Origin of the sequence: Flammeovirga sp. EKP202 (assembly GCF_014534745.1) — a bacterium.
GTDB lineage: Bacteria > Bacteroidota > Bacteroidia > Cytophagales > Flammeovirgaceae > Flammeovirga.
The window spans coordinates 115,343-173,013 of sequence record NZ_JACVVP010000002.1; the positions used below are offsets into that span (position 1 = coordinate 115,343).

The 57,671-nt window shown below is 35.5% G+C and carries 43 protein-coding genes and 2 tRNA genes (2 of these 45 running past the window's edge); 30 read left to right on the top strand and 15 right to left on the bottom strand.

What is annotated here, in order from left to right; all coding sequences use genetic code 11:
- Both IC221_RS01575 and IC221_RS01580 read right to left on the bottom strand, forming a co-directional pair.
- A protein-coding gene (locus IC221_RS01575; RefSeq protein ID WP_188167297.1) for a PAS domain-containing protein crosses the window boundary here: on the bottom strand, positions 1-1,113 show its beginning. The gene continues 2,142 nt to the left of window position 1, outside the view; the window shows 1,113 of its 3,255 coding nt (coding positions 1-1,113); the start codon lies at positions 1,111-1,113; its stop codon lies beyond the left edge, outside the window.
- A gap of 71 nt (positions 1,114-1,184) precedes the next feature.
- A complete protein-coding gene (locus IC221_RS01580) occupies positions 1,185-1,790 on the bottom strand; it encodes a thymidine kinase (RefSeq protein ID WP_188167403.1) in 606 nt (201 codons plus the stop codon).
- 151 nt (positions 1,791-1,941) lie between these two features.
- Between IC221_RS01580 and miaA the strand changes: the two genes are divergently transcribed.
- The 6 genes from miaA (at position 1,942) to recQ (ending at position 10,127) form a co-directional block, all read left to right on the top strand.
- Positions 1,942-2,850: a tRNA (adenosine(37)-N6)-dimethylallyltransferase MiaA gene (gene miaA / locus IC221_RS01585; protein ID WP_367397745.1), complete on the top strand. Its 909-nt coding sequence runs from the start codon at positions 1,942-1,944 to the stop codon at positions 2,848-2,850.
- Between the two features lie 3 nt (positions 2,851-2,853).
- Positions 2,854-4,344: a PAS domain S-box protein gene (locus IC221_RS01590; protein ID WP_188167299.1), complete on the top strand. Its 1,491-nt coding sequence runs from the start codon at positions 2,854-2,856 to the stop codon at positions 4,342-4,344.
- A 51-nt stretch (positions 4,345-4,395) separates the two neighbouring features.
- Complete coding sequence (locus tag IC221_RS01595) at positions 4,396-4,839, top strand: response regulator (protein ID WP_188167300.1); 444 nt, start codon at positions 4,396-4,398, stop codon at positions 4,837-4,839.
- Between the two features lie 15 nt (positions 4,840-4,854).
- On the top strand, positions 4,855-6,543 hold the full coding sequence (locus IC221_RS01600) for an ATP-binding protein (protein WP_188167301.1): 1,689 nt from the start codon (positions 4,855-4,857) through the stop codon (positions 6,541-6,543).
- Positions 6,515-7,567, top strand: a complete 1,053-nt coding sequence (locus IC221_RS01605) for a response regulator (RefSeq protein ID WP_062615765.1) — start codon at positions 6,515-6,517, stop codon at positions 7,565-7,567. The genes IC221_RS01600 and IC221_RS01605 overlap by 29 nt, the downstream gene beginning before the upstream one ends.
- A gap of 385 nt (positions 7,568-7,952) precedes the next feature.
- Entirely contained in the window at positions 7,953-10,127 is a 2,175-nt protein-coding gene (gene recQ, locus IC221_RS01610) for a DNA helicase RecQ (RefSeq protein WP_188167302.1), read from the top strand.
- Between the two features lie 365 nt (positions 10,128-10,492).
- On the opposite strand, the gene IC221_RS01615 is transcribed toward recQ, so the two are convergent.
- The 5 genes from IC221_RS01615 to IC221_RS01635 form a co-directional block, all read right to left on the bottom strand.
- Positions 10,493-12,634, bottom strand: coding sequence for a M3 family metallopeptidase (locus IC221_RS01615; RefSeq protein WP_188167303.1), 2,142 nt, complete (start codon positions 12,632-12,634; stop codon positions 10,493-10,495).
- A gap of 119 nt (positions 12,635-12,753) precedes the next feature.
- Complete coding sequence (locus tag IC221_RS01620) at positions 12,754-13,641, bottom strand: NAD kinase (protein ID WP_044207725.1); 888 nt, start codon at positions 13,639-13,641, stop codon at positions 12,754-12,756.
- A 2-nt stretch (positions 13,642-13,643) separates the two neighbouring features.
- Positions 13,644-14,315 carry a CBS domain-containing protein gene (locus IC221_RS01625; protein ID WP_188167304.1) on the bottom strand — a complete coding sequence of 224 codons (672 nt, stop codon included), beginning with the start codon at positions 14,313-14,315 and terminating at the stop codon, positions 13,644-13,646.
- A 167-nt stretch (positions 14,316-14,482) separates the two neighbouring features.
- Positions 14,483-15,238, bottom strand: coding sequence for an alpha/beta fold hydrolase (locus IC221_RS01630; protein ID WP_044207720.1), 756 nt, complete (start codon positions 15,236-15,238; stop codon positions 14,483-14,485).
- 91 nt (positions 15,239-15,329) lie between these two features.
- Positions 15,330-17,279, bottom strand: a complete 1,950-nt coding sequence (locus tag IC221_RS01635) for a DUF885 family protein (RefSeq protein ID WP_188167305.1) — start codon at positions 17,277-17,279, stop codon at positions 15,330-15,332.
- Positions 17,280-17,573: 294 nt separating this feature from the next.
- Between IC221_RS01635 and IC221_RS01640 the strand changes: the two genes are divergently transcribed.
- From IC221_RS01640 to glgX, 4 genes are all read left to right on the top strand, one after another.
- Complete coding sequence (locus tag IC221_RS01640; protein ID WP_223241262.1) at positions 17,574-18,782, top strand: isochorismate synthase; 1,209 nt, start codon at positions 17,574-17,576, stop codon at positions 18,780-18,782.
- A 224-nt stretch (positions 18,783-19,006) separates the two neighbouring features.
- Positions 19,007-19,639, top strand: coding sequence for a peroxiredoxin family protein (locus IC221_RS01645; protein WP_188167306.1), 633 nt, complete (start codon positions 19,007-19,009; stop codon positions 19,637-19,639).
- A gap of 151 nt (positions 19,640-19,790) precedes the next feature.
- Complete coding sequence (murA, locus tag IC221_RS01650; RefSeq protein WP_188167307.1) at positions 19,791-21,110, top strand: UDP-N-acetylglucosamine 1-carboxyvinyltransferase; 1,320 nt, start codon at positions 19,791-19,793, stop codon at positions 21,108-21,110.
- Between the two features lie 251 nt (positions 21,111-21,361).
- Entirely contained in the window at positions 21,362-23,440 is a 2,079-nt protein-coding gene (gene glgX / locus IC221_RS01655; protein ID WP_188167308.1) for a glycogen debranching protein GlgX, read from the top strand.
- 106 nt (positions 23,441-23,546) lie between these two features.
- Here glgX and IC221_RS01660 read toward each other — a convergent pair whose 3' ends face one another.
- A complete protein-coding gene (locus tag IC221_RS01660; RefSeq protein ID WP_188167309.1) occupies positions 23,547-24,263 on the bottom strand; it encodes an OmpA family protein in 717 nt (238 codons plus the stop codon).
- 197 nt (positions 24,264-24,460) lie between these two features.
- Between IC221_RS01660 and IC221_RS01665 the strand changes: the two genes are divergently transcribed.
- The 4 genes from IC221_RS01665 (at position 24,461) to IC221_RS01680 (ending at position 30,130) form a co-directional block, all read left to right on the top strand.
- Positions 24,461-25,438 (top strand): OmpA family protein, encoded by a 978-nt coding sequence (locus tag IC221_RS01665; RefSeq protein ID WP_188167310.1) that lies wholly within the window; start codon positions 24,461-24,463, stop codon positions 25,436-25,438.
- Positions 25,439-25,460: 22 nt separating this feature from the next.
- Positions 25,461-26,645: a hypothetical protein gene (locus IC221_RS01670; protein ID WP_188167311.1), complete on the top strand. Its 1,185-nt coding sequence runs from the start codon at positions 25,461-25,463 to the stop codon at positions 26,643-26,645.
- A gap of 202 nt (positions 26,646-26,847) precedes the next feature.
- On the top strand, positions 26,848-29,436 hold the full coding sequence (gene ccsA / locus IC221_RS01675; RefSeq protein WP_188167312.1) for a cytochrome c biogenesis protein CcsA: 2,589 nt from the start codon (positions 26,848-26,850) through the stop codon (positions 29,434-29,436).
- A gap of 214 nt (positions 29,437-29,650) precedes the next feature.
- On the top strand, positions 29,651-30,130 hold the full coding sequence (locus IC221_RS01680) for a hypothetical protein (RefSeq protein ID WP_188167313.1): 480 nt from the start codon (positions 29,651-29,653) through the stop codon (positions 30,128-30,130).
- 64 nt (positions 30,131-30,194) lie between these two features.
- Here IC221_RS01680 and IC221_RS01685 read toward each other — a convergent pair whose 3' ends face one another.
- The gene (locus tag IC221_RS01685; protein ID WP_188167314.1) at positions 30,195-31,169 is read right to left on the bottom strand and encodes a VWA domain-containing protein; all 975 of its coding nucleotides are present in this window, start codon (positions 31,167-31,169) and stop codon (positions 30,195-30,197) included.
- Positions 31,170-31,415: 246 nt separating this feature from the next.
- On the opposite strand from IC221_RS01685, the gene IC221_RS01690 reads away from it, so the two are divergent.
- From IC221_RS01690 to IC221_RS01715, 6 genes are all read left to right on the top strand, one after another.
- Positions 31,416-31,500 (top strand) — tRNA-Ser (locus tag IC221_RS01690).
- A 7-nt stretch (positions 31,501-31,507) separates the two neighbouring features.
- Positions 31,508-31,582, top strand: a tRNA-Pro gene (locus IC221_RS01695).
- A gap of 169 nt (positions 31,583-31,751) precedes the next feature.
- Positions 31,752-33,440, top strand: a complete 1,689-nt coding sequence (locus tag IC221_RS01700) for a glycosyltransferase family 39 protein (RefSeq protein ID WP_188167315.1) — start codon at positions 31,752-31,754, stop codon at positions 33,438-33,440.
- Positions 33,415-34,101, top strand: coding sequence for a phosphatase PAP2 family protein (locus tag IC221_RS01705; RefSeq protein ID WP_188167316.1), 687 nt, complete (start codon positions 33,415-33,417; stop codon positions 34,099-34,101). Before IC221_RS01700 ends, IC221_RS01705 begins: the two co-directional genes overlap by 26 nt.
- A gap of 113 nt (positions 34,102-34,214) precedes the next feature.
- Positions 34,215-35,096 carry a diacylglycerol kinase family protein gene (locus IC221_RS01710; protein WP_188167317.1) on the top strand — a complete coding sequence of 294 codons (882 nt, stop codon included), beginning with the start codon at positions 34,215-34,217 and terminating at the stop codon, positions 35,094-35,096.
- Positions 35,097-35,154: 58 nt separating this feature from the next.
- Complete coding sequence (locus IC221_RS01715) at positions 35,155-35,820, top strand: phosphatase PAP2 family protein (protein WP_188167318.1); 666 nt, start codon at positions 35,155-35,157, stop codon at positions 35,818-35,820.
- Positions 35,821-36,409: 589 nt separating this feature from the next.
- Here the strand turns inward: IC221_RS01715 and IC221_RS01720 are convergent.
- Entirely contained in the window at positions 36,410-38,344 is a 1,935-nt protein-coding gene (locus IC221_RS01720) for an LTA synthase family protein (protein WP_188167319.1), read from the bottom strand.
- A 201-nt stretch (positions 38,345-38,545) separates the two neighbouring features.
- On the opposite strand from IC221_RS01720, the gene mfd reads away from it, so the two are divergent.
- From mfd to IC221_RS01750, 6 genes are all read left to right on the top strand, one after another.
- A complete protein-coding gene (mfd, locus tag IC221_RS01725) occupies positions 38,546-41,911 on the top strand; it encodes a transcription-repair coupling factor (RefSeq protein ID WP_188167320.1) in 3,366 nt (1,121 codons plus the stop codon).
- A 156-nt stretch (positions 41,912-42,067) separates the two neighbouring features.
- Complete coding sequence (gene gldJ, locus IC221_RS01730; protein ID WP_188167321.1) at positions 42,068-43,297, top strand: gliding motility lipoprotein GldJ; 1,230 nt, start codon at positions 42,068-42,070, stop codon at positions 43,295-43,297.
- A 316-nt stretch (positions 43,298-43,613) separates the two neighbouring features.
- Positions 43,614-45,908, top strand: a complete 2,295-nt coding sequence (locus IC221_RS01735; protein ID WP_188167322.1) for a Tex family protein — start codon at positions 43,614-43,616, stop codon at positions 45,906-45,908.
- 166 nt (positions 45,909-46,074) lie between these two features.
- Positions 46,075-46,902 (top strand): purine-nucleoside phosphorylase, encoded by an 828-nt coding sequence (locus IC221_RS01740; protein ID WP_044207678.1) that lies wholly within the window; start codon positions 46,075-46,077, stop codon positions 46,900-46,902.
- 95 nt (positions 46,903-46,997) lie between these two features.
- The gene (locus tag IC221_RS01745) at positions 46,998-47,918 is read left to right on the top strand and encodes a universal stress protein (protein WP_188167323.1); all 921 of its coding nucleotides are present in this window, start codon (positions 46,998-47,000) and stop codon (positions 47,916-47,918) included.
- A gap of 93 nt (positions 47,919-48,011) precedes the next feature.
- On the top strand, positions 48,012-48,779 hold the full coding sequence (locus tag IC221_RS01750; RefSeq protein WP_188167324.1) for a TerC family protein: 768 nt from the start codon (positions 48,012-48,014) through the stop codon (positions 48,777-48,779).
- Positions 48,780-48,843: 64 nt separating this feature from the next.
- Here the strand turns inward: IC221_RS01750 and IC221_RS01755 are convergent, their stop codons facing one another.
- Together IC221_RS01755 and IC221_RS01760 are read right to left on the bottom strand one after the other, a co-directional pair.
- The gene (locus IC221_RS01755; RefSeq protein ID WP_188167325.1) at positions 48,844-49,704 is read right to left on the bottom strand and encodes a hypothetical protein; all 861 of its coding nucleotides are present in this window, start codon (positions 49,702-49,704) and stop codon (positions 48,844-48,846) included.
- A gap of 3 nt (positions 49,705-49,707) precedes the next feature.
- Positions 49,708-50,496 carry a polysaccharide deacetylase family protein gene (locus IC221_RS01760; RefSeq protein WP_188167326.1) on the bottom strand — a complete coding sequence of 263 codons (789 nt, stop codon included), beginning with the start codon at positions 50,494-50,496 and terminating at the stop codon, positions 49,708-49,710.
- Between the two features lie 187 nt (positions 50,497-50,683).
- On the opposite strand from IC221_RS01760, the gene IC221_RS01765 reads away from it, so the two are divergent.
- The 4 genes from IC221_RS01765 to IC221_RS01780 all read left to right on the top strand — a co-directional run bounded on the left by IC221_RS01765 (position 50,684) and on the right by IC221_RS01780 (position 55,336).
- Entirely contained in the window at positions 50,684-52,270 is a 1,587-nt protein-coding gene (locus IC221_RS01765) for an arylsulfatase (RefSeq protein WP_223241263.1), read from the top strand.
- A 139-nt stretch (positions 52,271-52,409) separates the two neighbouring features.
- Positions 52,410-53,363 carry a TRM11 family methyltransferase gene (locus tag IC221_RS01770; RefSeq protein ID WP_188167327.1) on the top strand — a complete coding sequence of 318 codons (954 nt, stop codon included), beginning with the start codon at positions 52,410-52,412 and terminating at the stop codon, positions 53,361-53,363.
- Between the two features lie 111 nt (positions 53,364-53,474).
- Positions 53,475-53,909, top strand: coding sequence for a cupin domain-containing protein (locus IC221_RS01775; RefSeq protein ID WP_044207664.1), 435 nt, complete (start codon positions 53,475-53,477; stop codon positions 53,907-53,909).
- 209 nt (positions 53,910-54,118) lie between these two features.
- Positions 54,119-55,336, top strand: coding sequence for a GTP-binding protein (locus IC221_RS01780; protein WP_188167328.1), 1,218 nt, complete (start codon positions 54,119-54,121; stop codon positions 55,334-55,336).
- 81 nt (positions 55,337-55,417) lie between these two features.
- On the opposite strand, the gene IC221_RS01785 is transcribed toward IC221_RS01780, so the two are convergent.
- The 3 genes from IC221_RS01785 to IC221_RS01795 all read right to left on the bottom strand — a co-directional run.
- Entirely contained in the window at positions 55,418-56,368 is a 951-nt protein-coding gene (locus IC221_RS01785; RefSeq protein ID WP_188167329.1) for an endonuclease/exonuclease/phosphatase family protein, read from the bottom strand.
- Between the two features lie 55 nt (positions 56,369-56,423).
- Positions 56,424-56,888, bottom strand: a complete 465-nt coding sequence (locus IC221_RS01790) for a hypothetical protein (RefSeq protein WP_188167330.1) — start codon at positions 56,886-56,888, stop codon at positions 56,424-56,426.
- A 123-nt stretch (positions 56,889-57,011) separates the two neighbouring features.
- On the bottom strand, positions 57,012-57,671 hold the 3' portion of the coding sequence (locus IC221_RS01795) for a LysR family transcriptional regulator (RefSeq protein WP_188167331.1). 228 nt of this gene lie beyond the right edge of the window; the window shows 660 of its 888 coding nt (coding positions 229-888); its start codon lies beyond the right edge, outside the window — the gene reads right to left on this strand; it ends in the stop codon at positions 57,012-57,014.

Consider the following 57,671-nt stretch of genomic DNA (forward strand, 5'->3'; position numbering starts at 1 on the left):
GTCTTGATTTGTTCTTAAAATCTCCCCAAAATGAGCCATACCTTTAGTAATCCAGTTTCTTTTTTCATCCTGGTAGGCTACATCTTTTAGCTTGTTTCTCATTTGCACCAATGCATTCCCTAAGATATCGTAATCACTGGCGGGTTTGAATTTAGCTTCAAAGTGACCTTCACCAATACTTAATGCAAATCGACTGGCTCTACCTAAATTGTCCCTCAGTTTATTACTTGACAAAATAATATCATTCATCTCATCACTGGTCTCATCAATATCTTGGCCGAGATCACCCACCGACAATCGGTCCAATTGATTAACTGGTCGTTGTAAGGAGGTATTCAAAGTTCGTATTACAAGAAGGGACGAACCAATGGCAAGAATAGAGAAGAAAAAAGTAACGAAAGCAATCGATGAATTGGCCGATGCAATATCTTCATTGATCCTCTTTACATCATCCAACATGGCTTTACGTTGCTGTTGTGATAAAGGACCTAAATAATCTCTGATTTCAGCTTTTAAAGGTGAGATTGTGGTCAATAGATAATCCACAATGTACTCGTCAACTTCTGATTTCTTTTTGAAGCTCTCTAACTTCAAACGCAATGTGAGAGAATCATACGTCTCTACGTCTTCTTGAATAGCCGCAAAGTCTGTAATGTGTTGTTCGAAATACAGCTCTAAGTCATCTTGACCGTGTTTGTATTCTTTCAGTAAGATACCAAGGGCATCAATTGATCTACGATCTTGTGAAGTTAGCTGTTTTCCTAGTTCTTCCAGTTTTTCTAAAGCCGGAAGAATATCTGTATCCCATAAAGAGTTTCTCTCATCTTTATAAGAATCATCTTTGGTAATGAAATAGCCTCGTTGAGCAGCAGAAACACGGTCTAAGCCCGCATTAATTCTAGCAGTCATGACAGTGATAGGGTTTCTTGTTTGTATTACCCTATCACCGACATCACTCACCAAGTTGTTTTGATAAACAACAAGGACAGTAAATGTTATTAAGATAAATAAGTAGGAAGTAGTTAATAAAACATTTCTTCCTTGTATAGTTTTGAAACTAAAGTAACGCGAAAATTGACGTCCTAAATTATCTGTATCTATTCTTTTCTGCATCGAGAAGTTTATTTTTCTGCCAAGTCAGTGTAGAGATCAAAGCAAAAAAATAACTTAAGAATCTCTACAAATCAAGAGTTTGCACTTCGAGAGGACATGCCTTTTTGATAACATTTTCGACATCTCGCTTCATAAGAATCCGTCTCACCTAAAAGTACCTGTTCTTCAGAAGCGGTAAGTCGGTATGAATATAGCGCAGGTTCACCACATTTTACACAAATAGCGTGCAATTTTGTTACATATTCTGCAATTGCCATCAATTGTGGCATTGGTTCGAAAGGTTTTCCCTGAAAATCCATATCCAACCCACAAACAATAATACGGTGACCGGCATTGGCTAAATCTACACAGACATCCACCAATTTATTATCAAAAAATTGAGCCTCGTCAATAGCTATAACTTCTTTTTCGCTAACATATTGTATGATTTCTTCAGCAGATTTCACTGGAGTAGAAATAATTGAGTTTGCATTGTGTGAAACTACATTTTCCTCATGATATCTTGTATCAACAGCAGGCTTGAAAATATGAACGACTTGTTTGGCAATAGTAGCTCTGTTTACTCTACGAATGAGTTCTTCAGTTTTACCTGAGAACATGGATCCACAAACTACTTCTATCCACCCGATAATAGGTTTATTTTCGGTACGGTCTTGAAATCTAGGTTCTACAAACATGATCTTTAATTTAATAATAGGGCCGTAAAGGTAAGTCATAGTTTTCATCTTTCCCTACTTTGTTTAGAATTGCTATCTTAATTTTTCCGGTGACCTTAGTTGGTTTTCTACTTGAGGTTAACTTTGTATCTTTGTAAAAATTATTTTGATATTGGAAAAAGAAAAAGTTTTAGTAGTTGTAGTAGGTCCTACCGCTGTTGGTAAGACCGATTTTTGTGTAGAGTTAGCTCGTGCATTATCCACAGAAATTGTCTATGCGGATTCCCGTCAGTTTTTTAAAGAAATGCAGATCGGTACTGCACGCCCCACCGAAGATGAAATGCAGGAAATTCCTCATCATTTTGTAGGGCACCTGTCTATTGAACAAGAATATAGTTTTGGACATTACGAAAAAGATACACTACAATTATTGGAACAACTGTTTCAAAAACATAAGTATGTCATTCTTTCTGGCGGGTCTGGAATGTATGTCGATGCGATTTGTAATGGTATTGATCCCATGCCTACAAGTGATCCCAAAGTAAGGGAAGCATTGAATGCTCGTTATAAAGAAGAAGGCATACAGCCTTTACTAGAGGAGCTGGAACAGAAAGATCCTGTTTATTATCATCAAGTAGACAGAGCCAACTATCAAAGAGTGATCAGAGCACTTGAAGTGATCGCTATTACGGGTAAAAAATATTCTGATCAACGCGGTCAATATAAAGCTGAACGTCCTTTTAAAATTGTAAAAATAGGATTAAATCGAGATCGTCAGGAACTTTATGACAGAATCAACTTAAGAATGGATATTATGCTCAATAATGGTCTTTTGAAAGAAGTTGAAAGCCTTTTTCCTCACAAGGATAAAAATGCACTGCAAACGGTAGGTTATAAAGAAATTTTTGATTTTTGGGACGGAAAGCAAGATTGGGATACTACCGTTGAATTGCTCAAAAGAAATAGTAGAAGATACGCCAAAAAACAATTGAGTTGGTTTAAAAGAGATGAATCCACGCATTGGGTCAACCCTTCTCAATTAGAAGATGTAATAAAATATATCCATTCCCTCAACTTGTAAGTCATGTCATCAAAAATATTAGAACAAAACAACTTCCTTTCCCCTTTATTTTATGCCGCTTCTGAGGGAATTATTATTTGTAACAAGAAAGGCGAAATTGTGGCAATGAACCCAATGGGATGCACCATTTTTGGTTACGAAGAAGGTGAATTAATTGGTCGAGACTTGGAAACGTTACTTCCTGATGCCATCAAAAAAATGCACAAGGGATTAAGAAACGCTTACTTTGAAAAACCTGAAGTGAGACCGATGGGACTTGGAAAAGAGTTTATTGCCCAAAAGAAGAGTAAAGAGGTCTTTTATGTGGAAGTAAGTATCAGTCACATGATGATTGAGGATGAGTTTCACGTAGCTGCTTTTGTCAATGATATTACGAAAAGGAAAAATGTTGAGCTCCAAGTGGTAAAACAACAGCAACTATTGGAGTACTATGCTGACTATGCTCCTGCCGCTATTGCTATGCTCGATAAGGATTTAACTTATCTCATTGCTAGTAACAGATGGAAGAAAACCTTAGGGGTAACAGTGAATTTAGAGGGAAAAACGATCCAGGAAACATTACCTAATTTCCAGCAGAGATGGTATGAGGTATTTGACAAGGTACTAAAAGGGGATAAGTCTGGTGTTCAAATGGATTACATTGACCGTATCGATCTTAGTAACATTTGGATAGAATGGGAAGCACACCCTTGGTATAACAGCGAAAATCAGATTAATGGTATCATTATTTTTGCCGAAGATGTAACAGAGCGTGTTGAAAACGAGCAGAAAGTGAAGCAGTATATGCAAGAGTTGATTCTCAAAAACAGAGAATTAGAAGACTTTGCTTATGTGAGTTCACATGACTTACAAGAACCGTTAAGAAAAATTCGTGCATTTGGGGATCGCTTAAGTAAAAAAGAAAAAGAAAACCTCTCTCCAAAAGGACAAGACTATATCAACAGGATGTTGAACTCTGCAGAAAGAATGCAACAGCTGATTACCGATTTATTAAGATTCTCAAGAATATCCTCTAAAGCGAAACCTTTTGAGGAGATCAACCTTAATGATGTGTTAAGAGATGTTATTTCTGATCTTGAAATTGCAATTAATGAATCAGAAGCGGTAATTCGTACTGTAGAACTTCCAACAATCAAAGGAGATATAACTCAGCTAAGACAACTTTTTCAAAATCTCATTTCGAATGCTATAAAATTTAGAAACGAAGACACTGTTCCTCAGATCAGAATTGATTCCAGCTTCGATGAAACAAAACCCAATGAAATAGAGATTTCCATTTCGGATAATGGTATTGGTTTTGACGATAAGTACAGCGAACGTATCTTCCAAATTTTCCAACGATTGGAAGGAAGAAAATACAATGGTTCTGGTATCGGTTTGGCTATTTGTAAAAAAATTACACAACGTCACGGCGGTGACATCACTGCAAGTAGTCAGATTGGTAAAGGAACAACTTTCACCTTTACACTTAGGACAGACCTAGAAGAAGAATAAAAAAGTAAATCTATAACTTTCAGATTTTTTACACTTAATAATAGAGTATTCATGACAACTACCGTTCTTTACGCTGATGATGATCCAGAAGATCGTATGCTAACCGAAGAAGCTTTTGAAGAGGCCTTTGAAGCCAGTAACCTCTCCGTTCAACTTCAATTTGTTGAAGATGGAGAAGAGCTAATGGACTATTTACAAAACTCTGGAAAATTCAGCGATAACAAAAAATTTCCTACTCCAGATCTCATTCTATTGGACTTGAATATGCCGAAAAAAGACGGTAGAGAGTGCTTAAAAGAGATTAAAGATAACGTTCACCTAAAAAAAATACCTGTAGTTGTATTAACAACTTCAAATGATGAAGAAGATGTCATAAAAACTTATAACTTAGGGGTCAGCTCGTTTATTACTAAGCCGGTAACTTTTGAATCCATGGTTGAAGTTGTTGAATCACTCAACAAGTATTGGTTTCAAGTGGTAAGATTACCTCATTAATAGTTTTTAGAATTTATGCCTTTTTCACAACATACTGATCCGCATAATCAAATAGTGAAGGTGCTTCTCATCGATGATGATGAAGATGATTATATCATTACAGAAGATGTATTGGATGATATACCTTTCAGAAGCTATGAGCTTGATTGGGTCTCTAACTATGACGATGCTGTTGAAATCGTTAGTGAAGGAAACCATGACGTCTACATTGTAGATTATCTTTTGGGTGCTAAAAGTGGATTAGACCTTATCATTGAGTGTCTAAAAGACCACCCTTTTAAACCATTTATACTGTTGACAGGACAAGGAGATGTGAAAGTCGATGAACAAGCCATGGTAGCTGGTGCATCAGATTACCTTGTGAAAGGACAAATTACTCCTCAACAGCTAGAAAGGGCTATTCGTCACAGTATACTGCACAGTAAGCATTTAAATCACATTCAAGAGCTGAATGAAAAGCTAGAGCAAAGAGTACAAGATAGAACTCGTCAGTTAGACAATGCGATCAAAACATTGCAACGCTCTAACGAAGATTTGGAGCTTCAGATCTTCGAACGTAAAAAAGCAGAAGAAGAACTTGTAAAGAGTCAGGCTATTTATAAAATCATTGCTCATAATTTCCCATATGGGCTGATCTCAGTATTAGATGAAAACTTAAATTATCTTTTTGCTGATGGTACTGGTTTTAAAGATTTGGATTTAGATGCCGATCGAATTGTTGGTGCTAAGTTCTTTAAGTTCTTATCAGAAAACGACCCTTCAAGAATAGAAGAATATCAAAAATGTTTCAAACTCGCCCAAGGGGTTATCAACACGGGAGAAGAAGTCATTTTTGAATTTAAATATAAAAATCTCAACTACTCTACGATCATTGTACCGATCAAGAATAGTAGACAGCAAACAAAACAAGTGCTTGTGGTGATGCTCAATATCACACAACAAACCAAAGCAGAAGAAGAGATACGAAAATCGTTAAACAAAGAGCGTCAATTGAATGAACTGAAGAGTAGATTTGTGTCTATGGCTTCTCATGAATTCAGAACTCCTCTGAGTACAATAATGTCTTCTGTTTCACTGATTTCCCGCTATAATTTACCAGAACAAGAGGAGAAAAAAGAGAAACACATCAAGCGTATCAAATCAAGCGTTAATAATCTTACACAAATCTTGAATGATTTCCTTTCTATTAGTAAATTGGAGGAAGGTAAGGCATTTGTGCATCGATCTACGATAGATGTTGATTCTTACATAGAAAACTTGTGCGATGAAATGTCTTCTGTTACTAAACAAGGACAAAAAATTATTATTAATCATGATGGGATTTCTCAGTTTAAAACTGACCCTCAGATTCTGAAAAATATTATTATAAATTTACTATCAAACGCCATCAAATACTCTGGTATTGGAGATAGGATTTGGGTAGATTCATGCATAGACGACAATGAGCTACGTGTGAGCATTAAAGACGAAGGGATGGGAATTCCAGAGAAAGATCAAGTTCACCTATTTGATCGATTCTTTAGAGCTGAAAATGCAATCAACATTCAAGGGACTGGCCTTGGACTCAATATCGTGACTAAATATATAGAAATGCTGAATGGCTCAATCTCCTTCGAGAGTAAAGAAGACGTGGGTACAACATTCTCAATTAAAATACCGAAAAAGTTTATTCCAAATGAAAAAAATACTATTGATAGAGGATAATTTAGAAATGCGTGAGAACACGTCGGAAATTCTAGAATTATCAAATTACGAAGTAATTACAGCTGACAATGGTAAGGTAGGCGTTGAAAAAGCAAGAACATCAAGCCCCGACTTGATTATTTGTGATATTATGATGCCTGAATTAGATGGTTATGGTGTATTGTTTGCTTTATCTAAAGACCCTAATACTGCTAGTATTCCTTTCATTTTCTTAACAGCTAAAGCAGAAAAAACAGATTTCAGAAAAGGAATGAGCCACGGTGCTGATGACTACATTGCTAAACCATTTGATGATGTTGAGTTATTAGATGCTATTGAAAGCCGATTGAAAAAGTCAGATACTGTTCGTAAGCATTATGAGCAATCTCCTGAAGGGTTTGATTCATTTATCAGCGATGCTAGAGGAATGAATAATTTGGATAAACTTTCTGAAAATAGAAAATCACGTACTTACAAAAAGAAAAGTGTATTGTTTTATGAAGGAGATCATCCAAACGCACTTTTACAGATCGTAAGCGGTAAAGTAAAAACTTATAAAACAAACGAAGACGGTAAAGAATACATCACGGGTATTCACGGTCCTGGTGAGTTTTTAGGTTATGTGGCTTTATTGAAAGATGTCACTTACCCTGAAAGTGCAATGGTACTGGAAGAATGTGAGATCACTATGATTCCTAAAGAAGACTTCTTCTCATTAATCCACAATAACAGAGACGTTTCACATGCTTTCATTAAGCTTCTTACAAAAGAAGTTATCGAACAAGAAGAAAAGCTATTAAAACTAGCTTACGGTTCGGTGAGACAACGTGTGGCTGAGGTTTTACTACAATTAGACAAGCGTTATCAACAAGGACCAAACGAGAGAATGTCGATCACAAGAGATGACTTGGCGAAGATCGTAGGTACTGCAAAAGAAACATTGATCCGTACTTTATCTGATTTTAAAGATGAAAAATTGATTGAGATCAAGGATAAGAATATCACAATTATCAATTTGGCAAGATTAGAAAGATTAAGTCATTAATCCCTGATTAACAGCCAATATTGATATTTCAACCAATATTTAGGAAGCCTACATTGAAAAAATGTAGGCTTTTTTTGTAATATTACATTACTAAAGTTGGAACAGAAGTATATTTTATTGGATTTTTTCTATTTGTAATCTTATTCAGAATTATCATAATATTCTCACCTTCAATGTTGAGGGCTTGAATATTGAAATAACAATAGCATCTATTATAATTTGGTTAAGAATAACTACTATGAAAACTAATAGTGTTTTTGTATATTCATATAAACAATAGGATTGAAGCTACAATACTTTTAGTATTCATCTATACAGACACAGAATTTTTAAAGCATCCAATTATTTATACATCTTATATAGATAATTTATTTTGAAATAGCATATGGCAAGTACGAATGTACAATCACCGTTAAAAGATAAATTAAAGGAGGTATTCGGTTATAATCAGTTCCGTGGAAACCAGGAAGTGATTATACAGCATATTTTAGATGGCAAAAATACTTTTGTAATTATGCCTACTGGTGCTGGAAAATCTCTTTGTTATCAGTTACCCGCGGTAATGAAAGAAGGAACCACAATTGTGATTTCTCCTTTAATCGCATTAATGAAAAACCAAGTAGATCAACTTCAGGCTTTAGGAATTAATGCTAGCTTTCTTAATTCAACATTAAGTAAAAGCGAATCAAATAGGGTGAAGAAAGAGACTCTGGAGGGAAAGACGAAACTGCTTTATGTTGCTCCTGAATCATTAACAAAACCGGATAATATTGAACTTCTTAAACAGTCTAATATTTCTTTCATCGCTATTGATGAAGCCCACTGTATTTCTGAGTGGGGACATGATTTTAGACCTGAGTACAGAAGAATCAAACAAATTATAGAAGAAATTGGCGACTTGCCAATCATTGCTCTGACTGCGACGGCTACTCCTAAAGTAAGAGCTGATATTCAGAAAAACCTTAGAATGGAAGATGCCAATATCTTCTTATCTTCTTTCCATAGGGACAACTTATTTTATGAGATTCACCCCAAGAAAGACCCAAAGGTACAGCTGATCAAGTTCATTAGGAAACATCAGAACAAATCAGGAATTATCTACTGCCTCAGCCGTAAAAAGGTAGAGGAAGTAGCGGAGTTTTTGAGAATCAATGGCATTAACGCCCTCCCTTATCACGCTGGTATGGAATCTTCTCAGAGAATGGGCAATCAAGATGCCTTCTTGAACGAAGATTGCGATGTGATTGTAGCCACAATTGCTTTTGGTATGGGTATTGACAAACCTGATGTCCGTTTTGTAGTACACTACGATGCTCCAAAATCATTAGAAGGTTATTACCAAGAAACAGGTAGAGCTGGTAGAGATGGTTTGGAATCGTACTGTATGATGCTCTTCAGTCCTGAAGACATCTCAAAATTGGAAAAATTCCATAAAGATAAATCTATTACAGAGAGAGAAAATGTTCATATCCTTCTTCAGGAAATGAGCTATTACGCTTACTCCTCAGTCTGTAGAACCAAACAATTACTTCACTATTTTGGAGAGAATGTTGAAGAGAATTGTGGTCACTGCGACAACTGTAAAGCAAAGCACTCTTCTTTCAACGCCAAAGACCAAATTTTACTGGCACTACAAGCCGTTCAAGAAACAGAAGAGCGTTTTGGTATTGAACACATCTGTAACGTGCTTACAGGCACTCGTACGGACTATGTGGAAAGCTACAATCACACACAACTCAAATCTTTTAGTAAAGGAAGCGAGTTTGACAACAAACATTGGGAATCTATCATTCGCCAATCGATGATTAGTGGATTTTTAGCCAAAGATGTTGATCAAATCACAATAATTCGTGTTACAGAAAAAGGAGAAGAATTTAAGAAGCGTCCTTTTGATATTGATTACACTCAAGATTATCAATGGCCTTCTGAATTGGAAGCATTAAATGAAGAGGCTGTTGTAACCAATGCTTTTGATAAAGAACTTTTTGATATTCTGAAAGCGAAAAGAAAGAAAATCGCTCATCAAAAAGGAATTCCTCCTTATGCCATCTTCCAAGAACCTTCTTTGGAAGAAATGGCAACTACCTACCCTGTCACTAATGAAGAATTGATGCAAATCAATGGGGTTGGTGCGGGTAAAGCCAAAAAGTTCGGAAAGCCTTTCCTAGATATTATTCAAGACTATGTGGAACAGAACGAAATTACTACGGCTAAAGATGTAGTGGTCAAAAGTACTGTCAACAAGTCGAAAGCAAAGATTGCAATCATTCAGCAAATCGACCGTAAGCAAGATATTGAGGACATTGCCGATTCTTTAAAAATCTCATTTGATGATGTGTTAGATGAAATCGAAAATATTGTGGATTCAGGCACAAAATTGAACCTCGACTACTACATTGATACAATTATGGATGAGGAACGATTGGATGAAATCTACGACTACTTCATGAGTGCTGAAACGGATGAGCTAGACGATGCTTATGATGAATTAGACGAAGATATCGGAGAGGATGAGATTCGCTTGGTAAGAGTGAAGTTCTTGTCTGAGGTGGCAATGTAATTCTTTCAATAAGGAATATATAAGCAGTTAGACATTTAAAATTGGACGTTTTGGATTTTAATTGTACAATTGCTTAAAATAAGAGGGAAGAGAAAGTTTCAAATTTAAGACTTTCTCTTCCCTCTTTCTTTTTATTGTTTATCCTACCTAACGCTAGATATACAATAAGCAGTTATAAGTACCAAGACAAAATTATTTAATACTAATTCTATTTATTGTTTTGCGATTACTTCCTTCAAAAAACTTTCAATAGAACCACTATTCATACGTTTTTTAGCGTTGTATTCACAAAAAATAAATTAGAATTAACTATGATATATTTTTGGCTTAGTACTTACATTTGAAATTGTATAACTGCTAAAATATTATTTCGTTGGAAAACCTCTATCTCGCATGAGTGCTTCAATATGAGCATCTCTGCCTCTAAATAATTTATAGGCTTTTGCTGGATCAATGGCATTTCTTGGAGCAAATAAGTATTTCACTAACTTATCAGCCACCTCTTTGTCATAGAAACCTTTTGGAGCATTCGCAAATACCTCAGCAGCATCTGAAGTCAATACATCAGCCCACATATATCCGTAGTAAGCAGCTGCGTACCCTTCACCAGAAAATACATGACCGAATTGTGTAGAACGGTGACGCATCACAATTTCTTTTGGCATACCTAAAGCGGTCAATGTCTCTTTTTCAAATTTAGCTGGATCAATTCCCGTTGGATCTACAGTATGATATTTCATATCCATCAAGGCCGAAGCTAAGTATTCAGTTGTATTGAAACCTTGGTTGAAAGATGCGGCAGCTTTAATTTTCTCTACCAATTCTTTCGGCATTGGCTTTCCAGTCTTTTGATGTGTTAAGAAACCATTGATCACCTTATCTGTCGATAACCAACGTTCTAATAACTGCGATTGGAATTCTGTATAATCTCTTACACCACTGTTTGATGTTGGATATTTTACGTTAGCAGATAAGAAATGTAGAGCATGACCAAATTCGTGGAAGAACGTCTCTGCATCACTCCATGAAACTAATGATACCTCACCCGGTGCTGGTTTAATAAAATTGGAGTTGTTAGAAGCCAATACAATTTGCTTTCCTTGGTAAGATGTGAAGCTTCTGTAAGTTGTCGCCCATGCACCTGAACGTTTCCCTTTACGAGCATATGGATCTAAGTACCACAAACCTATCACTTCCCCAGACGTTTTATCTGATACTTCCCAAACTCTTACGTCTTTATGGAATACAGGGATTTTCCCTTCTTCTAAAGCTTTGAACTGAAAGTTGAATAATTCACCTGCCACGAAGAACATCGCTTCTCTAAGCTTTTCTAATTGAAGATATTGTTTTACTTCATCAGAATCTAAGTCGTACTTTGCTTTACGTACTTTTTCAGCATAATAGCGATAATCCCAAGGTTCAATCGTGATTTTATCACCACGTTGATTTGCTACTTTTTGCATATCAGCCACTTCTTCTTTTACTCTTGCAGTAGAAGCTGCCCATACTTTCTCCATGAGGTTCATTGCATTTTCTGGCGTTTTAGCCATTCTATTTTGCAACCTCCATGTAGCATAATTATCATAGCCTAACAGGGTAACTCTTTCATCTCTCAATTGGAGAATTTCAGCAATGATTTTATTGTTATCATGGTCATCTCCATTATCACCTCTTTTGATGTAATTAGTCCATACTTGCTTTCTTAAATCTCTTTCATCAGAATACATCAAGAAAGGCTCCATTGAAGACCTTGTGTTTGTGATAGCATACTCTCCAGCATGACCTTTTTCTTCAGCTGTTTTTGCCGCTGATTTCACAAAAGACTCAGGAAGACCACTCAATTGATTCTTCTTCAAATACACAACATAATTTTCCTCATCTGCCAATACGTTATTAGAAAAGGAGTTGTACAATGAAGATAATTGTTTATCAATTGCAGCATATTGCTTCTTTTTAGCTGGGTCAAGGTCTGCACCATCCATTACAAAACCAGTATAGATCAAATCTACGACTCTCTGTGCTTCCTCCTCTAAAGGATTTTCTTGAGAGGCCTCGTAAACTGCTTTAATACGCTGAAAAAGCTTTTCGTTTTGTTTTATTTTAGAAGAATAATCCGAAATCTTCGGTGCCAAATTCTTTGCTATCTCTCTTAATTCCGGTGAAGAAACATTGCTTCTCCAAATACCATAATACGTGAAAGCTCTTTCCAAAGGAGCACCTGATTTTTCATAAGGAATAATTGTATTCTCAAAGGTTGGTGCTGCAGAATTATTTGCGATGATGTCAATTTCCTTTAGCTTCATAGCCATTCCTTCTTCAATGGCTGCTTGCAAATCTTTTAATTGCATTTTGTCAAAAGCAGGAACACCACCATAAGGTCCTTGCCACTCCTGTAATAATGGATTTTCTGATGTCAACTTTACTTCCTCTTGTTTTTTCGATGTGCAGGAAAAGAAGATGCACATCAGCACTCCTATTCCAAATAATGATTGAAATTGTTGTCTCATTTCGATAAATTGAATTGTTGTTGTATGTAATGTGAGTACCGGTTTAAATTAGTACACACTCGTTTTAGACGATTTATGCTGCTTTACTCTGTTTCCCATTTCAAGCTTAAAAAACATCTTTAGTTTCGATTATCCAAACCCCAGTTTAATTTCTTTCTTAGGGTATCTAAAAAGTTATCTTGTCCGCCGATTTTCACTAATTTGGCTTTAAATGGACATTTTTTCACGGCTAATTGAATGGTTGCATCTACGGCTTCAGATCTTGAATCAAGAGATACTAAGAAGTTTTTACTTCGCCCCTCAATTTCAAAAGAAATGATACTACTGTCTGATACAATTAGTGGTCTTACATTGAGGTTATGAGGACAGACAGGTGAAATAATAAAGTTTTCCGAACCTGGGATTACCACCGGTCCACCTACACTCAATGAATATCCTGTTGAGCCAGATGGAGTAGATACAATCAGACCATCAGCCCAATAAGAGTTTAAGTACTCTCCGTTTAAATAAGTATGAACTACAATCATAGAAGAAGTATCTCTCTTCAAGATCGTGAATTCGTTAAGCCCAAACTTGATCCCTCCAAAAAGGTCCTCTCTATCACTGACCAATGCAAGCATTGTTCTTTCCTCAATGGAATAATAACCATTGATTAAAGCATCTATAGTAGTTTGAAAATTTTCTCTTTGAATAGAAGCCAGGAACCCTAGTCGACCTGCATTTACTCCCACAATTGGGATTTCAAGCTCTTGCACATAAGTCAAAGCCTGAAGTAGTGTACCGTCTCCACCAATAGAAATCATAAAGTCTACCCCTCTTAGTGATTCGGTGTTACTAAAAACTTTTAATCCACGAGATAATTCTGGTTCTATTTTCTCCAAATAAGGAGCTAAGGCATCAGAAATCACTAATTCCACTTCTACTTTATCAATAATATACTTTATGGAATCAATAATAAATTTGCTGCGTTCAGTTTCTAGCTTACGGCTATGTAATGCAATTATCATTTTTAAAGTTCTAAATACCTTAATAGATTATCCAATCTGTCTTTGCTGTCATCTTTTCCTTCAGTAAATGTTGAAGAATAGATCACATTCAGATTAAAACGTTCAAAAGTAGCAATTACAGCATCCACTTCTACTTTATTTAATTTTAAAGTAACGATGACCATTTGGGGATCATCAGGATCAGATTCTACAAATGCACTTAAGATTTTTACGTTATTCGATTCGACCCATCGGCTCAAATCCTCCAATGAATAATGAATGGCTTCAATACGCAAAGCCACGATATTTCCTAATATCTGATCAGCATGCATTCTTGCCAACTCGTTCATCATCTCCTCTACGACAATCGAACCATGGTATTTCCCTTCTTTGTCTACCACGGGTACAATTTCAATATCAAACTCGTCTACTACTCTTAATACATCATAGAGATGGGTAGCCGGCAGTACAGATGCTTCCTCATAAGACAATGGTAGCTTCACGGACTTTACGCCCTCATTTATGTTAAGGTCAAAAAAGTCACTTTCTACCACTAATCCCAGGTACTTTTCATCCTTCACTACAGGAAGAGATTGAATATTGTTTTCCTCAAAATAAGTAAACACACATTCTAGCGTTGTATCTGGATCAATACTGGGTAATGTTTGTGAAATTAACTGTTTTGCTATCTGCATACCATCGTTTTTTTGATTCTAACGATAATTATAAACAAAATGGGAGATAAACCATTGATTTTCACCAATTTTCACCTCCCAATCTGAGAATAGTTATCAACACTATTCTAAATTCCCTTTGTAAATTTAGAGAAATTATTTGAAGGTTTCTCTAAACTACATTATTGTTAGTTATTTCTCAAGAAATCATCCACTAACATGTTGAATCTATTTGGATGTTCCATCATTGGAACATGACAACACTTATCAATAAAATGCAATTCAGAGTTTGGAATTCGTCTGTTGAATTCGTGTCCTGCTGATGGAGGTGTAATTGTATCATTCAATCCCCAAATCAACAATGTAGGACATTTGATATCATTTAACTCGTCTCTAAGGTTGTGCTTCTGTGCTGATCTTGCATAATAAACAATTCTCAAACACTTTGCACTGTCAGAAGTCACTTCAAATACCTCGTCAACAAGTTCTTTTGTTGCTACTTCAGGATCATAGAAAGTATAACCAACTCTATCCTTAATAAATTCATAACTACCTCTTTTAGGGTAAGATAAGCCCATACCAGACTCATAAAGTCCCGAACTACCCGTAAGAATTAGTTTCTCTACCTTATCTGGGTTTGCTAAAGTAAATAACAAAGAAACGTGACCTCCTAAGCTATTTCCTAATAAAGAAAACTTTGTTAATCCAAAGTCCTCTACAAACTTTTCAGTATAAGCGACCAATCCTTCTAAATTTGATTCATTTCTTGGTGAACTGTAAATCGGAAGCATTGGAATGATCACACGGTAACGTCCAGAGAAGTAACTCAACACCTCAGACCAGTTACTCAAAGCTCCAAAAAGCCCATGTAACAGGATCAATACTTCACCCTCTCCTTCATCTATATAACTAAACCCGTGCTTTTCTTTAATTGTAAGACTCATATTTGTACTTAACTGTAATCGTTATTTCGAAAATACGTGCAAAGATAAGATTAAATTTGACCTTTATGCATATAAAATGCATGTTTAAAAATTACTTCATCTTATTTTCAGATTTATTTGCAAATATTAATTTATCAAATTCTGAAAATGAAACTGCACCTTCTAAAAAGAGCGGTTTTAACTCATCTATAACATCTTGACTACCAAACTGCTCTCCTTTTTTTACAAGATAACTTTCAAAAAGATGCATTCCAAAACCTCTTGCAACTCCTTCACCTATTGAAGAGGATGATAAGTCAACAATATTCTCCGCTTCATCTTCTGTTAATATTGATTTTTCAATAACATACTCTACTGCCTCCTTTTTAGTCCATAAATAATGATGTATTCCTAGGTCACAAACCATGAATACTAAATTATGTACTTTCCATAGTTGGTACTGTAGCTTTTCTTCCAAAGAAGCATTGGTATAATAATGGTTCAGATAGACATTTTTCCAAAATTCTTCGATATAACGAAAAGTCAATCCTCTTCTAAAAAAAGGTAGGTTTTGATTGGTCACCTTAAAGCTACTCCATTGATTTAAAGCCGATAGACTAATTGCTGTTGGTTTTAGTACTAACTTATCATAGAAACTCACTGAATCTGAAAAGTAAACTTTACCGAGCCTACTTTTATCATAGCTTCCTTCGTAATAAAAAGGCTCATAAAAAGTGGTTGTGACGGCAGATGGCAACCTCGTGAACTCTACTTTTTCTTGAGTAGCAAATAAAGTGGATGTCTGAAGAAATGTGTCTTCAAATTGCGTTCTATATTGAAAAGGTGTGATGAAATGCTGTTCTCTAAATAATGAATCGAATTTTTCCCTCAATGTTCCGTCCTTAGCCCCCATTTGCACCAACATTTGATGTAATCTAGCTGTTTCCTTATGCAGCAGATTTTTGCCTAAGAAGTATAAATTTTTGGGTCGATATTTGAAATCTAAATGAGCATCATTCATCCCTAATCTCTTCCTTAGACTATGCTGATAATACATTTCCCCAAGAGGGTATTGTAGTGTTGTAATTTCTTCAGGAGCTTGCATTTCCAATTCAGCTACAGTCCTGTATAATGCATCGAATGAAGGGATTACAGCACCTTCAATCGCTTTTTTAATTTCATACCTTAACTCTGAGCGGTTATTAATCAACTCTTCATTGTGCACCTGATCCAGCTTGGTCATGAAATCTTTAAAAAAGATATTTTCTTCAACCCCTTGCTCCAAAAAGACTTGTAACTGCTCTCTCACCCTTTTTAAGACGCTTTTGGGAGGTATTGTCAAATCTTCATTGATATGAAAATGATGTATACACTCTTCTAACGTCTCACCTTGTCTTCTATAAAGGATATTTTTGGTGGTAATCTCAGCGTACTCTTCAGCTGGATTAAGTCGGTTACCTGCTATTAATTCTGCTATTTTATCTTGAGCATCAATAAGCCTGCTTATATAATTTTTAGCATCACTTATATCTTTTATCGTATGACAATTCAACATCAAAAGGGGAAGTTGTACTTGTATACCAGAGATATGATCAATAGGGTATTTTGTGTTTTTAAAAAGTAATTTCTCTAGTATCTCTTGTTCTATCAAATAACGAAATGTTTGAGCAGACAAACGCTCTTCCTTTGTCATATTTTTCAGATCATAGCGATCTAAAAACTCATATTCTTTCTGAACATACAATGAATCATATTCCACCTGAAAAGTAGACACATCATTCAGTCGACTTTCGGATTCATTCGTAATATAAGGCCACTTAAAAGCTTTTGTTCGGGTCAGTACTTCAGGATGTTCTTTGGCATAATCATAAAAGAAACGATCCAAAAGAGTGTATAATTTGGAGGGTTTAAAATACCAAACATTTACCCTATCTGCTACCACTGACAAAACCCCAATAATCACAAGTACCTTAAGGTACCCTGCCCATTTCATAAGGAAATGCTTTTTTACCTTTGTGAGGTAATACTTCCTGTAAGCCTTATTGAGTTTATAATTGTTCATTGTAGTGAAGTGCAGTATTTTGTATTTGATCCAAAAGGTTATCCTAACAAAATTGAAGCCATGAACTACCTTTTTTTAACAAGTTTATTCTCTTGCCATAGGCAAAAATCGACCTAATTCTAATACATTTGCAAATACTAGGCTAATAAATACTAAATGATTATAACTATATCCTTCATTTTTTAGTTATTCATTGAAGTACTAGGGCGAAAGTTTGAATGTGAACCGTGATTCATTCACTCAAGTTTCACATACTTTTACCTCCATACTTAACCGTAAAAGAAAAGAACAGATTTGGAAAAAAGAGTGGATCAGAAGATTACGAAAGTGAATAATGCTCCTCTTCATTTTGATGAGGTGCTTGGGACAGCGTTGGATAGTGGACAACCTTTTGCTGCTTGGAAAATGCCTCAAGAGGCTTCTCAACAAATAGTGGTTTCTTTACAAAAAGAAGCATTGAGGGTTGAAGTCGATTTAGAAGAATTACCGAAAGGTTTTCTTGCTAGACCATTCCAAGACAAAGAAGACAAAGCCTATCTTATTCCCGCAGATATTTACTATAATTCTGATTTAGCTCAAATTGAGTTTTCTAACGATTATGACTTTGAAACGAAACTGAAGATTGAGAGTACCCTCAGCCGTTTTGATTATAAAGAGCATAAAAATCGTTGGAAAAAACAAATGCTCAAAACACATTTCCCTCCAACTTCTAAAGAGCATTTCACCTCCATTGTTCAAGAAAGCGTTGATGCGATGAACAATGATGAATTCTTGAAAGTTGTTTTATCCAGGACGAAAGAAGCTCCTTTAAAAGAAGACTTTTCTCCTATTGAGTTTTTCCATCGCCTTTGCGAAGAGTATCCTAATGCGTTTGTTTCAATGTGCTACCTTCCTAATGTAGGACTTTGGATGGGTGCTTCTCCAGAAACGCTTATAAGCATGGATGAAAATGGAATATTCAAAACGGTGGCATTAGCCGGTACTCAAGCGAGTAATGGTATGTTACCTAAAGATGCTTCTTGGAAAAGTAAAGAAATTGAAGAGCAAGCCTTGGTTAGCAGATATATCATAAATTGCTTCAAGAAAATCAGATTAAGAGAATTTGAAGAGAAAGGCCCTAGAACAGTTGCGGCGGCTCACCTCCTTCACCTCAAAACTGATTTCAAAGTAGATACTAAAGCGACCAATTTCCCTCAGTTAGGTACTGTAATGCTCAAATTACTTCACCCTACTTCTGCGGTATGTGGTATGCCTAAAGAAATTGCCACTCAGTTCATTTTGGAAAATGAAAAATACAACCGATCTTTATACAGTGGGTACATCGGGCCAGTGGGAATTCAAAACAGAGACCATCTGTTTGTAAATCTGAGATGTCTACAACTGTTTGAAGACCATGCCCTACTTTACGCTGGAGCAGGCATTACATGTGACTCTGATCCTGAAAAGGAATGGAAAGAAACCGAGATAAAAATGGATACGATGTTGAAGCATTTGAATGGTTAAATTGTGCTCAATTGTCATCAATGATATTTCAAGCCCTATCAAGTTTTTTGATGGGGCTTTCTTATTGTCTCTAAGTTGCTTGTGTCAACACCCCTCTTCCTAATTGTCTTTAAAATACAATAATGTGTAAGGATCTAAGTTTTAAAGAGACTAATTACCAAATTAATCACTTTTTAGCCTTAGTATTCGATATTACAGACTAATGCACCTTATATTTTAAATCTATGAAATACATCATCTTATCACTATTGCTTAGCATAAGCACTTTTGTTCTTGGACAAGAAAAAGATATTTACAAAAAATACGGCATTGAAGTAGAAACTTTACAACCTGGATTAAAAGTAGGTGATTTTGCACCTGATTTTGAAGGTGTGGATCAAGATGGCAAAAAAAGAAAATTATCAGAAATGGTTAAGGAAGGTCCTGTAGTGATCAACTTTTTTAGAGGAAGTTGGTGTCCATCTTGTTATAAGCATCTTAAAAGTATCAGAGATTCATTAGACTATATTACTGCAACAGGTGCACAAATTATTATGGTCAGTCCTGAAGAAAAAGAAAGCTTAGATGCTTTTGCCAAAAAGAAAGGATTCACTTTTCCTATGATCACAGACCAAGAATTAGACATCATGAATAGCTATAAGGTGACATTCCAAGTCACTGAAAAATATCAGAAGAAAATTAAGACGTTTATGTTTACTGATATTGCAGCCAACAATGCCATCAAACAGGCGTCTCTTCCTGTACCGGCAACCTACATTGTGGGGCAAGATCAAAAAATTATAGCAATGCAATACGACCCTCGATATTCTAATAGAATGAGTCCTACGGCAATTATTAACGCATTGAATCAAGAATAAATAGAATTTTTATATTGAATTGCGTAATATTGAAGCGAGTTACTTTTATTTATAAGGTAACTCGTTTTATTTTTAATAAGTCACCCTTTTTTATCAAAGACTAAAAATCTACTTACCAACAGGTTAAGTACAAAATATAAATTATAAGAGTATGTCTGCATCAATAGGAGCTGGAGAATTTATTGTAGAAGGAGGCCACCAATTAAGTGGTGAGATTATTCCTCAAGGAGCTAAAAATGAAGCTTTACAGATTTTATGTGCCGTATTGCTAACGGAAGATAAAGTAACTATTCACAATATCCCAAACATTATTGATGTCATGAAACTGATTGACATCTTAGCTGACCTGGGCGTTAGAGTAGAAAAATTAGGAGAAGGTTCTTATGAATTTGAAGCAAGAGACATCAATATTGAACACCTTCAAACTAAAGAATATTCTGAAAAAGCTTCTAAACTAAGAGGTTCAATCATGGTATTGGGACCACTTTTAGCCCGTTTTGGAAAAGGTAAAATTCCAAAGCCGGGTGGAGATAAAATTGGTCGCCGTCGTTTGGATACTCACTTTTTAGGATTCAAAAAGTTAGGCGCCAAGTTCAACTATACTCAAGATGGTTTCTTCGAAATTGATGCGACTCACTTAGAAGGTACTTATATCTTATTGGATGAACCTTCAGTAACAGGTACGGCCAATATCATTATGGGTGCTGTAATGGCAAAAGGTAAAACGACGCTTTACAACGCAGCATGTGAACCTTATATCCAACAACTTTGTAAGATGCTTAACCGTATGGGGGCCAATATCAGCGGTTATGGTTCTAACTTATTGACAATTGAAGGTGTTGAAAAATTAGGAGGTACTACTCACACAATGCTTCCTGATATGATTGAAATTGGTAGTTTTATCGGTATGGCTGCCATGACACAATCTGAGTTGACAATTAAAAATTGTCGTATTGATGAGCTAGGACAAATTCCTACGGTATTCCAACGCTTGGGTATTCAGATGGAATTCAGAGGAGATGATATTTATATTCCTGCTCAAGAGCATTATCAATTAGATCGTTTTATTGATGGCTCAATCTTAACTGTAGCAGATGGTCCTTGGCCATTATTTACACCCGATCTATTGAGTATTGTTTTAGTGACTGCCATTCAAGCAAAAGGGACTGTTTTAGTACACCAAAAAATGTTTGAAAGTCGTTTATTCTTTGTGGATAAGCTGATTGATATGGGAGCTCAAATCATTTTGAATGATCCACATAGAGCCACAGTGATTGGTTTGAATCGTCAATCAAAACTAAGAGGAATTAAAATGACTTCTCCTGATATCAGAGCAGGTCAAGCCTTATTGATTGCCGCTCTTTCTGCTGAAGGAACAAGTGTAATTTCTAATATTGATCAAATTGACAGAGGATATCAATTTATTGATGAGCGTTTAAGAAAAATCGGTGCTCATATCGAAAGAAGATAGTTCTCTTTTTATAGAAATAGACCTGAGGGATAAGGAAATATAATGTTTCTTTATCCCTTTTTTTATAAAACTCAACTTACCCTTTCAATACGTGAGTTTATTGATTTCATCAGCTACAGAACCACTATTTTCTCTGAAATTAATTTCCTCATAACCTAAATTGGAAAAATTTCACTTCTAAAATATATATTCCAAAAATGCTCCAAAAAATTTGATTAACTTCAAGGCCAAATATAATATTAAGAATAGCGATGAGTGTGAAGTATTCTAAAGGAAACAGTTATCCTCTTGGAGCTACTGTCAAGAAAAAAGGTACTAATTTTTGTATTTACTCTAAAGGTGCTACTGCAATCGAACTACTGCTTTTTGCAGACAAGGACAGCCCTAGGCCCTATCATGTAATACGTTTAAATCCTGAAACCAACAAAACTTTCTACTATTGGCATGTATTTGTCGAAGGTATTGGTCATGGTCAAGTATATGGTTATAGAGCATTTGGGGATTTCCTTCCAGAAAAAGGACAATGGTACGATGGTAGCAAGGTATTAGTAGACCCTTATGCAAAAGCGGTATGCATGAATGATAAGTATTCAAGAAAAGCTGCTATTAGACCTGGTGACAACTGCCTTCACGCTTTAAAAAGTATTGTGATTGATGATAGTCAGTATGATTGGGAAGATGATAAACCATTATCTAGACCTTATTCTAAAACTATTATCTATGAAATGCATGTGGCTGGATTTACTAAAGATCCATCTTCAGGTCTTTCGGATGAAATGAGAGGTACATACAAAGGGCTGATTGAAAAAATCCCTTATCTGCAGGAGTTAGGTATCACTGCCGTGGAACTTCTACCGATCTATCAGTTTGACCCTCATGATGCACCAAAAGATAGAATCAACTATTGGGGTTATAGCCCTGTCAATTTCTTTGCACCTCACTCCGCTTATGCTATGGATCAAAACGACCCTACTAGCCCTGTAAGAGAGTTCAAAGACATGGTGAAAGCGTTACACAAGGCAGGTATTGAAGTGATTCTTGACGTAGTATACAATCACACTACCGAAGTAGGGCCTAAAGCAGGGCCAACCATCAACTTTAAAGGGTTGGACGCTACAACTTATTATATTACAGACAAAAATAACAACTACGAGTTCCTTGATTTTTCAGGATGTGGCAACTCTTTCAACGCCAATCATTCTGTGGTTAGAAGAATGATCATGGACTCTTTAAGATATTGGGTTTCGGAAATGCATGTTGATGGTTTCCGTTTTGACTTAGCTTCCGTTCTCTCAAGAGATGAAGAAGGTAGACCGTTAGAAAACCCTCCTATTTTATGGGAAATTGAATCGGACCCTATTCTAGCAGGAACTAAAATGATTGCTGAAGCATGGGATGCAGCAGGTTTATATCAGGTAGGTTCTTTTGTAGGTGACCGTTGGAGCGAATGGAATGGTGTATACAGAGATGTATTGAGAAGGTTTGTAAAAGGTGATATGGATCAAATTGGTCCTTTTGCAGGTTGTGTGGAAGGCTCTCACCATATTTTCCAAGATCAAGAACAAAGAGATCCTAACCGAAGTATCAACTTCATTACTTGTCACGATGGGTTTACAATGAATGATTTGGTGTCTTATAACCAAAAGCATAACCTTGACAATGGCGAGAACAATAATGACGGTAGTAATGATAACTTCAGTTGGAACCATGGAGAAGAGGGATTAACAGACCTTCCGCAAATCAATAATTTGAGGGAACGTCAAATAAAAAACTTCTTTACGCTACTTCTTCTTTCACAAGGTACACCTATGATTTTGATGGGTGATGAGGTCAGAAAAACTCAAAATGGCAACAATAACGCCTACTGTCAGGATAACGGTTTAAGTTGGTTCAATTGGAACGATCCTCAGAATAATGCCGAATCATTGCGCTTCGTAAAAGAGTTAATCCAATTCAACCTTAAGCACGGTGTTTTCCAAACAGAGCGATTCTGGAGTTCTAAAGCAAGAGCAAGAAGGCCTATTATTTCATGGCATGGTGTAGAATTTGACTACCCAGATTGGAAAGGTAATTCACATGCTATTGGCTATATGTTGACGTCTCCAAATACAGGTGAACAACTATACATTATGGTAAATACTTATTGGGAAGCTCTAAGTTTCGAGATCCCAGAACCTACTATCAATAATACAAAGACACAATGGAAGCGTATGATTGATACTGGTTTACCTTCCCCTCAAGACATTGTTAATTTTGATGATGCGGTATTGATTGTGCCTGGTCATTATACTTTAGCGCCAAGGTCAATTGTAGTATTACAATCTTTCTAGTCAAGGATAAAATGCTTCATTAAAATAATGAGTGAACAAAAAAGCCAACTTGCGATTATAATTCACAAGTTGGCTTTTTCTATTATGCTATTTTCTTAAATCAGTTTTACTCTCGCACTAACAAAAATTCTATCCTCCTGTTTTGCAGATGTTTTTGATTTGAACACTTTATACCATTGCCACATTCATTGACTAATTGTGACTCCCCTGCTCCCTTTGCTACCAATCTGTTAGAAGACAATCCTTTTGCCATTAATAGCTCTCGAATGTACTCTGCTCTTTTAGTTGTCATTTCCATATTGAATTCATCAGAGCCTCTTGAATCAGAATGAACGGTAATGTATAATGTTACTTTTGGAAAATCTTTAAGGATTTCACCCAATGCATCAATCTGATCTTTATTTTTTATTTCAAAAGCACTATTGATTTCAAAATCTATGGTGTTTAACACATAAGGCACATTTAACTGTACCGCATTGATTCTGTAGGTTACATCTATCACTTCAGTTTCGTCTTTCCCTATTGTAGAAAAATGATGCACTCTTTGATCAAAATATTTTTTTTTCGTTCCATGAACAATAAAGTCTGATTCCCCATTTAACGTCAAAACAAATTTTCCTTCTTGATCTGTATAAATAGTTGTCTTGGCACCACTTTTGGTATTCATTACGCATACTTTTACACCTTCAACAGTTAAACCAGTACTACTGTCGAGGTAGAGCCCTTTTAGGGTATACTCTTTTACGGATGCGTTTGAGACAATAGCGAAACAACAAATGAAAAGAGTGATGAGTGGGTATAAAAAACGATTGGTAATTCGCATAACAGTAAGTTTATCAACACACAAGAGATATTGATTATCTAGAAGTTCTAAAAACAAATATACAAATTATTAACGCTCGTTAATAGAATAAGTTGTTTAAACTTCAAAATAATCTTACTCAAATGAAAAATAACTAAACATAAGATTATCAATATTTTGCTCACAAAGATAAATAAAATCAATGAAATTGATTAACAATGAATAGATCCATATTTAAGAAATGTTTCCTTTTTCTTTATTTCCTTACTTGTTCATATTGTTTTGCAAGTAATAAAGTGTCTGTTCATGGTGTAGTTTATTCTCATAAGTCCAAAAGTATTGAAAACGTAAAGGTAGTGGTTTATTCTTTTGAAGAAAAACAAAATTTGACACTACTCACTCCTGTAGAGAGCACTATCTCTGATCGTGATGGAAAATTTGAATTGCATTTAGACAATCATTCCAACTATCAGATTAAGTGTTTTAAAGAAGGTTGGAAGATGGACAACAATGCCATTATCTTAGCTAAAGAAGCACATGGCACGCAAAAGATTAAAATCAATTGTCAACTAAGAAAAGCAGATAATATCTACGAACTTATCGGTGAGTTACATCAGGATAAGAAAGATAAATACCAGATCGATTTATTTGATCCCTCTTCAAATACTGTGATTAGCCTGAAAGAGAAAATTTTTGACTTCAACTTTCAGTTAGATAAAAAAGGAGGATACATCCTAAAAGTGATCAATCAAGATGATCATATTTTGTATATGAATAGAATAGAGGTGAATAAAGCTACTAATAAAGTGGTTATCGATATTCCCTCAGATCAAAAAAGACGATTTAAAGTTTACCCTTTTACAGTCAACACTTCCAATATCAACGATGATGCTCTTGATGAATTGAACTTGATTGTAACAAGGATGAAAGAAAAAGAAAATATTGATATTAAAATCGAATGCCATACTGATTCAAGAGGCGATGATGATTTTAATCTAAAAATTTCCCAAGAACAGGCAAAATCCATTAAAAACTACTTAATTTTACAAGGTATATCTTCTGAAAGGATCTTTACGGAGGGTTTTGGTGAGAACTTCTTACTCAATGAGTGTAAGAATAATGTAAAATGTTCTAACTTAAAACATCTTGAAAACAGAAGAGTGGAATATTTGTTTTTAGTAAGCTCTACAAGATAGCTTACGTTTTTTAAACATTAGAATGACCGTCAACACAGTACAAAAATATACGATAGGCTACGCAGCAATAAAAGAAGATGTTTCCAAACATTGGATTGATGATATTAGTGAAGACAGTTTACAAATTGGTGCCGTATACGCTGAGGAATCAATCAATTCTGAACAAGAACTCAATATTTCCACTGCTTTTAAAGAAAGCCATAAACCTCAATTGGCTTTAAAAAATGCAGCAAAAGTAATCAAAGAAAATATTGGCGATCATTATGCCTTGGTGTATGTCAAAGACAGAAGAATGTGGCATACACGTAGTGGAAATATTCGTGTATTTATCTTTAGACAAGGTCGTTTTTTATCACCTCCACATCACAAAGCCACTTCTGTTTCTACTCCTTTCCTTCTCAAAGAAGAAGATCAATTGATTTTAGCTTCTTCCGCATTGTTGTTTGACAATGATCCTAAAATCTTAAAAGAAATATTTCGTTCTTCTCTACCTCAAGAGATTGCTGAAAAACTACTTTCCACTGGGACTCCCGCCGGAGAAAACTCCATTTGTACTATTTTACCTTGTGAGTTTTTAAGAGATAATACACCTTCCAGAGATAGAATGAAGGTACTGGATGAAGTATTCCCTTTTGAAAAAGAAGCAGCAGAACGATTAGCTCAACCTAATCAGCAACGTAATACGATCTATAACTTTGCTGGTTTCGTACTCTTCACACTATTGGTCATTTTTATGTACAATAAGAATAAATCCAATTGGAATGAAGAGATTGCACTCAAACAACAAGAAATTACACAACTACAAAAACAGTTGAGTAAAGCGAATGATAAAATCCGCTCCTACGACAACTATCAGAAATTACATACGCAATCTATCGCTGAAAGAAATTTTGATGCATTTGACAGCGAGAGATACCGAATGTATGCTCTTTTTAGAGATGTAAGAAGCAAATTTGACAGAAATCAAGTCGCTGACAAGTTCAATATCTACAATCCATTGGCCATTGAAGCAAAAGTGGTGATGGGTGAAAATTGGTTTATTGTACCAGTGAAGGGGACGCATCTAGTGCAAAAAGGTGAAACGTTGAAAAAAATTGCCGCTCTCTATTATGATAATATAAAAGAGGGAACTCAACTTATTCAACAATTTAATCCTCAAGTTGTAGAAGGACATTCTATTTTCCTCCCTTTTGAAATGGAAAAGTAATCCATTTGATCCTCTTATTTTTACGGAAGTTCAAAACATTCTAACTTCACAAATACTTTGTTGCATACAACATTGCTACTTCAAAATAACATTTAAAATCAAAAGGAACGTTAATACGCTCTTTCCATTAGGGGTTAACTAACCTCTTTCGTAATTTTGCTTTTAGGTTTAACAACTACCTACATTTCAAACAAAATTCACAATGATCCACTCTTTTATAGGTGATTTAGGACATACATCGATCATCGTAGCTTTTGTCGGGGCAATTCTCTCGGCTATTGCATATAGGCTTTCTGCTACTGAAAATAATTCAGTTGAAAAAAATCAATGGCTGAAATTAGCTAGAGGAACGTTCTTCCTTCACGGTTTTTCGGTCTTCAGTATTGTGTGTATTTTATTTTACATGATTTTCAATCATTACTATGAATACCACTATGTATGGAGTCACTCTTCCAATAATTTACCAGCGTATTATATCGTATCAAGTTTCTGGGAAGGTCAAGAAGGTAGTTTCCTTGTTTGGTCTTTTTGGCATGTGCTTGTTAGTGTTTTTGTGATCAAAAAAGGCGATCAATGGGAAAGCAATGTAATGTTTATTATTGCTGCGGTACAAGCCTTTTTGATGTCGATGGTATTAGGTATCGATGTTCTTGGTAGTAAAATTGGTTCTTCTCCTTTCATCCTATTAAGAGATGCTATTGAAGCTCCTGTATTTGCTAGCAATCCTAACTTTGTTCCTGAAGATGGTACAGGTTTAAATCCTCTACTTCAAAATATATGGATGGTGATCCACCCTCCTACACTTTTTATGGGTTTTGCTTTAACAATTGTTCCTTTTGCCTATGTGATCGCAGCATTGATTCAAAAGCAATATTCTGAGTGGGTTAAACCTGCAATGGGATGGGTTGTTTTAGCCGTTTCAGTTTTAGGTTTAGGAATTATGATGGGTGCTTATTGGGCCTATGAAACGCTTAACTTTGGTGGATATTGGAACTGGGACCCTGTTGAGAACGCAGTGTATGTGCCTTGGTTAATCCTCTTAGCAGGACTTCACCTTATGGTCATTCAACATAAAAGTAAAACGGCTTTAAAAACAAGTATGATCTTGGTTGTATCAGCTTTCATTCTTGTACTTTATTCAACATTCTTGACAAGAAGTGGTGTATTAGGTGAAGCATCGGTACACTCCTTTACAGATTTAGGTTTATCTGGACAGTTATTATTGTATTTGGTATTCTTTACTACAATTGCCATTGTGTTATTCATTGTACGTTGGAATCAAATGCCGAAAGATGAAGATGAACCAAGTGTTTACAGTAGTGAGTTTTGGTTCTTTATTGGTGCCACAACATTGACATTAATGAGTTTCCAAGTTTTAGTACCCACTTCGATTCCTGCTTGGAATGCATTGGTGTCTAATTTCGGAATTCAATCCAACCTTGCTCCTCCTGCTGATGCTGTTGCTTTCTATACAAAATTCCAACTTTGGTTTGCTGTAGCCGTAGCCATTGTATCAGGTACTACTCAATATTTCTTCTGGGTAAGAATTGACAAGAAAAATATATGGAACACTTTGTCTATTCCTTATGTAGCTACACTAATCGGTGCTGCTGCAATTATTGTAATAGGTAACGTTCACCAACCCACTTATATCATTTTACTTACTGCTGCTATTTTCTCATTAGTAGCCAATATTCAAGTATTAGTCCAATACACTAAATTAAAAATGTCGATTTCAGGTGGTGCTGTTTCACACATTGGAGCTGCATTGATGTTATTAGGTATTTTAAGTTCTAGTGGATTTGAAAAAGTAGTCTCTTTAAACCTTTCTGGAAGAATTTACAATAGTGAGTTCCCTGAAGAAATGAATAAAGAAAATGTATTACTATTCAGAGGTCAGCCCAAGAAAATGGATCGTTATTTATTAACGTACAAAGGTCCTCGTTTCACTTCAAGAGATTTACCTGGATATTTTGATAAAGAAAAAGTAAGACAAAAAATCAATGATCCATACCATGCAATTGTAATGGAAGACCTTATTCAAAATGGCGAAACCATAGCAAAAGCAGGTGATGAAATTCAGATTTACAACGAAAATATCTACTACGAGATCGAATATACTGACGAACAGGGTAAATCATTCTCATTGTACCCAAGAGTACAAGATAATGAGCAAATGGGCCCTATTCCTTCTCCAGATATTGCTTCTTTCTGGAACAAAGACATGTACACTCACATTACAAACCTTGCTGTAGATGAAGAAGAGATTGAATGGAGTGAAGAGGAAGCTTTAAATATGTCATTAGGAGACACTATCTTTTTAAATGATTACGTAGTGATCTTTGATGGCGTAAAACCACTTGAGAAGGCTCCTGGATATGTTATTAAGGAAGAAGACGTAGCATTGCAAGCCAACCTTAGAGTATTAGTTGGAAACGGCAGAAGTATCGACCTTAAACCGTCTTACATTCTTACAAAAGTGAAAAGAATGGGAATGGGTGGTGTAACTGAAGATTGGGACGCTGGTATCATTTCTGATACCAACAGAGAGCTAGGTCTGAGAGTTGCATTAAAGGAAATCAAGCCTAAGGAGAACAAATTTGTTTTCTCTGCTGAAACGACTCAAAAAGATTGGGTAATTATGAAGGCTGTAGAGAAGCCATTTATCAACCTACTTTGGATCGGTACTATACTTCTTACCATTGGTACAATTATCTCAACGATAAGGAGATTTAAAATGAGTAAAGTAACTGCTCAACCTAAAGAAAAAAAGAAAGAATATCAGTACTAAATAGATAGTACTTCTAATAGTAGAGAGGTAAATCATGTTCATAATAACAGCATGATTTACCTCTCTTTTTTTTATTTATCATACCTTCTCAATATATTAAAATGCAGTAAATGAAAAACTTATAAATTATTGATCATCATCAAAGACCTTACATCAAAAAACCTTATTTCCATTTCTTTCGTTAATAACTCTTAACTATTTATCTCTCAATAACATGAATACTAAAGAACAACTACTAACATGGAAAAGCGGAACTTTTAGTAATAAAATCAAAGTGTATGAAGACAAAAATCTCATTGGTTCCCTTGACATGAGTATGATGTCTAAAAATTCTAAAATGACATTATACAACAATGAATATTGTATTAAAAACAAAAGCATCTGGAACAGCGACTCAATGATTATTGATCGTGTAACAGATGAAGTAATTGGCGAAATGGCTTACACGAAATTGCTGGGAAAAGCCAAAATTACACTAGAAGGAAAATCTTATAAATGGAAAACAAAAGACATATTCACGACTAAATGGGATCTGGTAGATGAGAATGAACTGATATACGCATCATATAAATCATCTTTATCATCAGGTAAAATAACTATTACAACACCTCACCCTACACTCATTTTAATTGGTCTTTATTCTTATATTTATATGAATCAAGTCAGTGTACTTTCCACAGTTGGTATCGCATAAAAAAATCCCTTTGGTTTTGAATTAAATTGAAACCAAAGGGATTTTTTTCGTCAAAAGATTCAGACTATATTTTAATAACTCTGACTGCTAAAATAACATCCAAGCCTAATAATAGTAATGCGATCGCTAAGAAATAATAATATTTATTGGCGGATACATCTGCCATTTTAGAACCTTTCAATTCACCCTCAATTTTATTGATAGAACTGATAAGTCGGTTGATATCATTTTGCTTATCGCTGATTTCAAAGTACTCTCCACCAGTGACATTTGCTAATCTTTTCAATGAAGATGGATTCAACTTTGTAATAATATCATTCCCCATTTTATCTCTTTTAAAACGATATCCTGCAGGAATTTTTGATCCAGATTCTGTACCAATACCCATCGTAAATAACTTCACCTCTTGGTTCTTTATTTCTTTGACCATTTCATCTGTATCCTCACCAAAATCTTCTCCATCACTCACTAGAATAATTACTTTAGAGGCCTTTTTGGCTGTCGGCACTCCTTCCTCTGCATCTTCTAGTTTTGTAATCGCCATTTCTAATGGAGGACCAAAGTCTGTACCCGAATTAGAAATTAAAGAAGTTGACATCGTCTCAATAAACATATTCAAGGCATTTCCATCGTATGTTAAAGGACACTGTAAAAAAGCATCACTTGTAAATACAATCAGTCCAATACGATCTGAATTGAATGATTTTACAATTTGTTTCAGTTCAAATTTTAATTTCGCTAAGCGGGAAGGCTTAATATCCGTAGCGTCCATCGACTTTGACAGGTCCACACAGATGTAAATATCTTTACTTACTGCTTTCACTTCTTTTTTCATCTCACCGAAAGACGGCCCTAATAAAGCAACTATAAAAAGACCAAAGTAAATGGTTCTAAGTATAAGCTTGTAAAGAGTAGCACCACCTTTTGCTCTAAAAGATTTACGTGCTCTTAAGATTCTATAAAGATAGAGGCAATAAAACAGGAAAAATATTGCAATCAGTGCAAATTCTAACCCTCCGAGTTCCCTTGCTAACGTCATACTTTATGTAAATAGAATAAACTTGTTCATTAATACTACCTGCTAATTTAAAAGATTTATTGATGCAATAGAATAGGTAAAAGAAAATTGCACTTTTTACTCATTGAATATCAGTTGAATGAATAAATCCTAAATTTAATTAACACTTTTTTATGGAATTCTATTTGGAATAATGGAATTTCACCGCTTATATTTGCATCGCATTAAACGGAAAGGGGGTCAGAAATGACAAACAAATTCGTTTATGGAGAGTTGCCAGAGTGGTTAATGGAGCGGTTTGCTAAACCGTCATCGGGAAACCGATGCATGGGTTCGAATCCCATACTCTCCGCTAAGTTCGGGATGTAGCACAGTCCGGTTAGTGTACCTGGTTTGGGACCAGGGGGTCGCAGGTTCGAATCCTGCCATCCCGACAAGAGCGATCTTCTAATAAGAAGATCGCTTTTTTTATGCCTTTTCATTTCTATTGCGTTCACATTCCTCGATTCTATTTTTTGATTATTTTACCTCTGCTTCACGCATCGTTAAAAGTTGCCTTCTACTTTTACAAAAGATCAGCAACCTACTATAAGACGATTAAAATTGAAGCAAAAACACTTTTATATACTATTATTCGGGGTCTTATGTGTGAATTTCCTAGGCCTTTTCAATGATATATTTGATGTAGACTCTGCATTGTATGCATGTATATCGAAACATATTGTTAACACCAACGACTTCGTAAACTTAATTGTCTGGGATAAAGACTGGCTAGACAAGCCTCACTTTCCTTTTTGGGTATGTGCAATATCCATGAAGATTCTAGGCGTTAATAGTTTCGCTTATAAACTTCCATCCTTTGTATTCTTCTGTATCGGGCTATGGTACACCTATAAGCTTGCCAAAGTGCTTTACAATAGGACCATCGCACAGTATAGTGTTTTGATCACAGGAACGGCATTACACATCATGTTATCAAATAATGATGTGAGAGCTGAGGCTATATTATTAGGACTAATAATGGGTGGAATCTACCACCTTTATCAATTTTCAAATAAAAACACGGTCACTCATTTATTTGCAGCGGCACTTTTTTCAGCATTTGCAGTAATGACCAAGGGTGTCTTTATTTTGATCATACTCTACTCCGCTATCTGGGGCGATTTAGTTTTAAGAAACAAATGGAAGAATATCTTCAATATAAAATGGATACTTGTTGGTGCTCTTACCTTAATTTTTACTCTTCCTGAAATTTTTGCACTGTATTATCAGTTTGATGCACATCCTGAAAAAATCGTTTTTGGCACTACCAATGTCTCTGGCATTAAGTTTTTCTTCTGGGACAGTCAATTTGGACGCTTTTTCAACTCAGGACCGATTAAAGGTGAAGGAGATCCATTTTTCTTCCTCCATACAGTATTGTGGGCTTTTGCTCCTTGGGCTTTGATTGCTTATTCAGGATTGTTTATTGAGCTCTACCAAAGAGTCAAAAAAGGAATAGTAGCCGATGAATACATTACAGTCTGTGGCTTTGGTGTTATCTTCATTATTTTTTCGATTTCAAAGTTTCAACTTCCTCACTACACCAATATCGTATTTCCCCTTTTAGCAATTCATACTTCCCAAACTCTAGTTCGGTGGTCTGACCGGAAAAAGTGGATAGAACAAGTTTCGAAAATTAGCATACAGCTCTATTGCGGATTGTTTTTTATGATCTGTATCGGCATCGTGTTCTTTTACTTTAACGAAGTAAAATACCTAGGTGCTACCTTGAGTGGTATTCTTCTAGGCTGCATCGTTTATTACAACCTTAAAAAAGGTACTGTCCAAAAACATATTGTGATGGGCATAATATGTAGTTTAATCATGGGTACTTTTATTCATGAAGTATTTTACAAAGATGTACTCACTTACCAAGGAGGCACTGCTGCAGCAAGGTATTTAAACGAAGAGTTTGAAGGCCGAGAAGTACATCAAGATGTCGAAAGTTGGTTATTTCAATTTTACCTCAACGCAAAGCATCAAAGCAGTATTGACCTTGAATCCCTCCAAAACACTCCCCCTGAAAGTAGGCCATTGATTTATACTGACTATTCTTTTTTGAAGAAACTCGAAAAGAAAAACATCCCCTATCAAATTATCAATCAATACGGATCCTTTCACATCACAACAATGAACTTGGCGTTTTTGAATGCAGAAACAAGAGCGTCATCTCTAGATACATTATTAATAATTGATCTGAAAATACCTCAACTTTCGAAAACAAATGAATGCGAAAAAAAGAATCTATAACATCCTTGGAGTAATTTCATTGCTACTTGTTATTCCAATAGTATTCGCTTTGATTACTAGAGAAAGAGATACTGCTTGGATGGTACATTTATTAAATGACAACCACACGATTACTTTAGACTATTTCTTTAAATACATCACGAATTTAGGAGATGGTTTATTCTTAATTCCACTTTTGGGACTAGTCTGGCTTGTAAAGAAAGAATATTGGCCTGTTCTGGTGATGTCTGCTGCTCTTCATGGCATTTTGGTGGCTGTATTAAAGAGAGTTGTCTTTACTGGTGAAGCATTAAGCTTAAGACCTGCTGGTCAATTTGGGGCAGAAAGCTTTCATCAAGTACTAGACGTTCAGTTTCACTATTCAAATAGCTTTCCCTCTGGACACACTACAACAGGGTTTGTTATAGGGGCTATGATTATTCTACTATTCCCGAACTGGAAAGGAATTACAGCTGGAATGATGTATGGAATCATCGTGGGTGTTTCAAGAATGTATCTGGTACAACATTTCTTCTTAGATGTGGCTGTAGGGAGTATCTTAGGCACTCTTACGGTATACGTCAGCCTTTATGTATGCGAACGCTATTACTTGCTTAAAGTAAAACCATGGAAAAAAGATTACCCTTCACTTTTTGGACAGCATTCAATTCAGAATATGTAATGAATTGAAGCTCTCCCTTGCCTAACTACAATTAATCAACATCACCGAGTTATTTAACTTTGTGATGTTTTTTTATCACTTTTGTAAACTAAAATCAACCTATAACGCAACAAATGAACAAAGTGGTTTTGATTGCCAACCCTGTTTCAGGTAATGGAAAGGCAAAAAAAGCAGCCCAAAGGTGTGCTTCCATTCTTAAAGAGTATAAGTTTGACGTCAATATTGAACTTACGGAATATGCTGGTCATGCCACAAAGCTATCCAAACAGCTAAGCAATTCTTATGATATTATTGTTGCGGTTGGCGGTGATGGCACTGTCAATGAAGTAGCAACAGGTTTAGTGGGAACCACTGCAACTTTAGGTATCATCCCTAATGGATCAGGTAATGGGCTAGCACGTCATCTGAAAATCCCAATGAATACAGAAAAAGCCACCGAATGTATTGTTCAAAAAAAGGTCATTGCACTTGATGCTCCCACTATCAATGGAAAATATTTTTTCTGTACTGCTGGTATAGGTTTTGATGCTCACATCTCACATGTTTTTGCTCAAATGGACGGTCGTGGTCTAAAAAACTACATCAAAGCGATTTTCAAAGAATATGGAAGTTATCAGTCCAAAGAATACGGAGTACGATTGGATCATCAAGAAATCATAAAGCAGAAAGCCTTTGTCATGACCATCGGCAACGCTGCTCAATACGGAAATGAAGCTTTTATTGCTCCTACTGCTAAGGTAAGTGACCAACAATTAGAAATGACAATTCTTTCTCCTCCTAACCTCATCAAAGGAGCGATATGGGGTATTCGTCTTTTCCTTAAAAATATCCACAAGGCTCCTTCCGTTAAAACATTTAGCGGAAAAAAAATTGAAATAAGCAGCTCGGAGAAATCTGTCAATGGTCATAGAGATGGGGAACCTGACACATGGAAATATCCTTTGATTTTTAAAGTAAATGATCAGATAAAAGTGATTGGTGTAAGTGATAATTAAGAATTAATAATCATTTATTTTTGGCTTAGTAATTAGAACACCAAAAAGATAAATATCTTTGAGAAAAAAAGAAGATCAGATGCAAGATAAAGAATCAAAACTACTACTTTATTCGGCCATGGTGATGTTTATCCCATACATCATCTCCATTATAACAAACGAAACGGCTACCGCTTGGTGCGTTCATATGTTTAACGATATTAATACTCCTTTCTGGAATGCTTTTTTTGCATATGCTACACACCTTGGTGATGGACTTGTGCTCATTCCGTTGTTATTTATATTGCTTTGGCTAAAAAGAGAATATTGGAGTGTATTAGTTATGGCTTCAGCAATTCATGGCATTATTGTTTACGTTGTAAAAGAGCAGATATTAAAAGGAACTGAATTTGCCTTACGTCCTGCGGGACTACATGGTCATGACGCCTTTCATCAAATATTGAATCATCATTTACATACTATTGATACCTTCCCTTCTGGACATACAACTACTGCTTTTGTGGTAGGTGGGATGATTATTTTAATGCTCCCTAATTGGAAAGGAATAATTTTAGGCATTGGTTATGGTGCAATTATCGCCATCTCAAGAATGTATTTAGCACAGCATTTTTTAGTAGATGTTTCAGCAGGTGCTATTGTTGGTTTATTGACAGTTTGGTTCTCTTGGACTGTTGCAAAACGAAAGAATTGGTTAAGATTGAAGCCATGGGAGAAAATCAGCTAAGTTACTCCTTTTAATACATTGTAAACTAAATTATCATTAATTAAAATAATTCCTTTTATGGAGGATAAAGGGTAGTGTATTGTGGTTCGCGAGGACGTTGCAATGCAACGTCCCTACATAACTACATTTTAGAAGATTATTATAAAACCTTTAACTTTTGACATGTAACCAGACCATCATTTAGTAGTATCTCCCTCGGCCTTGAAGGGAAAAGCGTTAAGAATTTCATGAAGTGAGCCGTTAAAAATGATTTTCTTGTTTGAGCTTTAGCGAGTTTAAAATCATTTAGGCGAAAGGAATGGAATTTAGCTTTTGACTTCTAAGCCTTGAATTTTTTGCTTCGTTTTTGTTTCAAGACAAAAATGAAGAAGAAGGAAGCTTGAAAGTAGGCCCTATAAAATCTAGTAGTAATACGAATTGAAGGTTAACGGTAATTGAGTTTACAGTTTATTTAAGATAAAGTGTCCCATTTGAAATGGATACCAATAAAAAACGCTAGTAGTTACATCTTTGGATATAAATACTAGCGTTTTTTCGTGCTCTCTAAGACAATTAGAAATCACCTCATTTCTAAATAAGATGAATTCATCTATTCTTGCACGGTCATTTTGTTATCGATAGCTCTATTTGAATATTCTTGCATAATTCCTTTTGCAAGGTCTTCTAGCTCTTTTTCCTCAGGAAGACCTGTTCCTTTTAAATCATGTTCTTGCAACCTGTCTGTTTTAAAGTTGTACATGAAAGCTACCTTTTCTCCATCAAATCCTAACGTATAATCTCCCTCTGTTACTTGGAAAATATTAGGATCTAAAAAGTTGACAGAAAAATGTTTTTGAGTAGAGTCTATCGCTGAAGAACCAAATGAAATATAATCTTGCTTTACGCCCAAGTAATCCATCAAAGTTGGGAAAATATCAATTTGTTGTGTGATCGTTGAGTCAATTCCTACAAAATTTTGATCTCCTGGAGTGTAATAAATGATCGGTACTTTGAACAATCCAAGACTCGTTTTATACTCTGGATAATAAACCTGATTGGTATGATCGGCAGTGATAACAAAAATAGTATTTTCAAACCAAGGCATTTTTGATGCTGTCTCAAAAAATCGTTTCAAAGCATAATCAGTATACTCTGTCCCTCGGTTTAGTGGCATTGGGCCACCTTTAAACGTCTCTTCGTATTCTTCTGGAATCTTAAATGGATGATGTGACGACAATGTAAATAATGAAGTCACAAATGGCTCTTCAAAAGTATTCATCGTTTCTGCATAATACTGTAAGAACGGCTCATCCCAAATACCCCAAGTACCATCAAAATCATCATCATTATTATACTCGGTCATTCCAAAGTAATCATCATAACTTGCTAAATTCATAAAGGCCTCAAATCCCATAGATCCATTGGGTGCTCCATGAAAAAATGCAGAATAGTAGCCCTCTTTTTTCAATACAGAAGCTATACTGTTAATATTATTTGTTGAATAATGTGATAACACATAAGGAGAGTAAAAATTAGGGATACTAGAAATCACTGACGGTAAGGCTGAGATAGACTTTCTACCATTGGCAAACGCGTTGAGAAAAGCTTTGGAATGTTGGATTAGTGAATCTGTAAATGGAGTGTAACCTACATAATCAGGATCTACTGGATTTTGATTCAAGGCTGAAATGTATTCTCGCCCAAAACTTTCAATCACAATCGTCACCACATTCATTTTCTTTTGTGGCTTTTCTTGATTCGGGTGATGATACGCAGAATACACTTTTGACAATTCATCTTGCGTGAAATAATTATGTTTTTGAGCAGTCTTCTTGTTCATGGTTCTCAACATCGCAAAAGGAGTATTGAGCACTACAGACATTTCAAGTGGCTTTTTCACAAATTCTCCAGCATTATTTAAAGAGATAGGACGAGTTGTTCCATCAAAACCACCTCGAGCAGCTCCTGCTAATAAACCGGCACTTACTATAAAAATAAGCGTATGAATAATAGAATATCTCAATACAGGTCGTTTCACTCTAGGTTTTTGTATTACTACTACATTATAAGCGAAGATGAATACTACTATCAACACAACCCAAATCACAGTCATATACCAATAATCCACAAATAAGAAACGGAAAAATAAAGTTGCTCCATTTTCCTCATTAGAGAACTCCCTGAAGATAGAAGCTGTTGTTCTTTTGGAGGTAAACCTAAAGAAAACAGTATCTGCTAAGTTCATGGCCAATGTGATCGCATTCACAATAAATACAGAATACTTAATCACACTTTGATACGTTTGATTATACCTCACCTGAGATGGTAATAAACTCATCAGTACAAAAATGGCATTGGTATATATCGCCGCAGGCAAATCAAACTTAATCCCTCCTAAAAATAACGTTTGAAGATCTGCATCAGGGAAATAAGAGTTATTATAAAAGAAGAATATAAAGCGTGCAGCAGAATATAAACTTAGAATCAGTAAAAATCTATAGATGTTGACAAAAAAGATATTTGTCGTTTTTGTTTCTCTAGGCATAATGTTTCGTTAATCCATTATTAATAATCGGCCAAAGTTAAACAAAAAGAATTCAGAAAATCATGCACTTTATAAAACAACTCCCCTATTTTTGCCATTACTGATAAACTTAGTAGAATGAAAAATAGACTGTAATTGAAATTCAGATACTTTTTTTATATAAATTAAGTTTTACACGCATTGTTGTTATAAGTAATTTTCATGGGAGATTCACAAGACCTACGCCAAATAGAATTAAAGGATTTAATCAAAGCTTATCAGTCCGATAGTAATACCGCCCTTTTAATCAATAACCTCAAAAAAGAAAGTAGCACCACTTACCTTAAAGGACTTTGTGGCAGTTTAGATGCGATTATTGCTTCCTCTATTTATTCTAAATTAAAAGGCTGTCATGTCTTTGTGATGCACAACGTGGAAGAGGCATTGTATTTTTTCAATGACCTCCAAAACCTTCTTCCGAATGCAGATGTACTCTACTTTCCTTCTTCTTACAAAAAGCCTTTTGAGTTTACGAATGTAGAAAATGCGAATGTACTTCAGAGAGCAGAAACACTCAGTTCATTAAATGAAATTAAGAATAAAGGTGCTTTACTTGTCACTCACCCTGATGCTTTAACCGAAAAAGTAATCAATAAGAAATCATTAGTTGAGAATACTTATGTCGCTAGAATAGGTGAGGAAATTGATCAAGGGTTCATTAGAGAACTACTGATCGAATATGGTTTTGAACCTTCTGAGTTTGTATATGAAGCAGGACAATTTGCAATTAGAGGTGGAATCATAGATATCTATTCTTATGCTAATGAACTCCCATTTAGAATAGAATTATTTGGAGATGAAATTGAAAGTATACGTACGTTCGATCCAATCACCCAATTATCACAAGAAAATAAAGAGCACGCTCCTATTGTTCCAAACGTACACAATAAACTCATGCAAGAAGTAAGAGAATCTATGCTTGATTTCTTGCCTAATGCTACTGTTTGGATCAAAGATTATGAATTACTAACTGACACCATTGATCAGTATTTTGAAAAAGCAACTGAGAAATTTGAAGATATCCTCAAAGTTAGTGGAGGTACTCATATCATCAATAAACCAGAAGAAATTTTTGAAACCAAAAAAGGTTTCGTTCAACTTCTCAATAAATCTCATAGAGTACTTTTCGGAAATAAAAAAGGAGTTCGTAATGCTGAAACGATCCTTTTTGAGAGTAAACCTCAACCTTCATTCAATAAGAATTTCCACTTATTGGGAGAAACCTTAGAGAAACAACAACATGAGGGTGTTCGTAATATCATTATTTCTGATCTTCCTAAACAATTGGAAAGGCTTCAAACTATTTTTGAAGAAATAAAGCCTGACCTTTTTGTACAGGAATTAAACTTAAGTTTAAGAGGTGGCTTTATTGATAAGCAAATGAACATTGCTTGCTTTACAGACCATCAAATTTTTGAGCGTTTCCATGCGCCCAAAGGAAAACAGAAGTATTCCAAAACAAAATCCATGACGCTGAAAGAGCTTCGTGAATTAAAAGCAGGTGATTTTGTAACACATATGGATCATGGTGTAGGGCGTTTTGGAGGAATGGAAAAAGTGGAAGTCAACGGTAAAATGCAGGAAAGTATCCGTTTGATTTACAGAGATAATGATCTGCTTTATTTGAGTTTGCATGCACTGCATAAAATTTCAAAATACTCTGGACAAGAAGGTAGACAACCCACCATTAGTAAATTGGGATCTCCTGAATGGGAAAATAAAAAGAAAAAAGCGAAAAAGAGAGTTAAAGATATTGCTAGTGAATTGATTCAACTTTATGCTAAAAGAAGAGAATCGAAAGGTTATCAATTTGATAAAGATGGATACTTGCAAGCTGAATTAGAATCTTCTTTCCTTTTTGAAGATACACCAGACCAGGCAAAAGCCACCCAAGAGGTAAAAGAAGATATGGAAAAACCATATCCAATGGATCGATTAGTGTGTGGTGATGTGGGGTTTGGTAAAACTGAGGTAGCCGTAAGAGCGGCATTCAAAGCAGTATGTGATAGTAAACAGGTGGCTATATTAGTACCGACCACTATCTTGGCTATGCAACATTATAAAACTTTCTTAAATAGAATCGGTGATCTACCATGTACAGTAGATTACATCAATCGTTTTAGAACGCCTAAACAGATTAAAGAGATTCTGAAAAAAGTAAAGGAAGGGAAAATTGATATATTAATAGGTACACATAGAATCACAAGTAAAGATGTAGAATTTAAAGATCTTGGCTTGATGATTATTGACGAGGAGCAAAAGTTTGGGGTAAAAACCAAAGAGAAGCTGAAAGAAATGAGAGTGAACGTAGATGCCTTGACACTTACGGCAACGCCAATCCCAAGGACTTTACACTTTTCATTACTCGGAGCAAGAGACCTTTCGGTTATTGAAACTCCCCCTCCCAACCGTCAACCTGTAACGACACAAATTTCAACCTTAAATGATGAGGTAATTCGTGATGCCATACATCATGAATTATTAAGAGGTGGGCAAGCCTTCTTTGTTCACAATAGAGTGGCAGATATTGAGCACTTCGCTAATAAAATCATGACGTTAGTTCCAGATGCAAAGGTGACCTATGCTCATGGGCAAATGGATGGACCACAATTGGAAAAAATCATGCTCCGCTTTATTCAAGGAGAATACGATGTTTTAATTTCCACCAATATCATTGAATCAGGACTAGACATTCCAAATGCTAATACTATTATTGTCAACCAAGCTCATATGTTTGGACTTTCTGATTTGCACCAAATGAGAGGCCGTGTGGGTAGGTCCAATAAAAAAGCATACTGTTATTTATTGACACCTCCAACCATAGCTTTGACCTCTGACTCTAGAAAACGCCTTTCTACTTTAGAAGAGTTTTCAGATTTGGGCGATGGGTTTAAAGTAGCAATGCGTGATTTGGACATTAGAGGTGCTGGCGACTTATTAGGTGGTGAACAATCTGGTTTTATTAATGACCTAGGGTTTGATACATTCAATCAGATATTAGAAGAAGCTGTACAAGAGATCAAACAAACAGAATTTGCTAGTCTATTTAAAGAAGAGCTTGAAAAACAAACCATCAATGTCAAAACTGTAATAGAAACTGACTTTGAAATATTAATCCCCGACACCTACGTTTCTAATATCTCTGAAAGACTCAATTTATATATGAGGGCTGATAAATTGAAAAATGAGAAAGAAATGGAAAAGTTTGTTCAAAGTTTAAAAGATCGATTTGGTCCAATTCCAGCTCCTGTTGAAGATTTATTAAAAACCGTAAGAATGCGCTGGGTTGCTCAAAAAATTGGAATGGAGAAGCTAATTCTTAAAAATGAGTCCCTAAAAGCCTATTTATTGGAGCATACACATGCAGCTTACTATCAATCTGATGAGTTTGGAAAAATTTTGATGTATGTTCAAACTCACCCTAAAATTTGTCAAATAAAAGAGACTAAAAAGCGCTTAATCCTTAATATTGAAGAAGTTAACGACTTAAATAAGGCTATTGAAGTACTTGATAACCTAAGAAAATAAAGACTTTATTTTTAAAAATATTCACAACTTCGACTTTTGGGTACAATTATTGAATAAATGTATTTCGTTGCGGTTTCATTATGGGAATGAAACACATTTTTTGAAAATTAGTATGTGCCGTACTGGGTACATTGAAAAAATAGAGATCTGAATATCATGAGCAAAAGGAATCTGCTTTATTTGGCTGCGGTACTACTAACCGGTTTATTAGTTACTAGCTGCGCCAAAAATTCAAAGCCTGACGCAACTAACCCTGGAGGATACGATACAATGACAGGGTTGGAATATAACGGTAAAGACGACAATAGTTTTTCGGTTAGAGACTATAGTGGAATGCCAGAAGTTCCAAACATGAAATACATCGAGGGTGGTCGTTTTGTATTAGGTTCATACGAAGAGGATTTAATGAAATCTCGTGACAATATCGAACGTACGGTTTCAGTAGCTTCTTTCTGGATGGACGAAACAGAAGTTGCCAACCTTAACTGGTTGCTTTACTTACACCATGTAAGTACTGACTCATCAGTTTCGGGTATTTCTTTAGAAGAGGCATTACCTGATACAACTGTTTGGGCAGAACAATTAGCATTCAACGATCAATACGTTGATCACTACTTACGTTACCCTGGTTTCCGTTATCACCCTGTAGTAGGTATCACATGGACACAAGCTCAAAACTATTGTGCATGGAGAACTACAGTAGTAAATAAGAACTTAGCAATGATGGATGGTACTGACGAAGAAGCTGAAGCAGCTGAAAACGGTGAGTCTATTCCATTAGAATCAGGTGTTGTGCTTCCTGCTTTCCGTTTACCAACTGAAGCAGAATGGGATTACGCATCACAAGCCTTAATTGGTTTACAAGATATCGACGAAAACTACTCTGAGCGTCGTATTTATCCATGGTCAGGTCACTCAGTAAGAAATCCTTACGGTGAGTCAATGGGTGATATGATGGCCAACTTCAAACGTGGTCGTGGTGACTACGCTGGTATTGGTGGTCAACTGAATGACGCAGCGATGGTAACAAGTTATGTATACGCTAACCCTCCAAACGACTTCGGTCTTTACAACATGGGTGGTAACGTTTCTGAATGGGTAGAAGATATCTACCGTCCTTTATCATATGCTGATATGGATGACTTAAACCCAGTTCGTAAAAACGATTACTTAGACGGTCCTAACCAAGGTTACAACTACCAATCATACGGTTATGTTCGTCAATATGACTCATTCATCTCTAACTCGATCCGTGTTTACAAAGGCGGTTCTTGGAAAGATGTTGCATACTGGATGGCTGCAGGTACTCGTCGTTTCTTAGATCAAGATTCAGCAACTGCAACAATTGGTTTCCGTTGTGCGATGATTAACCCAGGTGAAAATTAAAAATAACTCCTAATTAAGGAGATAGAAATACAACAAAAAGGCCTTCAATTTCGGTAACGAAGTTGAAGGCTTTTTTGTGTTTCAGGCTTTACCTATAACATCTCAAATTAATGTAAGAATGTAAACCCTCTGTATTAAGAAACACCCTAAAAAATAAGCTCATAAGTTTTAATAATTTATTTTGAGTAGGTACTTAAAAAGCTTATTTTCGCATTCTATACCCTTCTTAAAAATGTATATTTTTACTTTTAAAGAAGCTTGTCGAGCATTTAAAAAAATGCTTTTTTAAAGACCCTTTTGCATCGTAATTAATACTATGGTGAATATCACAAACAAAATTGCTCAAGCCTTGAGCATATCAGAAAAGCAAGTAAAAGACACACTTGCTTTATTGGATGAAGGAGCTACTGTACCTTTCATTTCTCGATACAGAAAAGAAGTTACAGGTAGTTTAGATGAAGTTCAAGTTGCTGACATTAGAGATAAGGCGCTACAACTTAGAGAACTTGATAAAAGAAGAGAAAGTATTCTTAAGAGTATTGAAGATCAGGGTAAATTGACGGATGCACTAAAAGATAAAATCCTTGCAGCTGAAACAATGTCTGTATTAGAGGATATTTACCTTCCATATAAACCTAAAAGAAAAACAAAGGCAAGTATCGCAAAAGAAAGAGGTTTAGAGCCTTTAGCAGATATTTTACTTTCGCCAGACTTATCAACGGATATTGAGGCGGAAGCAGCTAAATTTATAGATCCTGAAAAAGAGGTCGAAGATATTGATAAAGCCCTTGCTGGTGCTAGAGATATTATTGCTGAGAAAGTAAATGAAGATGCAGAAACTCGTGCTGAAATGCGTGAGCTTTTCATGAGTAAAGGTACTTTCAAGGCTAAAGTAATTCCAGGTAAAGAAGAAGAAGGTGCCAAATATAAAGACTATTTCGATTGGAATGAGTCATTAAAAGGAGCTCCTTCACACCGTGTACTTGCCATGAGAAGAGCAGAAAAAGAAATGATCATTTCATTAGACTGTTCTCCTGAAGAAGAAGATGCATTATTCTTAATGGAAGACATTCACGTAGATCAAAGAACTCCAAGTGCAGCTCAAATCCAATTGGCAGTTAAAGATGCTTACAAACGTCTTTTAAAACCATCAATGGAAACAGAATCGCGTTTAGTTTCTAAAAAAGATGCAGACGAAGAAGCAATTGGTGTGTTTGCTGAAAACTTAAGACAATTATTATTGTCAGCTCCTCTTGGGCAAAAAAGAGTTTTAGCACTTGACCCTGGATTCAGAACAGGTTGTAAGCTGGTTTGCTTAGATAGACAAGGTAAACTTTTAGAAAATACAGCCATCTTCCCTAACGAACCACAAAGAAAAGTAGCTGAATCAGGTTCTATTGTAAAAAGATTATGTGAGAAACACAACATCGAAGCGATTGCGATTGGTAATGGTACAGCAAGTCGTGAAACAGAGTCTTTTGTTAGAAACCTAGGACTTTCAGGTGTTGAGATCGTTGTTGTGAATGAAAGTGGTGCTTCTATTTACTCTGCTTCAGAAACAGCAAGAAATGAATTCCCAGACCTTGACTTAACTGTTAGAGGTGCGGTTTCTATTGGTCGTAGACTAATGGATCCATTGGCGGAATTGGTGAAAATTGATCCTAAATCAATTGGTGTTGGTCAATATCAGCACGACGTTGACCAATCTGCATTAAAGCAAAGTTTGGATGACGTAGTAATGAGTTGTGTAAACGCAGTAGGCGTGGAAGTGAATACAGCAAGTAAAGAATTACTTTCATACGTTTCTGGTTTAGGGCCAAGCATTGCTCAAAATATCGTTGATTTCAGAAATGAAAACGGTGCCTTTACAAATAGAGCTCAGTTGAAAAAAGTACCTCGCCTTGGGCCGAAAGCCTACGAACAGTGTGCAGGTTTCTTAAGAATCAGAGATGCTAAAAACCCATTGGATGCTAGTGCTGTTCACCCAGAAAGTTACAGTATTGTAAAACAGATGGCGGATGATCTAGGAGTTACCATCAATGATTTGATGTCCAATGAAAACCTTCACAAACAAATCAAGTTAGATCACTATGTGACGGAAAATGTGGGTATCCCTACACTTACTGATATTTTAAAAGAATTAGCAAAACCAGGACGTGACCCTCGTGAAAAATTTGAGGCCTTCCAATTTGCTGACGGTGTAGAAAAAATCACTGACCTTACCGTAGGAATGAAATTACCTGGTATCGTCACAAACATCACGAATTTCGGTGCGTTTGTAGATATTGGAGTACACCAAGATGGTTTGGTCCACTTAAGTCAAATGGCTGACCGCTATATCTCTGATCCGAATGAGGTAGTAAAAGTACATCAAAAAGTACAAGTGGTAGTGACGGACGTCGATATTTCTAGAAACAGAATTGCTTTATCAATGAAAAGCGGTGATGGTGTTGGAAATTCACAAGGACGATCACAAAACAGAGGGAAATCGAATACAAATAGAAGACCTTCTAACCAAAACAACAGTAACAGAAGAAGCAATAATAACGATAACGACGACAACTTATCAATGCAAGATAAATTGGCAATGTTGAAAAATCGTTTTAAATAAAACTAATCCCCTATTTTCAGTAATTGGAAGTAGGGGAATTCTCTTTGTCATAGAAAGGTTTTAAATTGAGCTGTATAGCAAAACTATCTATTACTAAATTTCACTGAAGCCAATTTCGCAAACGATAGGCTTCAACATTATTGCAACACAAAAATTAAAAAGTCAAATGATTACATATAAAGAAAAGGTTGAAGAGTGTGTTCAAAAAGTACAAACTCTTTGCGATGGATTTCAACCTGAAGTAGGAATTGTATTAGGTACCGGTCTTGGTGGGCTTGTAGAAGAATTGGATATCAAATATGATTTGTCGTATGAGAAGCTTCCTCACTTTCCTTTATCTACTGTAGAGTCTCATAAAGGACGCTTGATTTTCGGTTATTTAAATGGGAGAAAAGTAGTAGCTATGCAGGGGAGATTCCATTTTTATGAAGGATATGACATGAAAGAAGTCACTTTTCCTATTCGTGTTCTAAAACTTTTAGGTGTCTCTGCTTTAATTATTTCTAATGCGGCAGGAGGTATCAACCCTAACTTCCAAAAAAGTGATTTGATGATCATCAACGATCACATCAACTTGATGTTTGGTAATCCATTGATTGGGAAAAATGTAGACGAGTGGGGTGATCGCTTCCCTGATATGTTTGAACCTTACAGCAATGATCTTATTGAGAAAGCAAAAGAGGTGGTCAAAGAACACAACTTACCAGTTCACGAAGGAGTATATGCCTCAGTAACAGGTCCTAACCTTGAAACAAAAGCAGAATACAAGTACTTAGGGATTATAGGAGCTGACGTTGTAGGAATGTCAACAGTGCCTGAAGTCATTGTTGCAGTACAAATGAAACTTCCTGTTTTTGCCGTTTCAGTAGTCACTGATTTATGCTACGAAGGAGCCCTTCAACCTGTCGATTTACCCGAAATTTTGAAAAATGCCAGTAATGCTGAACCTCACCTTTCAAAATTAATTGGCGGTTTATTGACAAAAATCATATAAAAATGTTAAATTAATGAAAATAAGCACGTAATTTGCATATTTAAATCCATAATTTAATCGGAACAACCTTCTTACTACTGAAAGAATAGTAGAATATGAACAAAGCACTATCAGCACTATTACCTATAGACCTAACGTATATTGACGATGCCATTATGCGTTATTCTCTAACTGCCGCACCTGTATTTTTAGTACAGAAAGTTATCCTTATGCATGTCATAAGAGACGGTTCAGCGAAAGAAGAAGTAGAGTACAAAGGAAAACTTGTGACTAAGAAAGACATGGTCTTGCAAAAAATGCAGGAGCTTGTTGATAAATTCAGTGAATTAAATGACAGAAACATCGAATTTATATTCCAAGTTTCTGAATCAAGCGATCCAACATCGAAGATTTTAAAAGCCATTCAAAAAAACAAGGTGGACCTTGTTATTGCTGGTAAGAAAAATATCGCTGAAGGAAGCGGTACGATTGCACGTCTTTTGACAAGATATGCTTATTGTACTGTATTGACTGTTTCGGAAAACCCTCAAGTACCAATTAAAAAAGCCATCGTTCCTATTGATTTTTCTGAGATGTCTAAAATGGCCATGAAAAATGCTATTCAGATTGCCAATAGAAATCATATGGAATTGACCATACTTCATGTATACGCCCTGCCAACAGGATATACAGCTTCAGGAAAAACACCCGAAGAGTATGCTCAGGTATTACTACAACATGCTGAAAAAAGATGTAAAAACTTCTTGAAGCAGTTTGATTTTGGAGACATCGACTACAAGACAAGATTACACTTTGACATTTATGGAAACAATGAAGCTAAAATCATTTCCAATATATCATTGGTAGAAGATGGAGACTTGATTGTCATGGGATCAAGAGGAAGATCGGCCCTAGCTGCTACTTTTATTGGTAGTACAGCCGAAAGCTTACTAAAACAACATACTACAATCTCAACTATGGTCGTTAAAGACAAAGTGAGAAACTTAGGATTGTTTGGAGCTTTATTAGAAATCTAATTTTCCTGAATCAAAAAAACATTTCAAAAGCTCTAAGATCACTCCTGGTTTTAGAGCTTTTTATTGCTATATATTTTCAACTTAAACACTAAAATGGAAGCACTCTTCACAACTGCTGGATTAATCAGTTTAATCACACTAACATTACTTGAAATCGTTCTCGGTATTGACAACATCATTTTCATCTCTATTGTTAGTGGAAAACTCCCTCAAGAACAACAGGACAAAGCGAGAAGCTTAGGTATCATGATGGCATTAGTTGTTCGTATTGGTCTATTATTCTCTATTTCATGGCTTGTAGGATTGGAAGATCCTCTGATTACTATTCCTTTCTTAGACCTTATTGGTGTAGATGGAGCATTGAGTGGTAGAGACTTGATATTACTTGGTGGTGGGTTATTCTTAATTGCCAAAACAACAAGCGAAATTCACGTTCATGTGGAAGGTGAAGACGAGGAAGAAATGCAAGTCAAAAAAGTAAAATCATTTTGGAGCGGAGTAGTTCAAATTGTATTGATTGATATTGTTTTCTCTTTTGATTCAATCTTAACTGCAGTTGGACTTGTAAAAGAATTACCAATTATGATTGCCGCCGTAATTATATCACTTTGCGTAATGTTATTCTTCTCTAAGAAAATTGCCAATTTTGTAGATACTAACCCTACTATTAAAATGCTAGCCCTTTCATTTTTAGTAATGATTGGTTTCCTATTGGTGATCGAAGCATTTGGTGTTCACGTTCCTAAGGGATATGTTTACTTTGCCATGGCTTTTGCATTTGGCGTGGAACTTCTTAATATTAGAAGTAGAAAAAAGAATCCTAAAATCAGTAATGCTAAAGAGGAATCTGTATCAGCTTAATCTTACTAATTATATAAATAATATCCCCATCAGAATCGATATTCATTTTGATGGGGATTTTTTGTTAGAGGACATCTATTGTATCTGGTTCATTAAAATAAATATAACCATACCAACTTCCTTTCTTTTTTCTAGCATTGTACCTTGGTAATACAAATTCACTCGGTTCTTGAAATTGTTTTAGATTGATGGTACCTTCAATAACATTTGAATACAATATCTCTTCCTCATTGTTTACTTTCAGTCGTATTTTTGTTTTGTATTCTCCTTTATAAATCGGCATTGTAAAATAGGTGTATGTTAGACCCGAAAGTGGATTAGGCTTAATGCTATTTCCACACCAACTATGTGCCCAATATTCTATTGGTTTCCATTTTCCTTCGGGAGTTAAAGCTTCTTGTATAGCCATAATATCTCCATCTTGGGTGAGTATATATTTTATGCTATCGGATAAATTAGCAACCCATACTCTATACCCTTTCACATCTTCATATACAGAAGGAGATAGATGTCTTTGAGGATAAATTTCTTTACCATAAGAAAAAGTTGGAAGCTTATAACTATGCCACTTACTTACCTGATAGCTAATAGCTCTTGTAGTATCAATAATTATAGAAGGTCGATAAGAAATCAATGTGTCAATAGGGTCAAACCATTCTTCTTCATCTTCTTCCTCATAAGAGTTATAAACACTATCAATAAAATGATTATACCTTGCTCTCAAGGAATCATTGGATATAATTTTCTCATAACCTGTAGATGCCACTTGCATAATTTCAGTTTCGAAAAAGGGCAAACTATCAATATCATATTGTTCTTTATCCTCTATCTGAGGTGGATCAAAAACATACGTTTTGGGCTTGTTCTGTAATTGACAGTTCCATAATAATAGACTTAAAAAGAGAAGTGTGATTATTCTGTTCATAGTTTACTTTTTGTTTTTTAAATAAAGAGCTATTTCCACCATTGTATCTACCCAAATATCTTTCTTGTGCTTTGATAAATACTCAATCAGTTCGATGTGTGCATCATTAGAAACATTCAAACTATGTTCCCCGCCAACACCATGAAATAGAAATACCACCAATGCATTTTGAGCTTCTGTTTCTTTGACAAGTTTGATCATCTCCTCCCCTGTTTGTCCATGCATACTGAAACATTTGATATTATTCATATCAATGGTCTTGCTTGATTCTAAACCATGAAAAGTACCTCTTGCAGCTACAAACTCACTTTCTACTTGATCATAGAAAGGTGTTCCATTAATTGTCAAATCTCCGCAGGGGTAGGCAAACGTTCGCTCGTCTTTTCCATCAATGGCTTTTAGTAAAGTGTTTGTTGTTTTGATTTCATTAATGGCTCTAAAAATACTGTATTGACTTAGGTCTCTTTCAGGTATTACCCAACCTCTATGATCAATACTCCCATCACAAGGATGTGCTAAAGTATGATTGCCTAATTCATGTCCTTTTTTGGATGCTTTTCGCCATTCCTCCATTCTCTTATTCAGAATTTCGGTATCACCCATTACATAAAAAGTACCCTTTAAATGATGTTTGTCTAAAACTGGCATTACACTGTCTAAATGTACATTTAGGGCGTCATCATAAGTCAGTACAACGGCACATTTTTTTCCATTCCAAGGCGTATCACTTTGGGCATAGATTACATTGATTACAAAAAATAAAAGAAGAAAGGTAGTAGTTATTTTTCTCATTACTGAAACTAGTTTGCACTAAAAAAAGATTCACTTGTACAGGATTAGTACTTGTTTTAAATGTAGAACATATTCTATCCTCTAACAATTCATTAGTGGTAAATTGTGTTTAATCTCAAGAATATCAACGCAATCTATTAAGTGCTAAAGTAAATCTAGTTTGGTACTTGACAGTAAACTATTTCAGATGAAAACCTTAATTATGAGAAAAACTATTCTAGTATTACTCTCGCTAGGAATTGTATTTTGTTCCTATGCTAGTGAAAAACCTGAGAAAAAAACACCCAAGAAACCTAATATCGTCATTTTATGGGGAGATGATATAGGACAATTCAATCTATCATTTTGGAACCGTGGTCAAATGGGATATATGACACCCAATATTGACCGAATTGCGGAGGAGGGAATTGCTTTTACAGACTATTATGGAGAGCAATCTTGTACTGCTGGCCGTTCTTCTTTTCTGACTGGGCAAAATCCTATTCGCTCTGGCCTTTCAAAAGTAGGATTACCTGGAGCGAATGCAGGTTTTAGACCTGAACACCCTTCTATGGCTTGGTTATTAAAACGAGAAGGATATGCTACTGCTCAGTTTGGAAAAAATCACTTTGGCGACCGTGATGAGATGTTGCCTACCAATCATGGTTTTGATGAATTCTTTGGCAACTTATACCACTTAAATGCAGAGGAAGAACCCGAACATCCTGATTATCCTCAAGACGACTGGTTTAAAGACAAATTTGGTCCAAGAGGTGTAATCCACTCTTACGCCGACGGTAGAGTTACGGATACGGGCCCATTGACTAAGAAAAGAATGGAAACGGTGGATAGAGAAATCACGGAAAGAGCAATTGAATGGGTTGGCGAAAAAGCGAAAGAAGATGCTCCTTTCTTTTTGTGGTACAATACCGTTGGGATGCACTTTCCTACTTACAGAGCGGATGATATTAAAGGTATTTCTGGTCAAGGTGGTGATTCTTTTTATGCTGATGTGATGGTAGATCACGATCGAAATATTGGAAAGATCTTAGCAAAGTTGGAAGAACTAGGTGTGATGGAAAACACCATTATTATGTATTCTACAGATAATGGCCCACATTATAATGAATGGCCTGACGGTGCAGTCACTCCGTACAGATCTGAGAAAAATACTAACTGGGAAGGTGCTTATAGAGTACCTTGTCATGTGATGTGGAAAGGTACTATTCCTGAAGGGAAAATACTTACCGGTATTGTTTCTCATCAAGATTGGCTGCCGACGGTAATGGCTGCCGTTGGAGTAACGGATATCAAAGCTCAATTAGAAAAAGGAGTAGATTATGCCAACCGAAAAGTACAAACAACTATCGATGGCTTCAATATGCTCCCTTATTTCAAAGGCGAAACCAAAGAAAGCCCAAGACGAAACTTTATTTATACTTCTGACGATGGTGATGTGACGGCCGTCAGAATGGACGATTGGAAAGTGGTATTTATGGAACAAAGAGCACGTACGATGCAAGTGTGGGCCGAACCATTTGTGCCGCTTCGTTTACCAAAAATATTTAATATCAGAAGAGACCCTTATGAAAGAGCTGACACTGATTCCAACTCTTATTGGGCTTGGCTGGCAAAACGTGCTCCTTATATTTACAAAGCGGGTGCTACGGTAGGAGAATTTATCCAATCGCTTTATAAATATCCTCAAATAGAAAAAATTGATTCCTTCTCCATTGATGGTGCTATGGACGATTTTAAAAGATGGAATGAAGAAAGATTGAAATCAAAACAGTAATACTATGTTTTAAGCAGTTATACTTAAAAAAAAGAAAGTCTAAAACTTCCGATTTTGATTGTATAACTGCATAGTATTAACTTGCGGCTTCATTTGGCATTAGGTCAGATGAAGCCTTTTTATTAATTCAAATATCCCCATGCAGAAGGAACAATTTTTATATACCATCAAATACAATTCAAATGAGATCTCCATGTGTGAACTTGAAACAAAAATCCTTTTTGATCAAGCACTCCAAGGCAATCATTTCTTCTCTGATGTAAAAATTGAACCGGACAGCAGTGCTTTTATCAAGAAAAGAATTGATATCCTTTTCGCTACGGATAATTATGATGAACTCCTTGAAAATATTAAGGCGAAAGATATATGTGCTGAAGGTTTCAAGTTGGAATATGAAAAACTGAAAGGGGATGAAATTAGCTACAAACCTCGTTTAAATAAACTTCGTGATATTGGCTATATCATCACTGGAGAGCCTGATTATTACAATCCCACGATCACTTATGCTTTATGCAATTATGAAGGCGTTTGGTATTTTGGTGAATCGATCCGTGATGATGCTGAATGGCAGAAGCATAATGACAAACCCTGTTCTTTCAGTAATTCATTAAGTATGAATACAGCCAAAACATTGGTCAATATCGCCTCTAAAGGAAGTAAAGAAAGCAGATTAATAGATACGTGCTGTGGTGTGGGAACTGTAATGTTAGAAGGCTGTTATGCTGGTTTTAATATAGAAGGGTGCGATATCAATTGGAAGGCCTACAATCATACTACAAAGAACTTAGAGCATTATGGTTATTCGACAAAAGTCTATAACGAGGATATCAAGAATATTACTCAAAAATATGATGCAGCCATTATTGATTTACCTTACAACCTCTACTCCGCTTCAAGTGATGAAATTGTAGAAAACATCATTGCATCTGCCTCAAGAATTGCCTCAAGGTTGGTAATCGTTTCTATCACTGATATTAAAGCAATTATTGAAAAGTATAACCTTGAAATGGTGGATTTCTGTACTGTTGATAAAATAGGGAAAGTGAAGTTTACTAGAAATATTTGGGTATGTGAATTAAGAGCTGAATTATAATTCTCTTTCCAATAGATATTTTCACTTTTCTATGAAACAGTTCATTTCTTCTCTAAAAAATGATAACTTATACTTTTGATTATCAATTAAATATCAATCTACTCAAATACTATGAAAGAAAGAGAAGTCATCAGAAATGGAGAAGGTGAAAACTACAACTATTCACAAGATCACTGCTTTGTAAAACTCTCATCCAACCACACTAACGGGGAACTCAGTTTTGTAGAAGACACCCTGAAACCAGGCTTTTTCCTTGCACGTCACCACCATAAAATCATGACGGAGATATTCTATATTCTTGAAGGAGAAGTAGAGTTGATTTTTGATGATGAAACGGTAATTGGCAAGCCCGGAGATACCATCACGGTGCCTCCAAATGTATGGCATGCGGCAAAATGCGTGGAGGGTGGAAAAATGCTCACTATCTTCAAAAATGGTCAGTTTGATTTATACCTCGAGAAACTTTCAAAACTCACTGATGCTGATTTTGAAGATGCTGAATTGATGAAATCTATTTCGGCTGAATTTGATATTTATGAGGAGTAACCTACTCTTTCATTATACATAAAATGGAAAGTCAATCTAGCTTTAGGTTGGCTTTTTGTTTAATCCTACATTAGTTCCAACCAGTAAACCATAACATTAATATTACTGTTTTTTCCTTTGTAGCTATTACACAAAACCTGCAATAAAGTTGCGTTTACATTCAATTGATTTTATTTTGCGACACCATCGCACTTAAAAACTTTAAACTTATGAATAGGAAACTACCTGTAACTGTTTTGAGCGGATTTCTCGGAGCAGGAAAAACTACTCTTCTCAATCATATTCTACACAACAAAGAAGGACTGAAAGTAGCCGTCATTGTCAATGATATGAGTGAAGTAAACGTTGACGCAGAATTGGTCAAAAACGAAAACACTTTATCTCGTACAGAAGAGAAATTAGTGGAGATGAGTAATGGCTGTATCTGTTGTACACTCCGGGAAGATTTAATGGTAGAGGTAGAAAGACTCGCAAAGGAAGAGCGTTTTGATTACCTGCTGATTGAAAGTACAGGGATTAGTGAACCCGTTCCGGTGGCTCAGACCTTTTCATTTGTGGATGAAGAAAACGGAATCGACCTATCAAAATTCAGTTATATTGATACAATGGTGACTGTGATTGATGCTTTCAATTTCTTTAAAGATTTTGATAGTCCAGAACGTTTAGTGGATAGAGAGTTGACCGATATTGAAGGAGATTACAGAACGATTGTGAATTTACTCACCGATCAGATTGAGTTTGCCAATGTAATTGTCTTAAATAAAACAGATTTAGTCACCGAGGAACATTTAGGTGTTTTACGTGCCGCTATTCAAAAGTTAAATCCATCTGCCAAAATCACTGAATCGACTTACAGTAAGGTCGATCCTGCTAAAATTTTGAATACTGGATTATTCAATTTTGAAGAGGCAGAGCAAAGTGAAGGTTGGATTGAAGAACTTAATAAAGAGGAACACACACCTGAAACGGAGGAGTATGGAATTTCCTCTTTTGTTTATCGTAATGAAAAACCTTTTGACCCAGAACGATTTTGGTTTTACGTTCAATATGAGTTCCCAAGTGCTGTTATTCGTAGTAAAGGATTGTTTTGGCTGGCTTCACGCCCTGATCAAGCAATGGTTTGGAGCCAGGCTGGAGGTTCTTTAAAAGCAGATAGTGCTGGTGTGTGGTGGAGCAGTATGCACCGTAAGAAAAGACTTCAATATGCTGCTTTCCTTGAAAATCAAGAAACAATTGAATCCAATTGGGATGATACTTTTGGAGATCGAAAAAATGAATTGGTTATCATTGGACAAGATATGGATGAGGCACAAATCATCAAAGACCTTGATGAGTGTATTGCTACTGAGGATGAGCTAAAAACGCTCCGTTGGAAATTAGGCTATGAAGACAATTGGCCTGTAGAGAGGTCTTATGCTTTTGAGTAAAATATTTTTCACCTATGTATAAAAAATACCTACACTAAACTATCTGTTCGGTGTAGGTATTTTTATGTTGAAAAGTACTTGTTATTTCAATTTGAAATTAACGATCACCGGATTATGATCAGATACTAATTCATTGTCTGTTTTGATGATTTTAGTATGAATATCCTTTTCATTGGCTATGTTTGATGAAAATAGAATATGATCAATCTGCTCTGGTTCTCCCTTATAATTATAGGTCCATCGCACATCAAAATCTTTGAAATATTCTGATCTTCCTGTTTGAATCAACTCCTCATAAATGTCATCAAAGCCTCTCACTCTATAGACCGATGGACTCTTTTTCTCAGCATTTAAGTCTCCTGTCACAATTACTCTTCTACCAAGATTGAGCTGTTTTATGATTGCTCTTCGAGCAATACTCGCCTGAGCAATTCTCTTGGCATCACTCTCAAAACCACCTCTTTCGCTTTTGAAATGAAGAACAAAAATATCAACTTCTTTCCCTTCAATCGTAGCGGTTACTTTCATTCCTTTACTTATTCCCGTTTGTCCTTCAGCGTCTCCATCGAGTTCTTCAAGGTAAATTGAAGTTCCTTCAATCTCATACCAAGTCTCTTTCAAAGGGTATTTTGACAATACAGCAACATGTTGCCCTGTAAAAGTATCTTTGCTATCACATACTTCCCAGTAATCGTAAGTGACTTCTATTTTCTTTAATTCATCTACTAGAACTTCCAAGTCTTCACGAGTACCTACCTCAGTAAGCGTGATAATATCTGCATTAATCTTCTTGATCATTTCAGCTACATTTGCAGAAGCTTCCCTTAGTTTTTCAGACCTATTTTCTTCCTTATCCCAAAATTTCTGCTCCTTTTTAGAAGCATATTTCATATCATAAGGTAAGCCAAATTTGAGCTGTACTTTCTTCTTATTTAGAAACTCTGCATTGAAAGTTGCTATTGTTACTTCTTGTGCAAACAGCGAACTAACAGCCGTAAAAAATAGAAGAAAGAATAATTGAATTTGTTTCATTATTAGTTTTTATTTCGATTAGACCTGCAAGTAAATCAAAAATAAGAGAATGGTGTTATTTATTTCCAGCTTTTATAATATCGTCTACAATCGCCATATGATGTTTAGTATGAATTAGTAGAAACTTTAAAGCCTGTTTCTTTTTTAAATCTCCAAAATAAGGGTGTCTAAAGTATTTCTCTTTTGCAAGAGTACTTAGATCTGCCATTTTCTGTTTCGTCACTATTAAATCAGCTCTTAGAGTGGCTTCATCATATTTCTCAGGCCTTACCATTTTGGGAGACTTTCCTTTTCCTCTTGGAATTTTATTCATACCAAAAACAATCAATCGAGGTATTTTAAAGGACCATTTATATTTTTGGGGATCAGATTTTTTCATCGCTTCTATTACACCATCCAAGACTAATAAGCTATGTTTTATATGCCAGCCTACATTGGCCTCCGAGACAGAGGACTGAAGAAGGTCATGGTTTCTTATTTTGGATTCAATATCTATAAGTAAAGCTTCTATTTCTTTCATAGTTTATGATTTGAAGGAATAAATTTAAGTTTAGAGATTATGTAGTTTTTCTTCAATATATGGATAATAAACAATACCTGTTGTATGCTGTATTAAGATCCTTAGATATTAAAAAAGAGTTCATCAATCTGTATAATGTTTCATCAACATATCAAAAAATACCTCCTGCTTTTTATGGGCAATCAAGTAATAATCTCGATCAGGATAAAGATCTGATTCCCATATTAACTTCAAAGAATGATCTTCTATAAACGATTGAGCATTTTCCATTAAGGTGACTGCTACTCCTTCCAATTTTGTCATTTCTTGAAGCATAAAATATTCATTCGGAATAATATAATTCGTAAATATTTTAGGTCTTTTTTTATTAAAACAATGTAACCAAAAGAACTTAATAAACGGATTCGTTGACATGTGAGAAAACCATGTTTGATGTTCCAGCCACTTTTGGATCTTGTTTAAATCGTTATTTTGAATGTATTGATCGAGTTCCTCTGTATTGAGATTAGGATGCCCTACAATAACCAATTTAGAACTTCTTATTTTTTGAGATAAAACATCAAAAGTTGGAAAATCTTCTCGGACAATAGCTGCATCTACCTCTCCTTGATTCACTAATCCAAATAGCTTTTTATTATCGTTTTCAAAGTGTACTGAAAGGTGCTTGAATGACGAGAGTACTTTTCCAGAAATAAAGCTTTTATAGAGATCCTCGCTTATTCCAAAAGTATAAAGTCGCTCTTCTTTCTGTACTGATTTACTATAACTCGCTTCTACTTTTTC

What these genes read in the sequence shown, in the direction of transcription:
- IC221_RS01580 (WP_188167403.1), bottom strand. Translation starts at nt 1,790, where the DNA reads ATGTTTGTAGAACCTAGATTTCAAGACCGTACCGAAAATAAACCTATT.
- IC221_RS01590 (WP_188167299.1), top strand. Translation starts at nt 2,854, where the DNA reads ATGTCATCAAAAATATTAGAACAAAACAACTTCCTTTCCCCTTTATTT.
- IC221_RS01595 (WP_188167300.1), top strand. Translation starts at nt 4,396, where the DNA reads ATGACAACTACCGTTCTTTACGCTGATGATGATCCAGAAGATCGTATG.
- IC221_RS01600 (WP_188167301.1), top strand. Translation starts at nt 4,855, where the DNA reads ATGCCTTTTTCACAACATACTGATCCGCATAATCAAATAGTGAAGGTG.
- IC221_RS01605 (WP_062615765.1), top strand. Translation starts at nt 6,515, where the DNA reads ATGAAAAAAATACTATTGATAGAGGATAATTTAGAAATGCGTGAGAAC.
- recQ (WP_188167302.1), top strand. Translation starts at nt 7,953, where the DNA reads ATGGCAAGTACGAATGTACAATCACCGTTAAAAGATAAATTAAAGGAG.
- IC221_RS01615 (WP_188167303.1), bottom strand. Translation starts at nt 12,634, where the DNA reads ATGAGACAACAATTTCAATCATTATTTGGAATAGGAGTGCTGATGTGC.
- IC221_RS01620 (WP_044207725.1), bottom strand. Translation starts at nt 13,641, where the DNA reads ATGATAATTGCATTACATAGCCGTAAGCTAGAAACTGAACGCAGCAAA.
- IC221_RS01625 (WP_188167304.1), bottom strand. Translation starts at nt 14,315, where the DNA reads ATGCAGATAGCAAAACAGTTAATTTCACAAACATTACCCAGTATTGAT.
- IC221_RS01630 (WP_044207720.1), bottom strand. Translation starts at nt 15,238, where the DNA reads ATGAGTCTTACAATTAAAGAAAAGCACGGGTTTAGTTATATAGATGAA.
- IC221_RS01635 (WP_188167305.1), bottom strand. Translation starts at nt 17,279, where the DNA reads ATGAACAATTATAAACTCAATAAGGCTTACAGGAAGTATTACCTCACA.
- IC221_RS01645 (WP_188167306.1), top strand. Translation starts at nt 19,007, where the DNA reads ATGAAATACATCATCTTATCACTATTGCTTAGCATAAGCACTTTTGTT.
- murA (WP_188167307.1), top strand. Translation starts at nt 19,791, where the DNA reads ATGTCTGCATCAATAGGAGCTGGAGAATTTATTGTAGAAGGAGGCCAC.
- glgX (WP_188167308.1), top strand. Translation starts at nt 21,362, where the DNA reads ATGAGTGTGAAGTATTCTAAAGGAAACAGTTATCCTCTTGGAGCTACT.
- IC221_RS01660 (WP_188167309.1), bottom strand. Translation starts at nt 24,263, where the DNA reads ATGCGAATTACCAATCGTTTTTTATACCCACTCATCACTCTTTTCATT.
- IC221_RS01665 (WP_188167310.1), top strand. Translation starts at nt 24,461, where the DNA reads ATGAATAGATCCATATTTAAGAAATGTTTCCTTTTTCTTTATTTCCTT.
- IC221_RS01670 (WP_188167311.1), top strand. Translation starts at nt 25,461, where the DNA reads ATGACCGTCAACACAGTACAAAAATATACGATAGGCTACGCAGCAATA.
- ccsA (WP_188167312.1), top strand. Translation starts at nt 26,848, where the DNA reads ATGATCCACTCTTTTATAGGTGATTTAGGACATACATCGATCATCGTA.
- IC221_RS01680 (WP_188167313.1), top strand. Translation starts at nt 29,651, where the DNA reads ATGAATACTAAAGAACAACTACTAACATGGAAAAGCGGAACTTTTAGT.
- IC221_RS01685 (WP_188167314.1), bottom strand. Translation starts at nt 31,169, where the DNA reads ATGACGTTAGCAAGGGAACTCGGAGGGTTAGAATTTGCACTGATTGCA.
- IC221_RS01705 (WP_188167316.1), top strand. Translation starts at nt 33,415, where the DNA reads ATGAATGCGAAAAAAAGAATCTATAACATCCTTGGAGTAATTTCATTG.
- IC221_RS01710 (WP_188167317.1), top strand. Translation starts at nt 34,215, where the DNA reads ATGAACAAAGTGGTTTTGATTGCCAACCCTGTTTCAGGTAATGGAAAG.
- IC221_RS01720 (WP_188167319.1), bottom strand. Translation starts at nt 38,344, where the DNA reads ATGCCTAGAGAAACAAAAACGACAAATATCTTTTTTGTCAACATCTAT.
- mfd (WP_188167320.1), top strand. Translation starts at nt 38,546, where the DNA reads ATGGGAGATTCACAAGACCTACGCCAAATAGAATTAAAGGATTTAATC.
- gldJ (WP_188167321.1), top strand. Translation starts at nt 42,068, where the DNA reads ATGAGCAAAAGGAATCTGCTTTATTTGGCTGCGGTACTACTAACCGGT.
- IC221_RS01735 (WP_188167322.1), top strand. Translation starts at nt 43,614, where the DNA reads ATGGTGAATATCACAAACAAAATTGCTCAAGCCTTGAGCATATCAGAA.
- IC221_RS01740 (WP_044207678.1), top strand. Translation starts at nt 46,075, where the DNA reads ATGATTACATATAAAGAAAAGGTTGAAGAGTGTGTTCAAAAAGTACAA.
- IC221_RS01745 (WP_188167323.1), top strand. Translation starts at nt 46,998, where the DNA reads ATGAACAAAGCACTATCAGCACTATTACCTATAGACCTAACGTATATT.
- IC221_RS01750 (WP_188167324.1), top strand. Translation starts at nt 48,012, where the DNA reads ATGGAAGCACTCTTCACAACTGCTGGATTAATCAGTTTAATCACACTA.
- IC221_RS01755 (WP_188167325.1), bottom strand. Translation starts at nt 49,704, where the DNA reads ATGAACAGAATAATCACACTTCTCTTTTTAAGTCTATTATTATGGAAC.
- IC221_RS01760 (WP_188167326.1), bottom strand. Translation starts at nt 50,496, where the DNA reads ATGAGAAAAATAACTACTACCTTTCTTCTTTTATTTTTTGTAATCAAT.
- IC221_RS01765 (WP_223241263.1), top strand. Translation starts at nt 50,684, where the DNA reads ATGAAAACCTTAATTATGAGAAAAACTATTCTAGTATTACTCTCGCTA.
- IC221_RS01770 (WP_188167327.1), top strand. Translation starts at nt 52,410, where the DNA reads ATGCAGAAGGAACAATTTTTATATACCATCAAATACAATTCAAATGAG.
- IC221_RS01775 (WP_044207664.1), top strand. Translation starts at nt 53,475, where the DNA reads ATGAAAGAAAGAGAAGTCATCAGAAATGGAGAAGGTGAAAACTACAAC.
- IC221_RS01780 (WP_188167328.1), top strand. Translation starts at nt 54,119, where the DNA reads ATGAATAGGAAACTACCTGTAACTGTTTTGAGCGGATTTCTCGGAGCA.
- IC221_RS01785 (WP_188167329.1), bottom strand. Translation starts at nt 56,368, where the DNA reads ATGAAACAAATTCAATTATTCTTTCTTCTATTTTTTACGGCTGTTAGT.
- IC221_RS01790 (WP_188167330.1), bottom strand. Translation starts at nt 56,888, where the DNA reads ATGAAAGAAATAGAAGCTTTACTTATAGATATTGAATCCAAAATAAGA.